52 protein-coding genes and 1 pseudogene (1 of these 53 only partly in view) are annotated in these 56372 nt (G+C 64.3%); 28 read left to right on the top strand and 25 right to left on the bottom strand.

Annotation, left to right across the window (positions count from 1 at the left end; all coding sequences use genetic code 11):
• The first annotated feature begins 439 nt into the window (after positions 1–439).
• From pcaQ to PSEEN_RS06630, 5 genes are all read left to right on the top strand, one after another.
• Complete coding sequence (gene pcaQ, locus PSEEN_RS06610) at positions 440–1372, top strand: pca operon transcription factor PcaQ (RefSeq protein WP_011532712.1); 933 nt, start codon at positions 440–442, stop codon at positions 1370–1372.
• 167 nt (positions 1373–1539) lie between these two features.
• Complete coding sequence (locus PSEEN_RS06615; RefSeq protein ID WP_011532713.1) at positions 1540–2268, top strand: BamJ family beta-barrel-assembly machinery protein; 729 nt, start codon at positions 1540–1542, stop codon at positions 2266–2268.
• A 283-nt stretch (positions 2269–2551) separates the two neighbouring features.
• On the top strand, positions 2552–2992 hold the full coding sequence (locus PSEEN_RS06620) for a YkvA family protein (protein WP_011532714.1): 441 nt from the start codon (positions 2552–2554) through the stop codon (positions 2990–2992).
• A gap of 90 nt (positions 2993–3082) precedes the next feature.
• On the top strand, positions 3083–3427 hold the full coding sequence (locus PSEEN_RS06625) for a helix-turn-helix domain-containing protein (RefSeq protein WP_011532715.1): 345 nt from the start codon (positions 3083–3085) through the stop codon (positions 3425–3427).
• A complete protein-coding gene (locus tag PSEEN_RS06630) occupies positions 3424–3798 on the top strand; it encodes a hypothetical protein (protein ID WP_011532716.1) in 375 nt (124 codons plus the stop codon). Before PSEEN_RS06625 ends, PSEEN_RS06630 begins: the two co-directional genes overlap by 4 nt.
• Before the next feature lie 100 nt (positions 3799–3898).
• Here the strand turns inward: PSEEN_RS06630 and PSEEN_RS06635 are convergent, their stop codons facing one another.
• Together PSEEN_RS06635 and PSEEN_RS06640 are read right to left on the bottom strand one after the other, a co-directional pair.
• Positions 3899–5650 carry a bifunctional diguanylate cyclase/phosphodiesterase gene (locus tag PSEEN_RS06635; protein ID WP_011532717.1) on the bottom strand — a complete coding sequence of 584 codons (1752 nt, stop codon included), beginning with the start codon at positions 5648–5650 and terminating at the stop codon, positions 3899–3901.
• A gap of 108 nt (positions 5651–5758) precedes the next feature.
• Positions 5759–7840 (bottom strand): carboxy terminal-processing peptidase, encoded by a 2082-nt coding sequence (locus PSEEN_RS06640; protein ID WP_167535658.1) that lies wholly within the window; start codon positions 7838–7840, stop codon positions 5759–5761.
• A gap of 142 nt (positions 7841–7982) precedes the next feature.
• On the opposite strand from PSEEN_RS06640, the gene PSEEN_RS06645 reads away from it, so the two are divergent.
• On the top strand, positions 7983–8945 hold the full coding sequence (locus tag PSEEN_RS06645) for an NAD(P)H-quinone oxidoreductase (protein ID WP_011532719.1): 963 nt from the start codon (positions 7983–7985) through the stop codon (positions 8943–8945).
• 68 nt (positions 8946–9013) lie between these two features.
• Here the strand turns inward: PSEEN_RS06645 and PSEEN_RS06650 are convergent, their stop codons facing one another.
• The 6 genes from PSEEN_RS06650 to PSEEN_RS06675 all read right to left on the bottom strand — a co-directional run bounded on the left by PSEEN_RS06650 (position 9014) and on the right by PSEEN_RS06675 (position 14314).
• Entirely contained in the window at positions 9014–9667 is a 654-nt protein-coding gene (locus PSEEN_RS06650) for an HAD family hydrolase (RefSeq protein WP_011532720.1), read from the bottom strand.
• 13 nt (positions 9668–9680) lie between these two features.
• Positions 9681–10670, bottom strand: coding sequence for an ABC transporter ATP-binding protein (locus PSEEN_RS06655; protein WP_011532721.1), 990 nt, complete (start codon positions 10668–10670; stop codon positions 9681–9683).
• A gap of 1 nt (position 10671) precedes the next feature.
• Positions 10672–11466: an ABC transporter permease gene (locus PSEEN_RS06660; RefSeq protein WP_011532722.1), complete on the bottom strand. Its 795-nt coding sequence runs from the start codon at positions 11464–11466 to the stop codon at positions 10672–10674.
• Entirely contained in the window at positions 11456–12295 is an 840-nt protein-coding gene (locus PSEEN_RS06665; protein WP_011532723.1) for an ABC transporter permease, read from the bottom strand. Before PSEEN_RS06665 ends, PSEEN_RS06660 begins: the two co-directional genes overlap by 11 nt.
• Positions 12292–13098: an alkaline phosphatase family protein gene (locus PSEEN_RS06670; RefSeq protein ID WP_011532724.1), complete on the bottom strand. Its 807-nt coding sequence runs from the start codon at positions 13096–13098 to the stop codon at positions 12292–12294. The genes PSEEN_RS06665 and PSEEN_RS06670 overlap by 4 nt, the downstream gene beginning before the upstream one ends.
• A 157-nt stretch (positions 13099–13255) precedes the next feature.
• Positions 13256–14314 (bottom strand): ABC transporter substrate-binding protein, encoded by a 1059-nt coding sequence (locus tag PSEEN_RS06675; protein WP_011532725.1) that lies wholly within the window; start codon positions 14312–14314, stop codon positions 13256–13258.
• Between the two features lie 325 nt (positions 14315–14639).
• On the opposite strand from PSEEN_RS06675, the gene PSEEN_RS06680 reads away from it, so the two are divergent.
• Positions 14640–15353, top strand: coding sequence for a UTRA domain-containing protein (locus PSEEN_RS06680; RefSeq protein WP_011532726.1), 714 nt, complete (start codon positions 14640–14642; stop codon positions 15351–15353).
• A gap of 108 nt (positions 15354–15461) precedes the next feature.
• Here PSEEN_RS06680 and PSEEN_RS06685 read toward each other — a convergent pair whose 3' ends face one another.
• The 7 genes from PSEEN_RS06685 to minC form a co-directional block, all read right to left on the bottom strand.
• Positions 15462–17594 (bottom strand): mechanosensitive ion channel family protein, encoded by a 2133-nt coding sequence (locus PSEEN_RS06685; RefSeq protein ID WP_011532727.1) that lies wholly within the window; start codon positions 17592–17594, stop codon positions 15462–15464.
• Positions 17595–17638: 44 nt separating this feature from the next.
• Positions 17639–17806: a hypothetical protein gene (locus PSEEN_RS26840; protein ID WP_011532728.1), complete on the bottom strand. Its 168-nt coding sequence runs from the start codon at positions 17804–17806 to the stop codon at positions 17639–17641.
• A gap of 204 nt (positions 17807–18010) precedes the next feature.
• Positions 18011–19300 (bottom strand): M18 family aminopeptidase, encoded by a 1290-nt coding sequence (locus PSEEN_RS06690; RefSeq protein WP_011532729.1) that lies wholly within the window; start codon positions 19298–19300, stop codon positions 18011–18013.
• Positions 19301–19426: 126 nt separating this feature from the next.
• Positions 19427–20062, bottom strand: a complete 636-nt coding sequence (locus PSEEN_RS06695) for an RluA family pseudouridine synthase (RefSeq protein WP_011532730.1) — start codon at positions 20060–20062, stop codon at positions 19427–19429.
• 148 nt (positions 20063–20210) lie between these two features.
• Positions 20211–20465, bottom strand: coding sequence for a cell division topological specificity factor MinE (gene minE / locus PSEEN_RS06700; RefSeq protein ID WP_011532731.1), 255 nt, complete (start codon positions 20463–20465; stop codon positions 20211–20213).
• 3 nt (positions 20466–20468) lie between these two features.
• Positions 20469–21281, bottom strand: a complete 813-nt coding sequence (gene minD / locus PSEEN_RS06705) for a septum site-determining protein MinD (RefSeq protein ID WP_011532732.1) — start codon at positions 21279–21281, stop codon at positions 20469–20471.
• A 96-nt stretch (positions 21282–21377) separates the two neighbouring features.
• Complete coding sequence (minC, locus tag PSEEN_RS06710; protein ID WP_044487816.1) at positions 21378–22139, bottom strand: septum site-determining protein MinC; 762 nt, start codon at positions 22137–22139, stop codon at positions 21378–21380.
• Between the two features lie 100 nt (positions 22140–22239).
• Here minC and PSEEN_RS06715 point away from each other — a divergent pair, with 100 nt between their 5' ends.
• Positions 22240–23175, top strand: a complete 936-nt coding sequence (locus PSEEN_RS06715; RefSeq protein ID WP_011532734.1) for a lipid A biosynthesis lauroyl acyltransferase — start codon at positions 22240–22242, stop codon at positions 23173–23175.
• Between the two features lie 93 nt (positions 23176–23268).
• Positions 23269–24417: a patatin-like phospholipase family protein gene (locus tag PSEEN_RS06720; protein WP_011532735.1), complete on the top strand. Its 1149-nt coding sequence runs from the start codon at positions 23269–23271 to the stop codon at positions 24415–24417.
• 108 nt (positions 24418–24525) lie between these two features.
• Here the strand turns inward: PSEEN_RS06720 and PSEEN_RS06725 are convergent, their stop codons facing one another.
• A complete protein-coding gene (locus PSEEN_RS06725) occupies positions 24526–25341 on the bottom strand; it encodes an MlaA family lipoprotein (RefSeq protein WP_011532736.1) in 816 nt (271 codons plus the stop codon).
• Positions 25334–26632 (bottom strand): alpha/beta fold hydrolase family protein, encoded by a 1299-nt coding sequence (locus PSEEN_RS06730; RefSeq protein WP_011532737.1) that lies wholly within the window; start codon positions 26630–26632, stop codon positions 25334–25336. Before PSEEN_RS06730 ends, PSEEN_RS06725 begins: the two co-directional genes overlap by 8 nt.
• A 218-nt stretch (positions 26633–26850) precedes the next feature.
• On the opposite strand from PSEEN_RS06730, the gene PSEEN_RS06735 reads away from it, so the two are divergent.
• On the top strand, positions 26851–27225 hold the full coding sequence (locus PSEEN_RS06735; protein WP_011532738.1) for a hypothetical protein: 375 nt from the start codon (positions 26851–26853) through the stop codon (positions 27223–27225).
• A 154-nt stretch (positions 27226–27379) separates the two neighbouring features.
• Here the strand turns inward: PSEEN_RS06735 and PSEEN_RS06740 are convergent, their stop codons facing one another.
• Positions 27380–28915: a glycoside hydrolase family 17 protein gene (locus PSEEN_RS06740; RefSeq protein WP_011532739.1), complete on the bottom strand. Its 1536-nt coding sequence runs from the start codon at positions 28913–28915 to the stop codon at positions 27380–27382.
• A gap of 249 nt (positions 28916–29164) precedes the next feature.
• Here PSEEN_RS06740 and PSEEN_RS06745 point away from each other — a divergent pair, with 249 nt between their 5' ends.
• The 9 genes and pseudogenes from PSEEN_RS06745 to PSEEN_RS27245 all read left to right on the top strand — a co-directional run.
• Complete coding sequence (locus PSEEN_RS06745) at positions 29165–30013, top strand: glycine betaine ABC transporter substrate-binding protein (RefSeq protein ID WP_011532740.1); 849 nt, start codon at positions 29165–29167, stop codon at positions 30011–30013.
• 237 nt (positions 30014–30250) lie between these two features.
• Positions 30251–30562, top strand: a complete 312-nt coding sequence (locus tag PSEEN_RS06750; RefSeq protein WP_011532741.1) for a DUF485 domain-containing protein — start codon at positions 30251–30253, stop codon at positions 30560–30562.
• The gene (locus PSEEN_RS06755; protein WP_011532742.1) at positions 30559–32223 is read left to right on the top strand and encodes a cation acetate symporter; all 1665 of its coding nucleotides are present in this window, start codon (positions 30559–30561) and stop codon (positions 32221–32223) included. Before PSEEN_RS06750 ends, PSEEN_RS06755 begins: the two co-directional genes overlap by 4 nt.
• Before the next feature lie 377 nt (positions 32224–32600).
• Complete coding sequence (locus tag PSEEN_RS06760; RefSeq protein ID WP_011532743.1) at positions 32601–33080, top strand: CS1 type fimbrial major subunit; 480 nt, start codon at positions 32601–32603, stop codon at positions 33078–33080.
• Positions 33081–33176: 96 nt separating this feature from the next.
• A complete protein-coding gene (locus tag PSEEN_RS06765) occupies positions 33177–35681 on the top strand; it encodes a TcfC E-set like domain-containing protein (protein WP_011532744.1) in 2505 nt (834 codons plus the stop codon).
• Entirely contained in the window at positions 35681–36862 is a 1182-nt protein-coding gene (locus PSEEN_RS26910) for a hypothetical protein (protein WP_044487818.1), read from the top strand. The genes PSEEN_RS06765 and PSEEN_RS26910 overlap by 1 nt, the downstream gene beginning before the upstream one ends.
• A 131-nt stretch (positions 36863–36993) precedes the next feature.
• A complete protein-coding gene (locus tag PSEEN_RS06775; protein WP_011532746.1) occupies positions 36994–37731 on the top strand; it encodes a hypothetical protein in 738 nt (245 codons plus the stop codon).
• A gap of 37 nt (positions 37732–37768) precedes the next feature.
• A complete protein-coding gene (locus PSEEN_RS06780; RefSeq protein ID WP_011532747.1) occupies positions 37769–38395 on the top strand; it encodes a response regulator transcription factor in 627 nt (208 codons plus the stop codon).
• Between the two features lie 161 nt (positions 38396–38556).
• Positions 38557–39129, top strand: a pseudogene (locus PSEEN_RS27245) (response regulator); the annotation flags it as partial.
• A 210-nt stretch (positions 39130–39339) separates the two neighbouring features.
• On the opposite strand, the gene PSEEN_RS26980 reads toward PSEEN_RS27245, so the two are convergent.
• Positions 39340–39492 (bottom strand): DUF3309 family protein, encoded by a 153-nt coding sequence (locus PSEEN_RS26980; RefSeq protein WP_009682861.1) that lies wholly within the window; start codon positions 39490–39492, stop codon positions 39340–39342.
• A gap of 217 nt (positions 39493–39709) precedes the next feature.
• Here PSEEN_RS26980 and PSEEN_RS06795 point away from each other — a divergent pair, with 217 nt between their 5' ends.
• Complete coding sequence (locus tag PSEEN_RS06795) at positions 39710–40525, top strand: SDR family oxidoreductase (protein ID WP_011532749.1); 816 nt, start codon at positions 39710–39712, stop codon at positions 40523–40525.
• 124 nt (positions 40526–40649) lie between these two features.
• A complete protein-coding gene (gene csrA / locus PSEEN_RS06800) occupies positions 40650–40835 on the top strand; it encodes a carbon storage regulator CsrA (protein ID WP_011532750.1) in 186 nt (61 codons plus the stop codon).
• 5 nt (positions 40836–40840) lie between these two features.
• On the opposite strand, the gene PSEEN_RS06805 is transcribed toward csrA, so the two are convergent.
• The 5 genes from PSEEN_RS06805 to mnmC all read right to left on the bottom strand — a co-directional run bounded on the left by PSEEN_RS06805 (position 40841) and on the right by mnmC (position 48299).
• Positions 40841–41068, bottom strand: a complete 228-nt coding sequence (locus PSEEN_RS06805) for a YheU family protein (RefSeq protein WP_011532751.1) — start codon at positions 41066–41068, stop codon at positions 40841–40843.
• A 178-nt stretch (positions 41069–41246) separates the two neighbouring features.
• Positions 41247–42431: an osmoprotectant NAGGN system M42 family peptidase gene (locus PSEEN_RS06810; protein WP_011532752.1), complete on the bottom strand. Its 1185-nt coding sequence runs from the start codon at positions 42429–42431 to the stop codon at positions 41247–41249.
• 123 nt (positions 42432–42554) lie between these two features.
• A complete protein-coding gene (ngg, locus tag PSEEN_RS06815; protein WP_011532753.1) occupies positions 42555–44300 on the bottom strand; it encodes an N-acetylglutaminylglutamine synthetase in 1746 nt (581 codons plus the stop codon).
• Between the two features lie 3 nt (positions 44301–44303).
• Positions 44304–46091 (bottom strand): N-acetylglutaminylglutamine amidotransferase, encoded by a 1788-nt coding sequence (locus tag PSEEN_RS06820; protein ID WP_011532754.1) that lies wholly within the window; start codon positions 46089–46091, stop codon positions 44304–44306.
• A 243-nt stretch (positions 46092–46334) separates the two neighbouring features.
• A complete protein-coding gene (gene mnmC, locus PSEEN_RS06825) occupies positions 46335–48299 on the bottom strand; it encodes a bifunctional tRNA (5-methylaminomethyl-2-thiouridine)(34)-methyltransferase MnmC2/FAD-dependent 5-carboxymethylaminomethyl-2-thiouridine(34) oxidoreductase MnmC1 (RefSeq protein WP_011532755.1) in 1965 nt (654 codons plus the stop codon).
• Between the two features lie 176 nt (positions 48300–48475).
• Between mnmC and pap the strand changes: the two genes are divergently transcribed.
• Together pap and PSEEN_RS06835 are read left to right on the top strand one after the other, a co-directional pair.
• Positions 48476–49960, top strand: a complete 1485-nt coding sequence (pap, locus tag PSEEN_RS06830; protein WP_011532756.1) for a polyphosphate:AMP phosphotransferase — start codon at positions 48476–48478, stop codon at positions 49958–49960.
• 243 nt (positions 49961–50203) lie between these two features.
• Complete coding sequence (locus tag PSEEN_RS06835) at positions 50204–51160, top strand: DMT family transporter (RefSeq protein WP_011532757.1); 957 nt, start codon at positions 50204–50206, stop codon at positions 51158–51160.
• A gap of 72 nt (positions 51161–51232) precedes the next feature.
• Here the strand turns inward: PSEEN_RS06835 and PSEEN_RS06840 are convergent, their stop codons facing one another.
• Positions 51233–52627, bottom strand: coding sequence for a class II fumarate hydratase (locus tag PSEEN_RS06840; RefSeq protein WP_011532758.1), 1395 nt, complete (start codon positions 52625–52627; stop codon positions 51233–51235).
• Positions 52628–52780: 153 nt separating this feature from the next.
• Between PSEEN_RS06840 and PSEEN_RS06845 the strand changes: the two genes are divergently transcribed.
• From PSEEN_RS06845 to PSEEN_RS06865, 5 genes are all read left to right on the top strand, one after another.
• On the top strand, positions 52781–53299 hold the full coding sequence (locus PSEEN_RS06845; protein WP_011532759.1) for a DUF2059 domain-containing protein: 519 nt from the start codon (positions 52781–52783) through the stop codon (positions 53297–53299).
• Positions 53300–53309: 10 nt separating this feature from the next.
• A complete protein-coding gene (locus PSEEN_RS06850) occupies positions 53310–53606 on the top strand; it encodes a BolA family protein (RefSeq protein ID WP_011532760.1) in 297 nt (98 codons plus the stop codon).
• Between the two features lie 190 nt (positions 53607–53796).
• Complete coding sequence (trhO, locus tag PSEEN_RS06855; RefSeq protein WP_011532761.1) at positions 53797–54729, top strand: oxygen-dependent tRNA uridine(34) hydroxylase TrhO; 933 nt, start codon at positions 53797–53799, stop codon at positions 54727–54729.
• 3 nt (positions 54730–54732) lie between these two features.
• Entirely contained in the window at positions 54733–55365 is a 633-nt protein-coding gene (locus PSEEN_RS06860) for a DsbA family protein (RefSeq protein WP_011532762.1), read from the top strand.
• Positions 55358–56372, top strand: the 5' portion of a protein-coding gene (locus PSEEN_RS06865; protein WP_011532763.1) for an ABC transporter ATP-binding protein. 818 nt of this gene lie beyond the right edge of the window; the window shows 1015 of its 1833 coding nt (coding positions 1–1015); the start codon lies at positions 55358–55360; the stop codon falls past the right edge of the window. The genes PSEEN_RS06860 and PSEEN_RS06865 overlap by 8 nt, the downstream gene beginning before the upstream one ends.

Below are 56372 nucleotides of genomic sequence, written 5' to 3' on the forward strand. Positions count from 1 at the left end.
CCCGCCGAGACTAGAGCCGTGCCAGAACGACCGCAACGGAAAAAGGGCGGCGGGAGTATGTTTGGGAAATGGACTACAAGGAAGGGGTTAAATCTGATTTCAGGGCTTGGAATGCACTCATCATCGATGAGTGCTATATCCCTGTGGATTCTGCTTTACCCAACAGTGGCATCGTTCGACCCATGGCTCTGGCATGATTCAGCACGCAGCCTGTAGGAGCGGCCTCGTGCCGCGAAAGGGCCGCAAAGCGGCCCCGGCGATCTTTGTTCGACACTGAAGTCCTGGGGCCGCTACGCAGCCCTTTCGCGGCACGAGGCCGCTCCTACAGGGGGAACGCTTAAGGTGTGGGGTTTGCCCGCGAAGCAGTCACACCGTTGCCGGTGTTCGCGGGCAAGCTCGCTCTCACAGGGCTTGTTGTTTTACGGATACACTGCCGGGCATGAACCTCGACACCCGCATCAAGTACCGCCACCTGCTGTGCTTCCTGGAGATTGCCCGGCAGGGCAGCCTGGCCAGGGCCGCCGACGTGCTCGCCATCAGCCAGCCGGCAATCTCCAAGACCCTCAAGGACCTGGAAGACCTGCTCGAGACACGCCTGTTCGAGCGCTCACGCAACGGCGTCACGCTGACCCCGGCCGGCACCCGTTTCATGCGCTACGCCGGCCCCAGCGTGCAGGCCCTGCGCGAGGGCGTGGGCAGCGTGCGTGGCGAGGCGCGCACGCCGTCGCAGGTGCGCATCGGCGTGCTGTCCACCGTCGAGGGGTTGTTGATGCCGGAGGTGCTCTGCCGCCTGCACCAGCGCCACGAGGCGCTGGTGATCAGCGTGGTGACCGGGGTAAGCGCGCAACTGCTCGGCCAGTTGCACTTGGGCGAGCTGGAGCTGGTGGTCGGGCGCATGACCGATAGCCCGCAGATCCAGGGCCTGTCGTTCGAGCACCTGTACAGCGAATCGATGGCCCTGGTGGTGCGCCCGGGCCATCCGCTGCTGGCCAGCACACCGGTGGAACGGACCCAGGTGGGGCGTTATCCGCTGGTGCTGCCGCCCCAGGGCACCACCATTCGCCAGCACGCCGACAGCCTGTTCGTACAGTGCGGCATCCCGATGCCGGCGCAGCGCCTGGAAACCCTGTCGCTGGCCCTGAGCCGTCGCTACCTGCTGGGCAGCGACGCGCTTTGGGTGGCGCCGCGCGACGCGGTGCTGCTCGACCTGCGGCGCAACGAACTGGCCGAACTCGACCTGGGCGTGCGCGAGCCGGGCGGCTCGGTGGGTATCTGCCGCAATGCCGCCTTGCCGCAGAGCCTGCCGGCACAGTGGATGTGCGAGGTGCTACGCGAGGTGGCGGGGCAGTACCGCGATGGCGACTATCCCTGAAGGATGAAATGCGCAACTTGTCATCGTTTGTGCGATTGCCTGTCGTTTCAACGCTGGAACTTCTCCGGCATTTGCCGCTCTCATGCCGGTAGCCATTGGTCGTGGCCGCCTGATAAGCTCGCGGCTTTACCCTGATTGCCCCTATGGCGCATGAACAAGGAACTAGCATGAAACAGCATCGTTTGGCGGCTGCGGTTGCCCTGGTAGGCCTGGTCCTGGCCGGTTGCGACGCCCAGACCAGCAGCGTCGAGCTGAAGACTCCGGCGCAGAAAGCCTCCTACGGTATCGGCCTGAACATGGGCAAGAGCCTGGCCCAGGAAGGCATGGACGACCTGGATTCCAAAGCCGTTGCCCAAGGTATCGAAGACGCTGTCGGCAAGAAAGAACAGCGCCTGAAGGACGAAGAGCTGGTTGAAGCCTTCAGCGCCCTGCAGAAGCGCGCCGAAGAGCGCTTGGCCAAGGCCAGCGAGGAAGCGGCCGCCAGCGGCAAGAAATTCCTCGAGGAAAACGCCAAGAAACCAGGCGTGGTCACCACCGCTTCCGGCCTGCAGTACGAAGTGGTCAAGAAGGCCGACGGCCCGCAGCCCAAGCCCACCGACGTGGTCACTGTCCACTACGAAGGCAAGCTGATCGACGGCAAGGTGTTCGACAGCTCCGTCGAGCGCGGCAGCCCGATCGATCTGCCGGTCAGCGGCGTGATCCCAGGCTGGGTCGAAGGCCTGCAACTGATGCACGTCGGCGAGAAGTACAAGCTGTACATCCCGGCTGAACTGGCCTACGGCGCCCAGAGCCCGAGCCCGCTGATCCCGGCCAACTCGGTCCTGGTATTCGACCTGGAACTGCTGGGCATCAAGGACCTGAGCAAGGCTGAAGTCGAAGAAGCGCCAGCCAAGTAAACCCAGGCTTGCTTCCCCAGGCGCCCCGTTTCGACGGGGCGTCGTCGTTTTCAGGGGCGCTTGACGCGAACGGATGGCCTGCGCCACTGTCGCAAACTATGCTGGCGCGCGAATACGGGTGTGGCTGTCGCAAAACGTTTGCGTCTTTGAAACGACTGTGTAAAAAACGCCCGATTCGTGCCCGGCCCTTGCCTGACGGGCACCTTGTGCCGTGAAGGCGGCCCTGTTCACAAGGTTATCCACAATTTTTGTGGATAACCTTCCTGGCTCCTCTGGAGGTTTCATGAGCGCACCCTGGAATTTTGCCCGTTTCCTGCCCTTGGCCGAGCGCCTGCTCAGCCGCGGGCGCTTGCCGGCGCTGCTGTTCGCCGTGGCCCGCAAGGGCCCCAAGCTGGGGCAACTGCGTGAGGATGTGCGGCTGATGCAGGCGCTGTGCCTGGCCTGGTGGCGTGGCGAGTACCGTGCGGTGAGCCCCAAGGCGCTGGTCACCATCGTCGCCGGGCTGTTGTACTTCGTCAGCCCGCTGGACGCGATCCCGGACTGGTTGCTCGGTGTCGGTCTGCTCGACGACATCGCCGTGCTGGGCTGGGTGCTCAAGACCGTCGCCGACGAGCTGGGCCGCTTCAAAGCTTGGCGCGACAGCCAGGCCCCGGAGAAACTGCGGGTGGTCGAACGCCTGCCGGACACCCCTGAAGCCCTGCGCCTGGAGCGACCTGGCAACTGAGTTCACCGGATCCCCGAGGTTGGTAATATAATTGGCATAAGCGTTATGCCTACGGATTACATGCCGTGATCCAACGTCAAGGGGGTTGTTATGGGTATTCAGGTCATCAGCCGGGACGGTCAGCCCGAGTACGCCGTCGTGCCCTGGGAGCAATACCAGGCGCTGCTCGTGGCCGCAGGCCAGGCACCTGCCAACGCATCAAGCACCACCGACAACGTCGAAAGCACACCTCAGAGCGCCAGCTTGTCTTCTTTGGACCAGCTGGCGTCGTTGCGCCAGGCGAAGGGCCTTGCGCCTGAACAACTGGCGCGCACGGTTGGCATCAGCCCGGCTTATCTGGCCATGATCGAGGCCGGCGAGCGTCGCCCGGATGCAGCGATCCTGCGCAGCCTGGCCTGGCACCTGGGCGTGGCGGGCTGGAGCGAACCGTCATGAGCCAGGTCAGGATCAGCCGTCAGCAATGGGAGAACCTGTTGACCGAGCTCGACCTGGCCCGTCGCCAACGCCACCTGCTCACTTACCGGGCGCTGCTCGAGCGCTTGCAGCTACCCAGCCCGGCCATGCAGACCCTGACCGCCGCCCTGGAGTATCTCGCCGTGCTCGATGCCCGTGCCGAGCAACCCTTGCGCAGCTCGCTGGTGATCAGCCAGGGCGCCAGCCGCCTGCCGCGTACCGGGTTCTTCGAGTGCGTCGAGCGGCTAGGGCGGTTCTCGGGGCCGGTGGACGGCATGGAGGCGGCGTCCTGGCATGCCTCGGAAGTGGTGCGGGTGTTCGAGTACCGCTATCCGGAAGCTGAGCGGGCCTGATGTTCATACCAACACACCGCTGTAGGAGCGGCTTCAGCCGCGATGCAGGCAACGCGGTACCTGGCACCCGCTTCGCGGGTGATCGCGGCTGAAGCCGCTCCTACAGTGTGGTATCAATCAGGCTCAGGCTCGGCCCGCGGGTATCCTTGGCCTGGCGCTTGGCCTGGGAGGCCAGCTCCGCCAACTGCCCGGCATCCAGTTCAAGGCTGCTCCCGGCCGCCAGCCACACCACCCCGATCGAGAGCGACAGCAAGGCGAATGTTTCGCGTTGGCCCTGGCGGTTGTGCGAGGTGAAGCACTCAGCCTCCAGGTGCTCGCTCCGGTAGAAGCGCCGACATTGCCGGGCAAAGGCTTCCAGCAGCAGTTGCAGGCGCGCATGCCAGTCACTGGAACCCAGCACCAGCATGAAATCGTCCCCGCCGATATGCCCGACGAAGTCGCGGCTCGGGTCCACGCAATCGTTGAGGCACTGGGCCAGGCACAGCAGTACTTCATCGCCCCGGGCGTAACCGTAGATGTCGTTGAACGGCTTGAAACTGTCGATATCGACGTAGCACACCGCCGCCTCGCGCCGCTGTTCCAGCAGACGGGCCAGGCACTGCTGGATCGGCACGTTGCCCGGCAGCAGGGTCAACGGGTTGGCATGCCGGGCCTGCTGGAGCTTCTGCTCGGTGATCAGCTTGAGCACGTCGATCACCCGTCCCAGCCCCAGGTAACGGCCGCTCTGGGTAATGATGAAGTCTTCCTCGATACGCTGGCGGGCACGGCTGGTGAGCAGGCGGCTGACCTGTTGCAGCGATTGGCCGCGCTCGACGGCCAGGTAGTCCTGGCTCATCAACCGGCTGATCGGCTTGCGCGCGAACAGGTCGGTACCGAAGGGCATTAGCAGGGCATCGGCCAGCGAATGGCGATGCACGATGCCGCAGGGTTTGCCGCGCTCGTCCAGCACCGCCAGGGAGTTCAGGTTGGCCTGGCGGCGAAACGCTTCAAGCACGTGCTGCGTAGCGGTGTCGAGGGTCACCGCCGGCTGCTCGATCAGCAGGGCGCTGAGGTCGCGGCTGTCGTCGCCCAGGGCCACGCCGGTACCCGGCGCCTGGGGCAGCAGGGTGAGGGTGTCGCGTGGTGGAAACTCCTGGGGACGGCCAAGCAGGTAACCCTGCACCAGGTCGACGCCCATCTCGCCGAGTACCGCCAGTTCTTCTTTGAGCTCGATACCTTCGGCGATCACCTGGGCACGGGAAGCGCGGGCAATCTGCAGGATCGAGCCGACGAATTCGCGCTTGAGCGGGTCCAGGTGAATACCGTCGATGAAGTGGCGGTCGATCTTCACGTAGTCGGGGCGCAGTTCCGACCACAGGCGCAGGCTCGAGTAGCCCGCCCCGAGGTCGTCCAGGGCAATCGAGAAGCCCATGTCGCGGTAGTGGTGCAGGGCGTTGTACAGCAACTGGAAGTCTTCGGTGGGGGTCTGTTCGGTCAGTTCGATGACCACGCGGCTGGGCGGCAGGCCGACCTGTTCGAGCATCTTCAGGGTGCGCCCGGACGGGTGGTGGGGTTCGAGCAGCGATTCTGGCGAGATGTTGAGGAACAGCTTGCCTTCCAGGCCCTGCTCGCTGAAGCGGCGGCAGGCGCTTTCCCGGCACAGTACTTCCAGCTCGCTCAGGCGCCCGGCCTGGCGGGCGATGGCGAACAGGTTCAGGGGTGAATGCAGCGGGCTGTTGGACGGGCCGCGGCTGAGGGCCTCGTAACCGAGGATGCGGCGTTCGGACAGGCAGACGATGGGCTGGAACAGGCTATGGACGCTGCGTTGAGCCAGGATGGCGCTCAATGCGCTGAGCTGTTCGGTGACGGTCATGGACTGCTTCCTGAATGAAAAAAGGCCGGACGCTTGCACGTCCGGCCCTTCTATTTCACGACAGCCCGATGACTGTTTGATGACAGGTCACATTATTCTGCCATCACTTCAGTGCTTGGCTACCGAAGTGCTCAGGCTCAGGTAGTCGAGCAGGATGCGGCCAGTCTCGGACAGGTAGGCGTCGTCCTCAGGCTTGGTGTCTTCCGGCTCGGCCGGCAGCGCATCCTCGTCTTCCTTCTTCAGCTCTTTGAGCGGCTCTTCGCCCTTGGCTTTGCGACGAATGTTCTCAAGGGCCAGTTGCTTGGCCTCGATCTCGTCGTGGCGGGCGCGGCGCTCCTGCTCGTTGAGGCTGACGGTCTTCTCGTTCATCAGCTTCTGCGTCAGCGCCAGGCGGTCGCGGATGTAGACGAACTCGGCGTCCTTGTCGCTGCGTGCGTCATGCTGCGCCTTGAGCTGGGCCAGGAACGGCTTGAACGGATCGGAGGCCGGCTTGACCACCGGGCGGATGGTGTCCCAGGGCATGGCTTCAGGCAGCGCGCTTTCGCCGATTTCCTTCGTGTCGATGATCGACGGATAGGCGATGTCCGGCAGCACGCCCTGGTGTTGGGTGCTCTGCCCGGAAACCCGGTAGAACTTGGCCAGGGTGAGCTTGAGTTCGCCGTGGTTGAGCGGCTGGATGGTTTGCACGGTGCCCTTGCCGAAGGTCTGGCCACCGATGATCAGCGCGCGGTGGTAGTCCTGCATGGCACCGGCGAAGATCTCCGAGGCGGACGCCGAGAGGCGGTTGACCAGCAGCGCCAGCGGGCCTTTGTAGAAGGCGCCAGGGTTCTCGTCTTCGAGCACGTCGACCCGGCCGTCGGCATTGCGCACCAGCACGGTCGGGCCTTTCTCGATGAACAGGCTGGTCAGTTCGGTGGCCTCCTGCAGCGAGCCGCCACCGTTGTTGCGCAGGTCGATGACCACGCCGTCGACTTTTTCCTTCTGCAGTTCGGTCAGCAGCTTCTTCACGTCGCGGGTGGTGCTCTTGTAGTCCGGGTCACCCGCGCGGTAGGCCTTGAAGTCCAGGTAGAAGGCCGGGATCTCGATGATCCCCAGCTTGTAGTCGCGGCCGTCCTGCTTGAGCTTGAGCACCGACTTCTTCGCCGCCTGCTCCTCGAGCTTCACGGCTTCGCGGGTGATCGCGACGATCTTGCTGGTCTGGTCGTTCGGCGCGTTGCTGGCCGGGATGACTTCCAGGCGCACTACCGAGCCTTTCGGGCCGCGGATCAGCTTGACCACTTCGTCCAGGCGCCAGCCGACCACGTCGACCATTTCCTTGTTGCCCTGGGCGACGCCGATGATCTTGTCGGCGGGGGCGACCTGCTTGGTTTTCGCCGCCGGGCCGGCCGGCACCAGGCGCACGATCTTGACCTGGTCGTTGTCGCTCTGCAGCACCGCGCCGATGCCTTCGAGCGACAGGCTCATGTTGATGTCGAAGTTCTCGGCGTTGTCCGGCGACAGGTAGTTGGTGTGCGGGTCGTAGGACTGGGCGAAGGTGTTGATGTAGGCCTGGAAGATGTCTTCGGCACGGGTCTGGTCCAGGCGCGCCAGCTGGTTCTTGTAGCGCTTGACCAGGGTTTCCTGGACTTGCTTGAGCTCTTTGCCGGAGATCTTCTGGCGCAGCACCTCGTCCTTGACGCGTTTGCGCCACAGGTCGTCGAGCTCGGCCTGGTTCTTCATCCACGGGGCGTCCTTGCGGTCGACCAGCAGGTCTTCCTTCACCGTGAAGTCAATCTTGTCGACGCCTTTGTTCAGTTCGCCAAGTGCGAAGTCCAGGCGCTGCTTCACGCGGTCCAGGTAGCGCTTGTAGATGGTGAAGCCGGGTTCGAGGTTGCCGCTCTTGAGGAAGTCGTCGAACTGGGTCTTCCACTTGTCGAATTCGGCGATGTCCGCCGCAGTGAAGTAGCTGCGCGAGGGGTCGAGCAGCTTGATGTAGCTGTCATAGATGATGACCGAACGGGCGTCGTCCAGCGGCGGCTTGCTGTAGTGGTGACGCTTGAGCAGCTCGACGATGTTGAGGCTGGCGACGACCTCGTCGCGGTCCGGCTGCAGGCGGTCCCACTTGTTGGCGGCGGCCGCATTGCCACCGAGCGTGAGGCTGCCGAGCCCGATCACGAGGGCGAGGGCGGTGCTGGGGAGGAAATGCTTCATGCTGATTCGACGTGGAGGCAATTGATCACGCATAGTAGGCCGTCTTTTCCGTTCGCCGGTTCCATGAAACCGGACGCATACTGCAAAAAGCCTGGGACGTGCATACCCAGGCTCAGTCATATGATTCAACTATGGAGGCACTGTGAAGGCATTGCAAGGCGTTGACGGACATGTGGCCTGGGTCGAGGCCGATCGTCCGGCCTGTGACGCGGGGCAGGTGCGTATTCGCGTGGCCGCCGCGGGGCTGAACCGCGCCGACCTGTTGCAGATGAAGGGGCTGTATCCGCCACCGCCAGGCGCCAGCCCCTACATGGGCCTGGAATGCGCCGGCGTGGTCGAGGAAGTCGGTGCCGGCGCCGACTGGCGCGTGGGCGACCGGGTGTGTGCGCTGCTGGCCAGCGGGGCCATGGCCGAGGAAGTGGTGGTCGATGCCCGCCATGTACTGCCGGTGCCCGAGGGCCTGAGCCTGCACGAAGCGGCGGCGCTGCCCGAGGTGTACGCCACGGCCTGGTTGAACATCTTCCAGCTCGGCGGCCTGAAGGCCGGCGAGAAGGTGCTGGTGCATGCCGGCGCCAGTGGCGTGGGCTCGGCGGCGATCCAGTTGTGCAAGGCCTTTGGCAGCCCGGTATGGGTCAGCGTGGGTTCGCCGGAGCGCCTGGCCTATTGCCAGGGCCTGGGCGCGGCGGGTGGCGTGGTGCGCAACGCCAACCTCGACGAGCTGGAGCAGCTTGGGCCGTTCGATGTGATCCTCGACCCGGTAGGCGCCGGTTACGGGCAGTTGAACCTCAAGGTGCTGGCCCGCGATGGGCGTTGGGTGATCATTGGTTTGATGAGCGGTCGCAAGTTCGAGCTGGACCTGGCGCAGGTGCTGGGCAAGCGCCTGGAGATCACCGGGTCGACCCTGCGCAACCGCGACGATGGGTTCAAGGCCGAGTTGCTGCGCGAGTTGCAGCAGCAGGTGTGGCCGTTGTTCAGCGAAGGGCGGTTGTCGCCGCAATTGGTCGATACCTACCCGGTTGAATTCGCCCAGGCGGCGTATGCCGAGCTTGAGAGCAACCAGGTGTCGGGCAAGCTGGTCATGGTGATCGATCCGAGCCTGGGTTGAGCCCGTTCGCCGGCAAGCCGGCTCCTACAGGTTCGGTGTAGGAGCCGGCTTGCCGGCGAACAGCGGTATCACGACCAGCTTAAAATCGGCCAGCCATTGATCTGGGCATGTTCGCGCAATACCGAGTCCGGATTCACCACATGCGGGTGATCGACCTTCAGCAACAACGGCAAGTCATTCCTTGAATCGGAATAGAAACTCGCCCCCTCCAGATTCTCCTGCTCCTGGTCCAGCCACTCCAGCAACCGGGTGATCTTGCCTTCACGGTAGGTCAACACGCCGTGGGTCTTGCCGGTAAACACCCCGTTCACCGCCTCCAACTCGATCGCCAGGTACTCGTCCACGCCCAGGCGTGCCGCGATCGGCCCCACCAGGTGCGTGCCGCTCGCCGAGATGATCAGGATCCGGTCGCCACGCTTGCGGTGCTCGGCGATGCAGCGACAGGCGTCGCCATAGATGATCGGCTCGATCACATCCTCCACCCACGGCTCGACCAGGTGCTCGACCTCTTCCAGGGTGCGCCCCGCGATGGGCTCCAGGCTGAAGGCCATGTAGTCCTCCATGGCCAGGTGGCCCTTGCCGTAGGCCTCCATCAGCTCATGGTCGCGCTTGAGGAACGCCTTGCCGTCGACCCAGCCCAGCCGGGCCATCTGCTCGCTCCACAGCGACGCGCAGTCGCCATGGATGAGGGTTTCGTCCAGATCGAAAATTGCCAGTGCCATGCGTTGTATCTCCTTAGGCCACTTCTCGTAGCGCCGTGGGGTCGATCGACAAGGATACCCGCTGGCCGTCGGCGTGCAGGTCGGCCGCCGAACGGTTGAGCACGTCCACCACCAGCTCTACGTCGCGTACCTTGACCCGATAGCGGATGACATTGCCCAGCAGGCTGTGGCTGCGTACCTCGCCGTCCAGTTCGCCGTTCAGGCCGAGGGTGATGGACTCCGGGCGAATGGCCAGGCGGCTGGCCACCGGGCGTTGCAGCAAGCGGCTGGCGCTGTCGGCGTCGAGCAGGTTGTAGTTGCCGATGAAGCCCGCGGCGAACAGGTCGACGGGGGCGGTGTACAGGGTCTCGGCGTCGCCGCTCTGGACGATGCGCCCCTGGTTCATCAGGACGATGCGGTCCGACATGGTCAGCGCTTCTTCCTGGTCGTGGGTGACGAAGATGGTGGTCAGCCCCAGCTCGCGCTGGATCGCGCGGATCTGCTCGCGCAGGTGCTTGCGGATGCGCGCATCCAGTGCCGACAGCGGCTCGTCGAGCAGCAGCAGGCGCGGACGGGTGACCAGTGAACGGGCCAGGGCTACGCGCTGGCACTGGCCACCGGACAGTTGATGCGGGTAGCGGCCGGCAAAGTTGCCCAGTTCCACCAGGTCGAGCACTTCGCGCACCCGGGCCTGGCTCTCGTCGGCCTTGACCTTCTGCATGCGCAGGCCGAAGGCGACGTTCTGTTCCACGGTCATGTTGGGGAACAGCGCGTAGCTCTGGAACACCATGCCGATCCCGCGCTTCTGCGGGCTGAGCGGGACGATGTCCTGGCCATCGAGCAGGATCCGCCCTTGGTCCACCGGTGTCAGCCCGGCGATGCAGCGCAGCAGGGTGGACTTGCCGCAGCCGGAGGGGCCGAGCAGGGTGACGAACTCGCCGCGCTCGATCTGGCAGTCGATGTTCTCGAACACCGGGCTGCCGGCGTAGCTCTTTTGCAGTTTCTGTACGCTGACGAAGCTCATGTCAGGTCTTGTCCTTGTTCAAGCGGTTGGCGACCCAGGTCAGCACCAGCACGAAGGCGAAGTAGGAGATCACCAGGGCGCTGTTGAAGTGGCCGCTGCTGTTGCGCATGTTGTTCAGGTACACCTGCAGGGTTTCGTAGCGGGTGCCCACCAGCAGGTTGGCGAACACGAACTCGCCGAACAGGAACGAGAACGACAGCAGCAGCGCCACCATCAGGCCCTTGCGCAAGTTGGGCAGTACCACCAGGAAGGCGGCCTGCCAGGTGCTGGCGCCCAGCAGTTGGGCGGCATCCATCAGGTCGCGCAGGTTGATGGCCTGCAGGTTGTTGGTGATGGCCCGGTACATGAACGGCAGGGCGATGGTGAAGTAGCAGCCGATCAGGATCCACGGCGTGCCGACCATGGCCATCGGCCCGCTGCCGTACAGCTGCAGCAGGCCCACCGAAGACACCACCGGCGGCACCGCGAACGGCAGCAGGATCAGCACGTTCATCAGCGCGTCGAGTTTCGGGAAGTGGTAATGCACCACGAACAGCAGCGGCAGGATCAGCACCACCGACAGCACCAGCGCGCCTACGCACACCAGCAGTGATTGGCCGAAGGCGGCAAGGAAGCGCGGTTCGCTCCACAGCGCGATGTACCACTTGAAGGTCAGGCCGCTGGGTAGCAGGGTCGCCGACCAGCTGGTGGCCAGCGAGTAGAGCAGGGTGCCGGCCAGCGGCAGCAGCAGGATCAGGAACAGCAGGTACACCACCACCCGGTGGTAGAGCCCGCCGCTATTGTTTTCAGCGCGCATGGTAGCTCCTCTTGAGCAGCCATTGATGGACCACCGTGACCACGGTCATCAGCCCCACCAGTACCATCGCCAGGGCGCTGGCCAGGTTCGGGTCGAGGCTGATGTCGCCGGCCACCAGCCCGGCGATGCGGATCGGCAGCACGTTGAAGTTGCCGGTGGTCAGGGCATAGACGGTGGCGTAGGCGCCCAGGGCGTTGGCCAGCAGGATGACGAAGGTGCCCAGCAGTGCCGGGGTGAGTACCGGCAAACCAATGTGCCGCCAGAACTGCCAGTGGCTGGCGCCCAGCAGCGCGGCAGATTCGCGCCAGTCTTCGCGCAGGGCGTCAAAGGCGGGGTAGAGCAGCAGTACGCCCAGGGGGATCTGGAAGTAGGTGTAGACCAGGATCAGGCCGGTCTTGGAGTAGATGCTGAAGTCACCGAGCAGGCCCATCTGCTTGAGCAACAGCGTCAGTGCGCCGTTGAAACCCAGCAGGATGATGAAGGCGAATGCCAGGGGCACGCCGGCGAAGTTGCTGGTCATGTTGGCGAAGGCACTGACGAAGTCGCGCAGCTTCGAGTCGACCCGGCGCAACGAATAGGCGCCCAGCGTGGCGATGACAATGCCGAACAGGCTCGACCAGAAGCTGATCTCCAGGCTGCGCTGCAGCGCCTGCAGGTAGAACTTCGAGGCGAAGATCTTGCTGAAGTTGGCCAGGCCCCAGCCGCTTTCGCTCTGCAGGCTGTTGAGGGCGACCCAGGCCAGCGGCGCGACCTGGAAAATGATGAAGAAAACGGCGAACGGCAGCAGGCAGAGCAGGGCCAGGTAGCGGCCGCGGTGGCTTGCATTCACTTGAGCAGCTCCCGGCAGACCGGTTTGTCGTGGGGCGCGCCGAGCAGCTCGCAGATCGTGCCGCACAGCTCGGTCTGCAACGGCTTGGCCGCGGGATCCAGGCTGAATGCCTCGCCGAACACGAACAGCGGCACTTCGCGCTCCTCGGCCAGCAGGCCGTTGTGCGAGCGGTCGTTGTTCATGCCGTGGTCGGCGGTGACCAGCACCTGGTAGCCCTCTTCCAGCCAGCGCGGCAGGTAGTCGGCCAGCAGGATGTCGGCGCTGCGCGCGGCATTGCGGTACTGGCTGCTGTCCAGGCCGTGGCGGTGGCCGGCGTCGTCGATGTTCATCGGGTGCACCAGCAGGAAGTTCGGGGCGTGGCGGCGGCGCAGGTACTCGGCGTCGGCCAGCAGGTGCGAATCGGGGTAGTGGTCGGCGTAGTAGAACAGGCCGTGTTGGATCGGCAGTTTAGGTGCGTGGGTGTGGCGGTCGCGCAGCGGGTCGAACGGCGAGCGGTTGTACAGCTCGCTCATCCAATGGTAGGCCGCCGCCGCAGTGCCCAGGCCCGCCTCGCGGGCGTAGTGGAACACGCTGCGCTGGTTGGACAGGCGGTTGACGTTGTTGTGCACGATGCCGCTGTCGATGGGCGGCACGCCGGTGAGGATGCATTCATACAGCGGCCGCGACAGCGACGGCAGTTCGCATTCGACGCGGTACAGCGCGGCGCGGTCGGCCTCGACATAGGCGTGCAGGTGGCCCATGGCGTGGTGCGCGACCTGGTGGTTGAGGCCGTCGAGCAGGACCAGGATGACGTTGTGGTTCATTCAAAACTCCGCAAAGGAACCGGGGAGGGCTGCGCCCTCCTTTCGCGACACAAGGCCGCTCCCACAGGAACAGCGAAAACCTCTGGGACGACGCCGGCCCTGTGGGAGCGGCCTTGCGTCGCGATGGGCTGCGCAGCAGCCCCAGGTTGTCCCAGCCTTATTCCATCTCGATGATCACTTGTTCCTGCCACTTCTGCGGCAGGGCCTTGGAGGTCGCTTCCCAGGCTTCGGCGTTCTTGATCGGCTGGGCGGCCTTGTACTGTTCGTTGGGCAGCAGCTTGGCCTGCACGTCCGCCGGCAGCTTCAGGTGCTCGGCGCGGATCGGCCGGGCGTGGCCGATGGCCAGGTTGGTCTGGCCGGCGTCGCTGAAGATGTACTCGCGGGCAAGCTTCGCCGCGTTCGGGTGCTTGGCGTACTTGTTGATGATGGTGGTGTAGCCGGAGGTGACCGAGCCATCCGACGGAATCAGCACTTCAAAGCGCTTCGGGTCGATCTGGTCGCGGTAGCTCAGGCCGTTGAAGTCCCACACCACGCCGACTTCCACCTCGCCCTTCTCGAGGGTCTGGATGGTCGGGTTGGCCAGCGACAGGCGCTTCTGCTGGGCCAGCTTGGTGAACAGTTGCAGGCCCGGCTCGATGTTTTTCTCGTCGCCCTTGTAGGCAATGGCGGCGGCAAGCACGCCATTGGCGGCCTGGGCTGCAGTGCCGACGTCACCAATGGCGACCTTGTACTTGCCCTTCTCCAGGTCGTGCCAGCTGGCGGGGCGCTCGCCTTCCTTGACCAGGTCCTTGTTGATGATGAAAGCGATGGTGCCGGTATAGGCCAGGGCCCAGTGGCCGTCCTTGTCCTTGGCCCACGCCGGGACTTGCTCCCAGGTGCTCGGTTTGTACGGCTGCGTCACGCCTTTGGTGGCGGCGATCGGGCCGAAGGCAGCGCCGACGTCGCCGATGTCGGCGCTGGCGTTGTCTTTTTCCGCGTCGAACTTGGCGATTTCCTGGGCCGAGCTCATGTCGGTGTCGCTGTGCTTGAGGCCGTATTTTTTCGCCAGGTCTTCCCAGGTGCCTTTCCAGTTGGCCCAGGCATCGGGCATGCCCACGCTGTTGACCGTGCCTTCCTTGCGGGCGGCGTCTTCAAGGGCCTTGAGGTCCTCGGCCATGGCCGTGGTGCAAAAAGCGATGGCCGAACCGAGCAGTGACGCCATGAACAACTTTTTCATCCGAAGCTCCTTTGGTGGGTGCCTTGCATTCGTTGTTATGAATGGACCTGCGCTTGCGAACCGTTGGTCTAGGTCAGCAAACCTTGAGCCAAGGTAGGCCTGTTGCGTGACAGTTTGATGTAAGGCGGGCGCCGCCAAGGGCGGCGACGGCCCTGGAAATACAGCGTAGACCACATCGCAAGGCCCGGATTACTGGGGCTTGGCCCGAATCTGGCAGGTGCGGTTGAAGGCTTTGTCACAGGATGTTCATCAGCTGTGCCTAGGCTTGCACTATTCTCCGAATGCCCTGTTATGGGGCTGGACTAGTCCAGATAGGTAACCTTTGATGCAAGCGACGCCACCGCGCGCGGTAACAGCCATCTGCCAGGCCCTGCAGGAGCAGATCGAACACGGCCTGCTGGCGCCGGGCGGCAAGCTGCCGGCCGAGCGCAAGCTCAGCGAGGTGTTCGACACCACGCGCATCACCCTGCGCGAGGCGCTGGTGCAGCTGGAGGCCCAGGGCCTGATCTACCGCGAGGAGCGGCGTGGCTGGTTCGTCGCCCCGGAGCGGCTGACCTATGACCTGATCCAGCGTAGCCACTTCCACGCAATGGTCCGTGACCAGGGGCGCGAACCGTGCACCGAGCTACTGTCGGCGCGGCTGCAGCCGGCGCCGGCGGCGATCTGCGCGCGCTTGCGCCTGCCGGCGCTGTCCAGCGTGGTGTGTATCTGCCGACTGCGGCGTATCGATGGGCGGGCGGTGCTGTATGCCGAGCACTACCTCAACCCGCGTTATTTTCCGGGGATTCTCGAACTGGACCTGGCGCGGTCGCTGACCGAGATCTATGCGCGCGAGTATGGGATTCAGTACGGGCAGGTGTGTTTCGAGATCCTGCCGACGGCATTGCCGGTGGCGGCGGCCGGTGCGCTGAAGATGTCGGCAGGGAGCCCGGGGTTGCATATCACCCGGGTCAACAGTGACCAGCATGGGCATCTGATCGACTGTGACCTGGAGTATTGGCGGCATGATGCGATCCGCATTCGCGCCGAGGCCGGTTAAGGCGGCCTTTTGTGTAGGAGCGGCTTCAGCCGCGATGCGGGCGACGCGGTTGCTGGCACCCGCCTTGCGGGTGATCGCGGCTGAAGCCGCTCCTATAGGGAGCTGGCGTTACTTCGTGTCGCCGCCAGCGGTCACCACCTGCACCGACAACCGCGGCGTCGCCAGGTCCAGCCCGGCTTCATCGAGCTGGCGCTTCAACGCCAGGTTGAACGCCCGCGACACTTCCCACTGCTTGATCGGCGCGGTCTTGAACCGCGCCCGCAGGATCGCCGACCCCGACTCGAAGCTCTCCACCCCCTGCAACTCCAGTGGCGACCAGATATTGCGACGCATCAGCGGGTCGTTGCGCAGCTTCTGCCCCACCTCACGGATCAACGTGATGGCCTGGTCGATGTTCATGCTGTGGGGAATGGCCACGCGGAAGATCGCGTAGCCGAACTCCCGGGAGTAGTTCTTGATGCTCTTGATCTCGCTGAACGGGATGGTGTGAACGATGCCGTCGATATCACGCAGGCGCACGGTGCGGATGGTCAGGCCCTCCACCGTGCCCAGGTGGCCGCCGACGTCGACGTAGTCGTCGATGGCCAGCGAGTCCTCGATGATGATGAACAGCCCGGTGATCAGGTCGGCCACCAGCGACTGCGCGCCGAAACCGATGGCCAGGCCGATGACACCGGCACCGGCCAGCAGCGGGGTGACGTTCATGCCCATGTTGGCCAGGGCGACGATCACCGCGATGATGAAGATCACCACGAACATCACATTGCGGATCAAGGGCATCATGGTCTGCGCCCGGGCGTTGGCCAGGCCGCGGCGCGAGCGCACCAGGGCGTGGTGCACGGCGGTGTCGGCAAGAATCCACACCAGCCAGGCGACGATCAGCGTGCCGGCCAGGCCCAGCAGGCGCAGGCTCACCTCATGGCCGTCGCCCTCGGCAAAGCTGATCATCGAGCGGCCCCACACGCGCAGGCCCAGTTCGATGAACGCCAGCCAGATGAACAGGTGCACCAGCACATAGCCGAAATTGCGCAGGCGCTCGGTGTAGACCGCCTGGCGCTTGTTGGCGCGCTTGGGGTTGGCGGCGTGGCGGCGCACCAGGCCGTTGAGCACCATGCACACCACCACCAGCACCGTGCACATCAGCGACTGGCGCAGGGCGGTGCTGGTGTCGCCAGCGGAGACGAAGGTGGCGAACAGCGAAATCGCCACCAGGATCAGGGCCGGGATGTACCAGAAGCTGCCGAGGATCTCGATGGTGTCGCTCAGGGTGCGGCGGGTCAGGCGCCGGGCCAGCGGCTGGTTGCGGATCAGGTGGGCGATCGGGCGGCGGAAGCGCAGGATGAACAGGCCGGTGCACACCGCCGCGACGACGTTGGCGAGGGTGGCCAGGGCATGGGCCAGGTGACTGCCCAGGGCGGTGGTCAGGCGCGGGTCGCTCATCGCCTCGCCGAACGCGGCGAAGCTGCCGATCATCCACAGCGGGCGAAACGCCTGGTGGCGCAGGATGTGCAGCGCGCGGCGTCGGTGCGGGCCGTCGAGCAGGGAGAAGGCGATCACGCAGATGGCCGAGAACAGCGTGCCGACCACCAGGGCGTAGGCCAGGACCATGGCCATGGACTTGCCCAAGGAGGAGGGCAGGGCAAAGCTCAGGTAGACAGTGAAGACAAGGGCCACCAGCCAGGGGCCGAGCTTGCGCAGGGCGAAGCGCACCAAGTCCCAGGTGCGCGGGTGCTGGGGCAGTTCCTCGCTCAGGCCGAAGCGCACCCGCAGCTGGTGGCCGACCCAGTTGAAGGCGTAGGCCAGCAGGCTCCACACCGCGATGATCGCCGCGAAACCGAACAGCATCGCCGGCCATTGGTGCACTGGCACCACCAGCGCGGTGAGCTCGTCACGTGCCTGGCTGATCTCCAGCGACCAGCGGTTGAACGGGCTGGCCTCGCCGCTGAACTGCTGCTCGAAGTCATGCAGGGCGCCGCCGATGAGCCCGAGCACGCCTTGCTCGACAGTGGGCTGGGACTGTTTCGTTGCGTCGCGAAGCTTCTTCAGGTCGGCCAACAGCTTGGCCCGCTGCTGGTCGTTCTCCAGGTTCTTGATCACCTCGTCCAGGGATTTGCCCAGGGGCTCGCTGGCCTCGGGCTGGCTGGGCGCGCTCGAACCGAGCAGGCCCGGCAGGCCGGCGGCGTGTACCGGGGTGACGAACAGGAACAACAGAAGGGTCAGGCAGCGCAGGAATGCAGGCACCGGGAAATCTACCTCAGGTCAAACGATTGCCCGAGTGTAGAGCTTTATGTGGGGAGTTTCTCGAGGATCTTCCAGCAAGTGAGGCCAAAGATGCCCAGGGTGCCGATCCACATCATCAGCACGCCGATGTTGCGCTCGCGCAGGCTGAAACCGATGGTCAGCAGCATCAGGAACAGGAAGACGGGCACGAACAGGGAGAGGAAGGGGGACATGTACGGCAATCCTTTTGCTTCAGGGCATGTCCTAAGCATAGCGGGTTGCGGCGGTGGGGGCGTTGACCCGGGGCATGTTCGCTGTAGGAGCGGCTTCAGCCGCGATCCAGGCAACGCGATGCCCGGCACGCGCTTCGCGGGTGATCGCGGCTAAAGCCGCTCCTACAGAGGTCATACCTGATCAATGGCTTATGGTTTGTGGCCTCAAGGCAGTTCGCGGCTGCGGTAGAAGGCGGTTAGCACTTTCACCAGGTGCGCCAGGTCATGGCTGCCGCACAGTTCACGAATGGAGTGCATGGCGAAGGTCGGCAGGCCGATATCGACGGTGCGCACGCCCAGGTGGCTGGCGGTGATCGGGCCGATGGTCGAGCCACAGCCCATGTCGCTGCGCACCACGAAGCTCTGCACTGGTACTTCTTCAGCCATGCACAGGTGGCGGAAGAAACCGGCGGTTTCGCTGTTGGTGGCGTAGCGCTGGTTGTTGTTGACCTTGATCACCGGGCCAGCATTGAGCTTGGGACCGTGGTTGCCGTCGTGCTTGTCGGCGTAGTTGGGGTGCACGCCATGGGCGTTGTCGGCCGAGACCATCAGCGAGCGCTGGATGGCGCGCACGTAGTCGTCGCCGTCCGGCAGCAGGCGCTGCAGGGTCTGTTCGAGCATCGGGCCATCGGCGCCGCAGGCCGAGCAGGAACCGACCTCTTCGTGGTCGTTGCACACCAGCACGCAGGTCTCGTCGCTGTCGGCATTGAGCAGCGCCTGCAGGCCGGCATAGCACGACAGCAGGTTGTCCAGGCGGGCGGCGGCGATGAAGTCGCCGTTCAGGCCGATCAGCGCGGCGTCTTGCGTGTCGTAGAAGCTCAGCTCGTAGTCGAGCACCACGTCGGCGTTGAGGTCGTGCTCGCGGGCCAGTTGCTCGGTGAGCAGGGCGCGGAAGTCGACTCGTTCGTCGCCGGCCACTTGCGCCAGGATCGGCGGCAGCTCGGTCTGCGGGTTGATCTGCCAGCCTTCGTTGGCGGTGCGGTTGAGGTGGATCGCCAGGTTCGGGATCACCGCGATCGGCAGCTTGAAGTCGATCAGCTGGCTTTCCACCTTGCCGTCACGGCGGAAGGTGACCCGGCCGGCCAACGACAGGTCGCGGTCGAACCAGGGGGCGAGCAGGGCGCCGCCATACACTTCCACGCCCAGTTGCAGGAAGCCCTGGCGCTGCAGCTCGGGCTGCGGCTTGACTCGCAGGCAGGGGCTGTCGGTGTGGGCGCCGACCATGCGGATCCCGCCCAGCAGTGGCGAGAGCTTGCCCAGCTTGATGGCGATGATCGAGGAATCGTTGCGGGTCACGTAGTAGCGACCGCCAGGCACCGTGGCCCAGCTGTCGCGCTCGTCCAGGCGCTGGTAGCCGGCGGCCTCGAGGCGTTGCACGAGGCTGGCGGTGGCGTGGAAGGGCGTCGGGGAGGCCTTGAGGAATTCGATCAGGCCGGCATTCAGGGCGTCGCGCATAAGTCACTCCAGACAGCAGTGGCGCGAGTTTAGCGTAATTGCTCGACAAATTGTGTCGGCCTGTTCGCCGGCAAGCCGGCTCCTACAACGGACACTCTGTAGGAGCCGGCTTGCCGGCGAACAACTTCAAAACGGTGCCGGGCACTCGAATTTCAGGCGTTCGCCAGAAACTGGATGGGTAAAGCTCAGCATCGACGCATGCAGGCACAGCCGCTCATGGGCCGCCAGCGCCTCGGGGTTGGCGTACAGCCGATCCCCCAGCAGCGGATGCCCGATCGACAGCATGTGCACGCGCAACTGGTGCGAGCGCCCGGTGATCGGCGTCAGCTCGACCCGGCAATAGTCGCCGCAGCGCTCGACGATGCGCCAGAAGGTCAGGGCGTGCTTGCCCTGCTCGTGGTCGACCACATGGCGCGGCTTGGTGGGCGGGTCGTAGCGCAGCGGCAGGTCGATGCTGCCGCTGTCCAGCGCCGGCTGGCCCCAGCACAGCGCGGTGTAGGCCTTTTCCGTCTCGCGGTCGTGGAACTGGCGCGACAGCTCGCGGTGGCTGTCGGCGTCGCGGGCCAGCAGGATGATCCCCGAGGTTTCCCAGTCCAGGCGATGGACGATCAGGGCGTCGGGGTAGCCGTTTTCCTGCAGGCGGGTGATCAGGCAGTCCTTGTTGTCTTCGGCGCGGCCTGGCACCGACAACAGCAGGGTCGGCTTGTTGATCACCAGGATGGCGGCGTCTTCATGAAGGATCTGGATGTTCGACAGCGGCATTGCAGGTTCTCTATAGACAAATCGGGGCCGCTTTGCGGCCCATCGCGACGCAAGGCCGCTCCCACAGGTATTGCACAGTTCCTGTGGGAGCGGCCTTGCGTCGCGATGGGCTGCGCAGCAGCCCCAGAATCAACCGGAAACGCTTGGATCAGCGCTCAGGCAGGGTGATGTTCAGCTCGAGGATCGAGCAGCTGCCCTGGTTCTCCAGCGCCACCTGCACGTCGTCGTTGCCGATGTTGACGTACTTGCGGATCACCTCGACCAGCTCTTTCTGCAGAGCCGGCAGGTAGTCCGGGGTGCTGCGCTGGCCGCGCTCGTGCGCCACGATGATCTGTAGACGCTCTTTCGCTACCGACGCGCTGGTCTGTTTCTGCCTGCCACGAAAGAAGTCAAAAAGGTTCATGGTTTACTTGCCTCCAAACAGACGCGCAAAGAATCCTTGCTTCTGCACGTCGATGAACCGCAGGGGCTTCTCTTTGCCCAGCAGACGGTCGACGGTGTCACTGTACGCCTGGCCGGCATCGCTCTGGTCGTCAAGGATGACCGGGATGCCTTGGTTGGAGGCCTTGAGAACGGCTTGCGACTCGGGAATCACACCCTTGAGCTTGATCGCCAGGATCTCTTCGACGTCGGCGATGCTGAGCATTTCGCCCTTTTCGACGCGCTCGGGGTGGTAACGGGTGATCAGCAGGTGTTCCTTGATCGGCTCTTCGCCGTTCTCGGAGCGGCGCGACTTGCTCGACAGGATGCCCAGCATGCGGTCGGAGTCACGGACCGAAGACACTTCGGGGTTGGTCACGACGATGGCTTCGTCGGCGAAGTACATCGCCAGGTGCGCGCCTTTCTCGATACCGGCCGGCGAGTCGCAGATGACGTAGTCGAACTGGTCCTTGAGCTCCATCAGCACCTTCTCGACGCCTTCTTGCGTCAGGGCGTCCTTGTCGCGGGTCTGGCTGGCGGCCAGCACGAACAGGTTCTCCAGGCGCTTGTCCTTGATCAGGGCCTGCTGCAGGTTGGCTTCGCCGTTGACCACGTTGACGAAGTCGTACACCACGCGGCGCTCGCAGCCCATGATCAGGTCGAGGTTACGCAGGCCGACGTCGAAGTCGACGATGACCGTCTTGAAGCCACGCAGTGCGAGGCCGGTACCGATGGCGGCGCTGGTGGTGGTCTTGCCCACACCCCCCTTGCCGGAAGTGACGACGAGAATCTTGGCCAAGGTGTTTCACCCCTAAATAAACGGGACGCAGGTCCCTGCAAATACGAAAAACGGCAACGTGAAAAAAGTTGCGCTAAAAATGCCGGCAAGTATCCGTTAAAGACGGGTGATGTTCAACACGTCGCCGGACAGGCTGACTTGTACGCCCGAGCCCCACAGCGGGTCGCGACGCAGGTCTTCGCAGACCTTGTACTGGCCGGCGATGGAAACCATTTCCGCCGTCATCTGCTGGCAGAAGATGCGGGCCTTGGTATTGCCCTTGATCCCTGCCAGGGCACGGCCGCGCATGGCGCCGTACACATGGATGTTGCCGTCGGCGAGAAGTTCCGCGCCCGGGCTGACGGAGCCGGTGACCACCAGGTCGCCGCCCTGGGCGTAGATCTGCTGGCCGCCGCGCACGGGCGAGGTGATGATCCGCGTCGGGCGCACCTCGGGTTCGGCCGGGGCCGGGGGCGGGGTGGGCTCTGGCTCGGGTTTCTTCGCTTCCGGCTCGGGTTCCAGCGGGCGTTCGCGGGCGCCCGACGGTGGCAGCACCGGCAGGTCGATGGCGATCGCCGCGGCGATGTCCTCGATGCGGCTGGCGCGGATCGCCAGGGTACGCAGGCCATGGTGGCGGCAGATGCGCATCAGCCCGGGCAGGTCGATGGCGCCTTCGTCAGCGGGCAGCTTGTCCAGGGCCAGCACCAGCGGGGTGTTGCTGAAGAAATTCGGCGCCTGCGCCACCTTCGCCGCCAGTTGGCGGTCGAGGGATTCGAGGTCGTTGCGCGCCAGTTCCAGCACGGTGATGGCAAGCATGCTGCCCTTGAGCTGGAACACGGGGGTGTTGTCGGGTGTCTGGTTGGGGCTCATGGTCTGCATAGACGGCTTGTTGCGAGAAAAGTGCCCTGACTTATAGCGATAAGACCGATTGCCCGCAACCGATGTAGAATGCCCGGCTCATGTCTTGCCGGAAGTATCAATGGAACGCCCGCGTTTTCGCCCCCTCTACCTTCACCCTCGATTCTGGGCCCTGTGGCTTGGCCTGGGCCTGCTGTGGCTGGTCGCCCAGCTGCCCTACCGCGCCCTGCTCGGGTTGGGGCGCGCCCTGGGCGCGGTGATGTACCGGTTGGCCGGCGAGCGCCGAAGCATTGCCGCGCGCAACCTTGAGTTGTGTTTCCCTGAGCTGTCCGGCGACGAACGGCAGCGTCTGCTCAAGGAAAACTTCGCCTCCACCGGTATCGCTTTCTTCGAGATGGCCATGAGCTGGTGGTGGCCAAAGGCCCGATTAGCGCGCCTGGCCCATATCGAGGGCATCGAGCACCTGCAAGCCGCCCAGCGCGAAGGCGAGGGGGCCATCCTCATGGCCGTGCATTTCACCACCCTGGAGATCGGCGCCGCATTGCTCGGCCAGGTCCACACCATCGACGGCATGTACCGCGAGCACGGCAACGCGGTGTTCGACTTCATCCAGCGCCGTGGCCGCGAGCGGCACAACCTCGACTCGCTGGCGGTGGAGCGCGACGACGTGCGCGGCATGCTCAAGCTGCTGCGCAAAGGGCGGGCGATCTGGTACGCCCCGGACCAGGACTACGGCATCAAGCAGAGCATCTTCGTGCCGCTGTTCGGCATCCAGGCGGCCACCGTCACCGCTACGTCCAAGTTCGCCCGGTTGGGCAAGGCCCGGGTGATTCCGTTCACCCAGAAGCGCCTGGAAGATGGCAGCGGCTATCGTCTGGTGGTGCACCCGCCGCTCGAAGGCTTCCCCGGTGAGACCGAAGAGGCCGATTGCCTGCGTATCAACCAGTGGGTCGAGGGTGTGTTGCGTGAGTGCCCCGAGCAATACCTGTGGGCGCACCGGCGCTTCAAGTCGCGGCCCGAAGGTGAGCCGCGGTTGTACGACAAGAAAGCACGCTGAATTGTCCGGCCCGTTCGCCGGCAAGCCGGCTCCTACACGGTCAGCGTAGGAGCCGGCTTGCCGGCGAACGGGCGAAAGATCCAGGGAGGAACCATGACCCCCACCACTGGCTTGATCCTCTCTGGCGGCGGCGCCCGCGCCGCCTACCAGGTCGGCGTGCTCGCCGGCATCGCCGAGCTGCTGCCCCCTGGCGCCCCTAACCCGTTCCCGGTGATCGTCGGCACCTCCGCCGGCGCCATCAATGCCGTCAAGCTGGCCAGTGGCGCCACCCGCTTCGCCGAGTCGGTACAGCACCTGACCACCTTCTGGCAGCATTTTCGCAGCCATCAGGTGGTACGCAGTGACTGGCCGGGGGTCATCCGCCAGGCCAGCCGCTTCGTCGGGCACAGTCTGCTGGGGATGGGTCGCCATGTGCCGGTGGCGTTGCTCGACAGCCGTCCGTTGCGTGCCCTGTTGCACAAGCACCTCGACCTCGATGGCATCGGCCACTCCCTGGCGGCCAATCAGCTGCGCGCCGTTGCCATCACCGCCTTTGGCTACGAGTCGGGCCAGGCCGTGACCTTCTACCAGGGCCGCGACACCATTGAACCCTGGCTGCGCCACCGGCGCATCGGCATGCCCACGCCGCTGACCATCGACCATCTGCTGGCCAGTTCGGCGATCCCGCTGCTGTTCGCCCCAGTGCGGCTGGGCGAGGAGTACTTCGGCGATGGCGCGGTGCGTCAGTCGGCACCGATCAGCCCGGCGCTGCACCTGGGTGCCAGCCGCGTGCTGGTGGTGGGCGTCAGTGGCAACCCTCAGCGGCCAGCGCCGCCGTTGCCGACCCAGCGCGTGTTCAGCGGCCAGCAGCCGAGCCTGGCGCAGATTGGCGGCCACATGCTCAACAGCACCTTCATCGACAGCCTCGAGGATGACATCGAGCTGCTGCAGCGTCTCAACCACCTCAGCCACCTGTTGCCCGCGCACTTGGATACCCGGCGCCTGGGCCTGGCGCCGATCGAGGTGCTGGTGGTTGCGCCCAGCCAGCCGCTGGACGAGATCGCTGCCCGGCACCGGCGCGAGTTGCCGGCGGCGTTGCGCCTGTTCCTGCGCGGGCCGGGGGCGACCAAAACCAGTGGGGCGGGGGTGCTGAGCTATCTGTTGTTCGAGGCGAGCTATTGCAGCGAGCTGATCGAGCTGGGGCGCAAGGATGCGCTGGCGAAGAAGCGCGAGCTGACGCAGTTTCTGGGATTGGCGGGGTGACCGGTTCGCCTGTGTAGGAGCGGCTTCAGCCGCGATCACCCGCGAAGCGGGTGCCGGGCATCGCGTTGCCTGGATCGCGGCTGAAGCCGCTCCTACAACGAATCGCAGCTATTCGGCGATCTGCAACTTGCGCGCCTGGGTGTACACGTAGCGCAGCTTCTCGTACTCGAACGGCGAGTTGGTCTGCCCGTAGCGGAAGTTGTTGGTGTAGCGCAGGTCGATCACGCGCAGCAGGGTGATCTCGGGGTGCTCCTCGGCCGCCTCGGCCATGTTGAGGAAGTTGAGCTCCCGCTCGCCCACGTAGTCCACCACCAGCCCGGTGGTGTCGCGCAGGTTCGAAGGCCCCAGGATCGGCAGCATGATGTACGGCCCTTCCGGCACGCCATAGACGCCGAGGGTCTGGCCGAAGTCCTCCTTCTGTTTCGGCAACCCCATCTTGGTGGCCGGGTCCCACAATCCACCCACGCCAATGATCGTGTTGAACATCAGCCGCGCGGTGATTTCCGCCGAACGCTTGGGCTTGAGCTGCAGCACGCTGTTGAACAGGTTGGGCACATCCCCTAGGTTGCTGAAGAAGTTGCTGACGCCGGTACGCACGAAGCCTGGCGTGACGTAGCGGTAACCATTGACCACCGGCAGGAACACCCACTCGTCGAAGCGGTAGTTGAAGTGATAGATGCGCCGGTTCATCGATTCCAGCGGGTCGTACACATTCAGTGCGGCCAGGGTCGAGCGTTCGAACTCGCGCTGGTCCAGACCCGGGTTGAATTTCAGTTCACGCAGCGGGTCGAGGAAACCGTCGGTTTCCGCCGAGAGGGTGCCGATGGTTTCGGATTCGACCACGCTGGCACGCGGCGCGGTCTCCTCGGCCAGGGCGCAGCCGCTGGCGAGCAGGGCGGTGACGAGCAGCAGTCTGTTAACCACGGAAGAACTCCAGCATGGCGTCGCTGTTGACGCGGTAGTTGAGGTTGCCGCAATGGCCGCCATGGGGGTAGAGCGTGAGACGGTCGCCGAACACCCGGCGCAGGAAACCGATATCGCCGGGGCCGAGGATCACGTCGTCGGCGTTGTGCATCACGGCGATCTTCGGGCTGTTGCGCAGGTAGTCTTCCAGCGCGTAGAGGCTGACCTGGTCGATCAGTTGCAACACGCTGTTGCCATCGGTACGCGCACGCCACATCGGTATCACCTGCTCGGTGATGTAGCAGTCGAAGTCGCATTGCAGGGCGCGCTTGAAGAACGGCTCCAGGCTGCTGCCCTCGGTGATAGGCAGCTTCGGCGGGATGATCAGGCCGCGGCGGTTGATCAGGTCGGAGGTGAAGGCGATGTCGGCTGCCGAGAAGCGGAACGAGGTGCCGATGAGCATGGCCATCTGCTCGTTGGACAGGTGCTCGCGGGACTTCTGGAAGTCGTACAGCAGGGCGTCGTTGAGGTCGATGTAGCCCTTGTCCTGGAAGTAGCGGGTGAGCTTTTCCAGCATCAGTTCGTAGAAGGTGGTGCTCTTGTCGATGCCCTTGACCCGGGTTTGCACCAGTTTGTCCAGGTTGGTGACCGAGGTGTACAGGTTGACTGGCGGGTTGAGCAGCAGCACGCGCTTGAACTTGAAGCTCTGGCGGGTTTCGTCCAGCTTGCTGACGAACGCTGCGTCCAGCGCCCCCAGGCTATAGCCGGTGAGGTAGTACTCACTGATCGGCAGGCGCGGGTGCTGCGCGCGCACCGCCTGCATGACCCGGTACAGGTCCTTTGCATCCTCGCTGGTCACCCCAGGGGTGGCGAAGCGCGAGGCGGCGCTCATGAAGTCCCAGCTGGTGGGCGAGGACAGTTGCACCACGTGGTAGCCGGCCTGGTAGAACAGCTTCTTCAGGTACTCGTTGATGCTGCTGGAATAGGGCGCGCCGGTGCCAGCGATCAGGAAGATCAGCGGTGCCTCGTGATCTTGCCTGGCCAGGCGATAGCGCAGCTTCTTCACCGACCAGAAGTTGTCGGGCAGGGTGAATTCGCGCTCGGGGCGTAGCGTGAGGCTGTAGTCGGCCTGGTCGATGTCGTCGTCGCTGGGCAGCGTCGGGCGATGGTCCGGCGGCGTGGTGGCGATGGTCGCCTCGAACGGGTTGGTCAACGGGTAGCCGTAGCTCGCGGCGTCGATGTCCCGCGCCAGGGCGGCCGCAGCCATGAGCAGGCCGCCAAGCAGGGCGGCGAGGCGCAAAGGTCGAAGCATGAAATCCCCCAGGAAAACGCAAGGTCGTGCAATCAATACGCAGGCTAGGACCACGGCTGGCCAGGCAAAGTTGCCGCCGTTCATGCCTTTGTCGCGCCAGATGTTGCCGCGCCGGGCAATGTTTGTCTTGTGCAACATAGCTGCAGGCGGGTGATTTTGCCTTGCATCGCGCCTTGGGCGATCATGCGGCGTTTCGATTACCGCTATTGGAGAACGGCATGTCTCGGTCGCTTCCGGTCGTTGCCCTGATGCTGTTCCTGCTGCTTTGGCTGGCCGCCAGTTATGGCGTGCGCTATGGGTTGATGGAAGATGCCAGTTGGGTTGGCTTGTGCACGGTGCCGAGCGAATATTGGCAGTGCCAGGTGCGCTCGCTGCTGGGGTTGGCGATTCACTTCCAGGTGATTGCCTGGGTTGGATTGGGGCTGGCGTTGATCGCCCAGCTGCTTCCGGCAAGGCTGGGTTGGTGGCTGGCGGTGCTGGCCTTGGTTTTCGGTGTCCCGGCGCTGGTGCTCTATACCGCCAGTATCGCGGTGTTCACGGTGGTGCTGGCGGGGTTGCGCCTGGTTCGGCGCGCTTTACCGGATCGACGATAGGCCTACGCATTGCACAGTTCCTGTGGGAGCGGCCTTGTGTCGCGAAAGGGCCGCAAGGCGGCCCAGGGATTAAGTTGGTGCCGCTGTAGTTGCCGGGGCTGCTGTGCAGCCCTTTCGCGACACAAGGCCGCTCCCACCGGGACTGCTATCCATGTCACACCTTGCGCAAACGCAGGCTGCGCCACAATGCACCGGTCATCATCACGCTGACCACTGCCCACCCCCAGGCTTGCTGATTGCTCAACCCCTCCTGGAACAGCTGCGGCGCAATACCAGCCCCGACAATGAACGTCAGCAATGCTACCTCCGCCCGCCGCGCAGCCACGGGCCGCAGCAGGTACACCACTGCCGGCAGCAGCAGCGCCGCGCTGGGGAAGCTGCGATAGCGTGGGTCGAACACCATCGCCAGCATGCTCACCGCCGCGGCAAACCCTGCCGCCAGCAACCAGGTGCCGCCATTGCGCTCGAGCCAGGCGAACAACCGTTGGCGCCAACCCTCGCGTCGGGCCAGGGCCAGCGCGCCCTGGGCCAGCACCAGCAGGTTCAGCCCGGTAAGGGCCTCGGCCCACAGCCATTCCCCGGCAAAACGAGCATTGGTGCGCATCAGTTCGCCCCATAACCCCAGGCTACCGGTGCCCAGGGCTGCCAGCAGCGGTAGCAGCAAGGCGGCGCGGGCATTGGCCGGGCGCCCGGCCAGGGCCAGGGTGGCCAGCATCAGCAGCACGCTGGCCAGCAACCATTGCGGCCACAGCGCCAGGTTGCTGACCGGCCCTTCGAGCACGCCCTTGTCCTGGCGGTCGGCGTCGTACAGGCCCCAGTAGCCGCCAACGGCGCCTTCGCTGGCGCGCTTCCACGGTTGGTCGAAGGCTTCGATCAGGTTGTAGTGCCAGCCATTGGCTTCGGCCAGGGCCACGAAGCCGCGAATGAAGCGCGCTTCGTTGACCCGGCTGGGCACGGCTGTCTCGCGCTGGCGTCCCTCGCTGGGCCAGCCGGTCTCGCCGATCAGGATGTCCTTGGGCGCGAAGCGGTTACCGAATACCTGGCGCACCTCGGCCACATGGGCCAGCGCCGCGTCGATGCCGCGCGGGTCATCCTCCCAGTAGGGCAGCAGGTGGATGGTGAGGAAGTCCACCGCCGGCGCCACCTGCGGGTGCTGCAGCCAGAACTCCCAGACATCGGCGTAGGTCACCGGCACGCTCACCTGGCTTTTCACCTTGCCTATCAGTGCCGCCAGGCGCTCGCCGGTCACCTCCTTGCGCAGCAGCGCCTCGTTACCGACGATCACCGCGCTGACCACGTCCGGGTTGGCGTTGGCCGCGGCGATCAGCAGGTCGATCTCCTTGTCGGTGTCCACCGGGTTGGCATTGACCCAGGCACCGAGCATCACCTTCAGGCCATGCTTGCGCGCCAGTGCCGGGATCGCTTCCAGGCCGGTCATCGAGTAGGTACGGATGCACTGGAAGCGCTCGGCCAGCAGCGCCAGATCGGCGTCCATGCGCGCCGGGCGCAGGCGGAACGGTTGGTCGAACGGCGATTGGTCCTTGTCGAACGGGGTGTAGGAGGCGCACTGCAGCTTGTGCGTCGGGCTGGCCGCATCAGGCAGGTGCACCGGCTTGCCCAGGCCATACCAGAGGGCGCCAAGGCAGGTGAGGGCAAACAGACAGGCAAGCAGGTAGGTCGTGCGGAGCATCGGGCGATCACGTTCCCCTGTAGGAGCCGGCCTTGCCGGCGATAGGGCCGGTACACGTCGGCCAAAGGCTGTGATAGTAGCCCGGCGCCAAGCCTTTGGCATGCAAGGATCGCGCAGGCCGTCACGGCAGCATGGCGTTAATGGCACAGTGCTGTCGCTGATCGTTCGCTGGAGGTCGCTGCCAGAGCAGGTCGCGCGCCGGGGCAGGTCGATGATGCAGTCTCCAAGACCTGACGAGGGGATGCTTTGATGAGTATGCGACGTTTCCTGGGGGTGGGCACCGCCCTGGTATTGGCCATGAGCACTGCGCAGGCAATGGCCAAAGAAGTGAGCATCGGTTACGTGGATGGTTGGTCCGACAGTGTGGCGACCACCAACGTGGCCGCCGAAGTCATCAGGCAGAAGCTCGGTTACGACGTGAAGCTGCAGGCCGTGGCCACCGGGATCATGTGGCAGGGCGTGGCCACCGGCAAGCTCGACGCCATGCTTTCTGCCTGGCTGCCGGTCACCCATGGTGAGTACTGGGCCAAGAACAAGGACAGCGTCGTCGACTACGGGCCCAACTTCAAGGATGCCAAGATCGGCCTGATCGTCCCCGAGTACGTCAAGGCCAACAGCATCGAGGACCTCAAGACCGATCAGAGCTTCAAACAGAAGATCGTCGGTATCGACGCAGGCTCCGGGGTGATGCTCAAGACCGAGCAGGCGATCAAGGACTATGACTTGACTGGCTACAAGCTGACCGCCAGTTCCGGTGCGGCGATGACCGCTGAACTGGGGCGCTCGTATGCCAAGAATCAATCCATCGCGGTGACCGGTTGGGTACCGCACTGGATGTTCGCCAAGTGGAAGCTGAAGTTCCTCGAAGACCCCAAAGGCGTGTATGGCGCCGCGGAGACGGTCAATAGCATCGGCAGCAAGGAACTGGCGGGCAAGGCCCCGGAAGTGGCCGAGTTCCTGAAGAAGTTCCAATGGCAGTCGAAGGATGAGATCGGCGAGGTGATGCTGGCGATTCAGGAAGGCGCCAAGCCCGAAGCGGCGGCCAAGGACTGGGTGGCCAAGCATCCGGAGCGGGTCAAGGAGTGGACCGGCAAGTAGTTAGACTTATTTGATATGCCTGCTGTAGGAGCGGCTTCAGCCGCGATCACCCGCGAAGCGGGTGCCAGGCACCGCGATGCCTGCATCGCGGCTAAAGCCGCTCCTACAAGGCGAACGGTTGTTGCGAAATCTGTAAAACACCGTTGCATCTAAGACTAAGGTCGTCTGGTTGGCGTCCAACGGCAGCATAAAGTTGGAGTCGGGTTCTCCCTACTCTGTGCTGCTAGGACAAAAACAATGAACGACAGCATTTATCAATCGATACAGAACAGTCCACGCTTCAAGGAACTGGTCACCAAACGCGAGCGCTTCGCCTGGATTCTCTCGGCGATCATGCTCGGCCTCTACTGCGCCTTCATCCTCCTCATCGCCTATGGCCCGCACGTGCTGGGCACCAAGCTCAGCCCCGATTCGTCGATCACCTGGGGCATTCCCCTGGGCGTCGGCCTGATCCTCTCGGCGTTCGTGCTCACCGCCATCTACGTGCGTCGCGCCAACGGCGAATTCGATGAGTTGAACAAGGCGATCCTCGAGGAGGCCAAGCAATGATCCGTCACATGAAAACCGTGGCCATCCTGGCCTGCGGCGCTTTCGCACCCGCCGTGTGGGCAGCCGATGCCCTGACCGGCGAGGTGCAGAAGCAGCCGCTGAACGTCGCGGCGATCGCCATGTTCGTGGCCTTCGTCGCCTTCACCCTGGGCATTACCTACTGGGCCTCCAAGCGCAACAAGTCGGCCGCCGACTACTATGCGGCCGGCGGCAAGATCACCGGGTTCCAGAACGGCCTGGCGATCGCCGGTGACTACATGTCGGCGGCGTCGTTCCTTGGCATTTCCGCACTGGTGTTCACCTCCGGCTACGACGGCCTGATCTACTCGATCGGTTTCCTGGTCGGCTGGCCGATCATCCTGTTCCTGATCGCCGAACGCCTGCGAAACCTGGGCAAGTACACCTTCGCCGACGTGGCCTCGTATCGCCTCGGGCAGAAGGAAATCCGCACCCTGTCGGCCTCCGGTTCGCTGGTGGTGGTGGCGTTCTACCTGATCGCCCAGATGGTCGGTGCCGGCAAGCTCATCGAGCTGCTGTTCGGCCTGGACTACCACGTGGCGGTGATCCTGGTCGGTATCCTGATGTGCCTGTACGTGCTGTTCGGCGGCATGCTGGCCACCACCTGGGTGCAGATCATCAAGGCGGTGCTACTGCTGTCCGGTGCCAGCTTCATGGCGCTGATGGTGATGAAGCACGTGGGCTTTGATTTCAACACCCTGTTCTCCGAGGCGATCAAGGTGCACGCCAAGGGCGAGGCGATCATGAGCCCGGGCGGCCTGGTCAAGGACCCGATCTCGGCGTTCTCCCTCGGCCTGGCGCTGATGTTCGGTACCGCCGGCTTGCCGCACATCCTGATGCGCTTCTTTACCGTCAGCGATGCCAAGGAAGCCCGCAAGTCCGTACTCTATGCCACCGGTTTCATCGGCTACTTCTACATCCTGACCTTCATCATTGGCTTTGGCGCGATCTTGCTGGTCAGCACCAACCCTGACTTCAAGGACGCCGCCGGCGCCCTGATCGGCGGCAACAACATGGCGGCGGTGCACCTGGCCGATGCCGTGGGTGGCAGCGTGTTCCTCGGCTTCATCTCGGCGGTGGCCTTCGCCACCATCCTGGCGGTGGTCGCCGGCCTGACCCTGGCCGGTGCCTCGGCGGTGTCCCATGACCTGTACGCCAGCGTCTGGCGCAAGGGCAAGGCCAACGACAAGGACGAGATCCGCGTGTCGAAGATCACCACCGTCGCCCTGGGCGTGCTGGCGATCGGCCTGGGTATCCTGTTCGAGAAGCAGAACATCGCCTTCATGGTCGGCCTGGCCTTCTCCATCGCCGCCAGCTGCAACTTCCCGGTGCTGCTGCTCTCGATGTACTGGAAGAAGCTGACCACCCGCGGCGCCATGATCGGTGGCTGGATGGGGCTGGTCAGCGCGGTGGGCCTGATGATCCTCGGCCCGACCATCTGGGTGCAGATCCTCGGCCACGAGAAAGCCATCTACCCGTACGAGTACCCGGCGCTGTTCTCGATGATCATCGCCTTCGCCGGTATCTGGTTCTTCTCGGTCACCGACAAGTCCAAGGCCGCCGACGACGAGCGGGCGCTGTTCTACCCGCAGTTCGTGCGTTCGCAGACTGGCCTGGGGGCGAGCGGGGCGGTTTCTCACTGATCGATCGAACTGGCTGAACGACGCCCCGGCTTGCCGGGGCGTTTTTGTTTCAAGAGGCGCGCTTTCAAGGTGTTCGGCGGGAGCGTTGCAGCGCTTGTGAGATCGAGCGCCGCCCGCGCGGCGCTCAATCTCCAGGGCACTGCAAGTGCCACCACCAAGCACCTGGCCACCGCCACCCGTTCAATTACCTCGCGGCCAAAGACCTTGAAAGGGACGGTTTGAAGAGGGACGTTTCCCTGGGAAGTTTCCTAGCGCCACTCGGAGCGGTCCTAAAGGCCGCCGGCCAGGAACCACGAATAATCCCCTCACCAGCGGCAAGTCGCCGTCCTGGACTCATTGGCTGGCGCGTTGTCAGCCGATCGATAGGAGATCATTTCGTGAAAGCTTTGTTTCTTGCCCTTCCTCTCGCCGCCTTTGTTACTGGCGCCGCCGTTGCCGCCGACCCGATCGAGAAGCAGGTCCAGGTGATTGCCACCGTGCCAACCGCCGCGTTCTTCGTCGAGCCGGTGGGTGGGAACTGGATGAACGATCCGCAAGAGCTGCAATGGAACTCGAACCAGGGGACCTTCGACACCATCGACAAGCAGTTGCAGGTCAAAAGCACCATCGGCCCCATCGCCGCTTACCTGCTGTCGCCAGCGGTCATCTCCAGCGGCGCTGAAGGCATCGACCTGGATGTGAAGGTCGCCGGTACTTCGTTGTCCACCACGTCCACCGAGGTGATCGACGAAACCAAGGCCAATGCGGGTGCGGTTGTCGGCTTCCAGATCGCCGCGCTGCCCGCCAGCAGCGGCAGCTATGTGCCGGGCAGCTATCAAGGGCTGGTCAGCATGGTGTTCGAAACCGCCGCGCCTTGATCCGGTCGTTTGACTGAATCAATCCTTCATCCGTTATCCCCTCTCGCCTTTCAGCATTGCTGGCTGCAGGGCGAGTCGGGTTGCTTGCAGGCTGTCATGGCAAACCTTCATTTCTCTTGTGCCTGCCTTTATGGCGGGCTGGCTGTTCTCGCCTGTCTGGCGCGCCCGGCCCTGGCTGAGCCCGCCACCGGCGGGCTGGCGGCGATGATTCCTACTCAGGGGCTGCCACGGGATTTCGAGGCTCACTTTTTCGATGTGCCGCTGGCGGTCAGGGTCGATCTGGATGGCCGTTACCTGGGGGACGCGATGGTGGTGCTGTCGCGTGATATGCGGGTCCAGTTGCTCGAGTTCACCGATACCCAGGAGAGTCAGGAACCAGCGGTGGTACGCCGCCGCTGGCATGAGCGCCTGGCTGCCGGACGTCCCTTGGGTGATTGTTCCCGCGATTGCGCCGATGGTTTGCGAGCGGTGCATTACAGCCTGGTCAATTCGCAGTTGTCGCTCCTGACCCACAATGTCGAGCAGGGTGACGGGGCCGCGAAATTTCATGCGTTGCCGGAGCACGGCAGCCATGGGCTGTTGCTACGCAACCAGCTCAACGTTCTGGGCAGTGGCACCGACACGACAGGCCGCTACGCCGTGCAGGGGCAGGGCAGTGTCGGCAACTGGACGGTACTGGCCGATGCCCAGGCCGACCGTGGCAGCGACGAGCGTCAGGGCACCCGACATCGACTCGACCAGCTCTATGCTGAGCGGCTGAGCGATGAACACTTTTACCGCCTGGGCTACTTCACGCCAGGCGCCCAGGGCTTGACCCGTCAACCCCGACTGTATGGCAGCAACCCCGACACCACCTTGGGGCTCATGTTCGGCAGCAGCGACAGCCTGTTGATCGAAAACGGCCAGCCCAGTGCCACCCCTATCTACGTCACGCCCAATCGCCAAGGTGTGGTCGAGATCTATCGCAATGGCGTGCTGATCAACAGCCAGCCGGTCCAGCCTGGGTTGCAGGCACTCAATACCCGGGTGCTGCCTGGTGGCATCTACGAGGTCGAGATTCGCCTGCTCGAGGACGGCCAGGAGACTTCGCGCAGCGAAGCGTTCGTCTACAAGCCAAGCAGCTGGGGCAACACCGATAGCCGCTGGCGCTACAACGTCTACCTGGGGCAACAGCAGACCCTGTTGAGCAATTGGCAGGACAGTCGTGAGCAGAGCCTGGCCGCAGGGGTGATGACCAATTACCTGTTGCACCCTCGGGCAATTGTGGGGATGTCGGCCCAACAGGTCGACGAGTCCATGCAATACGGGGTGTCGCTGGATTGGGACGCGCTGGACCGCCTCAAGCTGTACGGCAATTTCTACCAGAGTCAGGGGCGTGGTGACGGTCATGACCTGCAAGCCGTGTTGAACCATGACCAGGGTTCGCTGGTGCTGAGCCACAGCCGCAGCCGTGTCGATGCCTCCGCTTCGGTGCGCCAGGCGCTACGCCGACAAGAGGACATTCGTCAGACCTCCCTGTCCTATAACCATCGGCTGACGCCTCGCAGCACAGCCACGTTGCGCCTGGCGCATGGCACGGGGGCTGAGAGTGGTACCGGTGCCGACCTGGGCTTTTCCTACTACGGAAAGCTGCTCGGATCCGAGGCGAACTGGCGTGTGTCGGTGTTTGATCGCCCGGGCACCCTCAGTACCGGCGAGCAACGCAGCCGAGGCATCAACCTTAGCCTGAGCATGAGCCTTGGCGGGCCGGGGCGGCGGCTGGGCGCGAGCCTGGGGACACGGACCTCCCGGGACGGTGGACGGGACCAGAACGCGTCATTGTCCTATCAGCAGGATGTCGCACTGGGGGCTGTGCGCAGTGTGGGCGGCACGCTTACCGTGGACCGCTACGGGACCGGCTACTCAGGCAACGCCCAGTTCCAGAGCCAGACCCTGCACGGGGATGCCTATGCACAAACCTCGTCCTATAACGGTGAACTCAGCGCTGGCCTGAACCTGCAGAGCCTGGTGGCATTCGGCGCTGGCAGCATGGCGATGTCCGGCCAGTTCGTGCCGCAGGAGGCCGGCCTGATCATCGATGTCGACAGCGACCTGCCCGGCCTGGCACTGCGCGGTGACGATTTCCTGGGCGTGAGCACCACACTGCATCCAGGGCGCAACGTCGTGCCGGTCAGAGCTTACCGTAGCGGGCATGTACAGTTCGATTTTGCCCAGGCACACGACCCCTCGGCGGTCATCCAGCCTTCCAGCCTCGATTACCACCTCAATCGGGGCGGTGTCGATTACCACCAGATTCGTGTCGTGCGTACCGTCACGGTGCTGGGGCGGTTGTTGGATGCGCAGGGCCAGCCCCTGGCGGGTGCCATGGTGATCAATCATGCCAGCCGGAGCGTCAGCGAGGCGGGTGGGCACTTCGCCGTGCAGTTGAGCGAGTCCACGCCGACCCTGGAAATCCGCTACAGGGGGCAACCCCTCTGCAATGTGTCGCTGGACCTGATGGCCCATGCGCGCGAAGACGATGTGCTGCTGGTCGGTGACCTGCCGTGCGAGAAGCAAGGGTTGGCGGTGCTTGGGGCATCGGAGCAAGGAGAAACGATTTGATGAAGCAGGCCAGGACATTACTGTTGGGCATGCTAGGCCTCGCGGCAAGCAGCCTGTCTTCAGCCTGGGCGGTGGACGTGACGCTTTCGGCCCGATACATGGGCGATGCCGCCGGGCAGTTCGAGAACACGACACCGAGGGCCGATTTCTGCGGACGCTGGCCGGTGATGTGCACAAAGGATACGGTGGACTTGCCGATCAGCTTTCTCAAGACCACGAGCAAACGCGCGGCGGATCCACGAGACCGACTATTCGTGAGACTTCCCCCGCGGCGAACAGTGACGGTGGTCAACCAGTCGACGTTGGACAGCTATCCGGTCACCCTCGAATTCCAGGAGTTCAGCCTGGAGCTGCAGCGTACCCGAGGTACAGCGGATGTACCGATCTTCGACCTGGAGGGAGGCTGTGCGATACGTATCAGTAACAGCCTCAACTTTGGCGCCTACGGGCGTTTTCTCTGGTCGGTGAACGATCCCCGGGACCCACAGCCCTGCTACAGCGACTCCGTCAGAGGTGAGGACGAGGATCAGGTCGAAAGCGAAGTGGGGCTGGCCGGTACCACTTACAGCTTGATCATGCCGCGCCCCATCGGCATGCCCCAGGGGACTTACCGAGGCAGCACCCAGTTTACGGTGGGGGCGGATGCAGATTTCGCCTTTGGCAACAATGTCTCAGGGCTCAATGACCGTGTGCTGACCGTGCACCTGGACCTGGACGTCAGGCACGACCTCTACCTGCGTTTCCCTCCGGGTTCGGATCGCGCCGTGCTCGAACCTCCTGGGGGCTGGCAGGCTTACTTGGGAGGGCGTGGTGTGCCATCGCGGTTGGAGCGCGACCTGCCATTCAGGATCTGGTCTTCCGGCCCTTTCAAAGTCTACAAGCGTTGCGAGTTCGACATGGGGGCGCATTGCGGCATACGCAACCCGATGCACCATGCCGTACCGGTGGAGGTCAGCCTGTCGCTGCCGAGCAATGTCCAGCATGGCGGTGGCGCTGCACGACATGTTCCGTTGAGCACTGGTGCAACGGGGGCTCCCGTGTTCAACCCGCAGCACCTGCTGTTCGATCAGCCAGGGCAACTGCATTTTCAAGTGCGACAGGCGGGTGTGGGGGAGATGGTCGTGCATGCGGGTACAACCTATCAAGGGCAGGTGACGGTGGTGTTCGATGCGGAGCTTTAGGGGGCTGGGGCGATTTGGGAAATTTCCGAAGATTCTTTGGGAAAGGTTGAATCAATCTTCGTCGGCACAAGCATGAACAATGCAACGGCGTCGTTCATCAGTGCGAAAACCCTGCGAGAGGACCGTTTTCAATGACCATCCGTCCCTTCCTGCTGGCCGCCCTCGGCCTACTGTTCCCCTTGCCGTTGCTGGCCACGCCCGCACTCAACGTGGGTGGGTTGTACGATTACCTCGATGCTGCCCGCAGTACGGTGCTCAAGCGTGTGCGCAATGGTGGCGACAGCACGGCGTTCGTCAAGGTCAGTGTCGCCGAGCTAGTCTATGACGACGATGGCAGCGCCCGTGAGGTCGATCAGGATACGCTGCCACTGGAGGCCCGCGGCTTGATTGCCAGCCCGGCACGTCTGATCGTGCCAGCGCGTGGCATGCAGTCCGTTCGTCTGCTGTACCGGGGGGAGCGTGTCAAGGAGCGGTATTTCCGTTTGCGTTTCATTCCGGTATTACCAGAGCAGCGTGACGGTTTCGCGGTGTCCGAAGCCGAGGCGCAAGACTACAAGAACAGCTTCAAGGCCGGGGTCAATGTGCTGGCAGGCTATGGAACACTGCTGTTCGTCAAACCATCCGAGGCTCGCTACCAGACTCCCGTGGATCACCGGGATGGCACTCTGCATGTGACCAATGAGGGCAATGCAACCGTAGTGCTGGACCACTTCCGCCAGTGCGATATCACCGGCAATAAATGCGACACGGCCATCAAGCATCACCTGTTGCCTGGGCGCAACCGCCAGTTCTCCGTGGATACCGGGCGTTTCTATCAGTTCGAGCTTCATGAGGGGAGCGAACGCAGGGATGTGGTGGTGGGGCGATGAGGGCAGCGGGGAGACTGCCAGCACTGGGAGGCAGGGAATGTACACAGCACTAGTGGTGGACGATCATCCCTTCATTCGCAGCAGCGTGTGCATGCAATTGCGCATGGACAACCTGGAGGTCGTCGGGCAGGCGGACAACGGTATCGATGCTATCGTGCTGGCCCGTGAGCGTATGCCCGACGTCATTATTCTCGACCTGCTCATACCGGGCCTCGATGGGCTGGAAGTGATTGCCCGGATCAAGGCAATGCCGCGCCCTGCCAAGGTCGTGGTACTGACGTCGCAACTTACCGAAAACTTCTCGTTGCGCTGTATGAAGGCAGGGGCATCTGGATTCGTCTCCAAGACCGAGAGCCTGCAAACCCTGAGCAAGGCGATCATGGCCGTGCTGTCGGGTTACACCTACTTCCCGGATGTTGCCCTCAGTTCGGTCGATCGGCGTGATGTTCAGTTGAACGAGGCGCAGGCACTGGCCAGCCTCACCAATCGCGAACTGGTCATCCTGCAGCATTTGGCACGAGGCTTGAGCAACAAGGCCATCGGCGAGGCCATGTTGCTGAGCAACAAGACCATCAGTACCTACAAGACCCGCCTTATCGAAAAACTCAAGGTGGGTTCGGTCATCGACATGGCGGATATCGCTCGACGTAATGGATTGATCTGATGCTCGCAGAGCGGGCGTTGGCATCGTCAGGCGCAACAGGGTAGTGATAGGCGACGGATAGCAGCTTCACCTGCGCCTGCAGCCCAATTGAGCGTCCCTTGTCAGATTCACGGTTACATGATCAGCCACAGCCAAATACCAGGCGTCTGCGCGTGCTGGTGGTGGATGGGCACCCGGCGACTCGTCTGCTGCTGACGCTTCAGTTGCAGCGTCTGGGCCATGCCGTCACCCAGGCAGAAGACGGTGGGCGGGCGTTGCGAATGTGCCTCGAAACGCCATTCGACGTAGTACTGAGCGACTGCGAAATGCCAGGTATGGATGGCTGGCGATTCGCCCGTGCGTTGCGTTTGCATGAATATCGGCGACAGTGTTTTCCTGTGGTGATCCTTGGGCTGACGGTCCGACGGCGAACAGTGGACGCGCAGCGCTGTCTTGCGGCAGGCATGGACCGGTGCCTGCCCAAGCCCTTGTCGATGGCACGGCTGAGTTCGCTCTTGTCCTGCGAGGGTATGCGAGCCTTTGGCATGGGGGCGTTGGACATGAGCGAGTTGGAGCGCTTGGCGGCAGGCGACGCGACGTCGTTGAGTGGCCTTTTGCAGGTTTTGATAGACACCAATCGCAATGATCTGAAGCTGCTGTGCAAGTGTGCTCGGCATCGAGACCTGCACGGGCTGAGATTGCTCGCTCACCGAATCAGGGGGAGCGTGCGGATGATCAAGGCGCAAGCGCTGATCGGGGCCTGCCAGGTGATCGAAGACCAGTGCAGCACCACACAGGCCACGATCAGTGATGTCATGGACAACTTGCGCTTGGCGAGCCTTCAGATGCGGCGGCTCGAGATCTGTTTGTATCGTCATCAGGCCAGCTACGGGCAAAGCAACATCCAAGCGCGACACTCGCCCGCCCGGTCTGCACTTGGCAGAGCAGGGCGGGTGATCCGCCCGTCATATCCGGCCGAGCAGCAACAACACCAACAGCACCACGAGCACCACGCCGACGATGCCGGAAGGGCCATAGCCCCAGCTGCGCGAGTGCGGGAAGACCGGTAAGCCACCGATCAGCAGCAGGATGAGGATGATGATCAGGATCGTGGTCATGGCGGAGTCCTTGGGTGATTGAGGGTCAAGGGCCTCGGAATGCTGGCCGCTTACTGATTGCGACCATTGCGCGCAGGCAAAGATTCAATTGGCTTGTGTGTACTGCGCTAGCGCCGCCCCCAATGCCTTCTCATTCAGCATCCTGATGCCGCACCGCGGCTCTTCGGGTTGTGGCTAGACTCCAGCCCATTCCCACTGATCAGGACCTGTTTTCCCCATGCACAACCGAATGATGATCACCGGTGCCGGTTCCGGCCTTGGCCGCGAGATTGCCCTGCGCTGGGCCCGTGACGGCTGGCGCCTGGCGCTGGCCGATGTCAACGAAGCAGGGTTGCGCGAGACGCTGGAGCAGGTGCGCGAGGCCGGTGGCGATGGCTTCATCCAGCGCTGCGACGTGCGCGACTACAGCCAGCTCACGGCCCTGGCCCAGGCCTGCGAGGAGAAGTTCGCGGGTATCGACGTGATCGTCAACAATGCCGGGGTCGCTTCGGGCGGTTTCTTCGCCGAGTTGTCGCTGGAGGACTGGGACTGGCAGATCGCGGTCAACCTGATGGGGGTGGTCAAGGGGTGCAAGGCCTTCCTGCCGCTGCTGGAACGCAGCAAGGGGCGGATCATCAACATTGCTTCCATGGCTGCGTTGATGCAGGGGCCGGGCATGAGCAACTACAACGTGGCCAAGGCCGGCGTGCTGGCGCTGTCGGAAAGCCTGCTGGTGGAACTGCGCCAGTCGGAGGTCGCGGTGCATGTGGTCTGCCCGTCGTTCTTCCAGACCAACCTGCTCGACTCGTTTCGTGGACCGGACCCGGCCATGAAGGCACAGGTCGGCAAATTGCTGGAAGGTTCGCCCATCAGTGCCGCCGACATTGCCGAGCACATTCATGGGCGGGTGGCCGCGGGCGAGTTCCTGATCCTGCCCCATGAGGCTGGGCGCCAAGCCTGGCAGCTCAAGTGCCAGGCGCCGCAACGTCTCTACGACGAGATGGCGGACATGGCCGTCAAGATGCGAGCGAAGTCACGCAGAAGCGGCAATTGAGAGGTGTTTTTGTAGGATCTATTACCGACGTAAGTAGGATCGGTCTTTTTGTCTGGTGAACGATTGAGTAGGCAAAAGGCCTGGGTGCAGTCTCCGATTTTTCCTGGAGCTGGAGGATCGGAGCATGTTGGTAATCGGACGCGAGATCGGTGAGGTGATTGTCATCGCCGATGACATCAAGATCCAGGTGATGGCGGTGGAAAATGGCCAGGTGCGCTTCGGCATCCAGGCCCCTCGCCATGTCGAGGTGCACCGGGTCGAGGTGTACAAGCGGATCAAGGCGTTGGCCCGGGACAAGCAGCAAGCCTGATGGGGTCAGTCCAGCAGTTCGCGCGGCACTTCATGCCTGGCCAGTAGCTGGCATTGCTGGCTTTCCATGTCGAACAGGATGAATGCCTGGCCCTTGGCCAACGCCTGGCGCACGCGTAGTACACGGGTTTCCAAGGGCGTGTCGTCGCCGTTGTCGGTGCCGTCGCGGGTGACGAAGTCCTCGATCAGGCGGGTCAGGGTTTCGGCTTCGAGTTGGTCGTAGGGGATCAGCATGGTCTGGGGGCAGTGGTGGGCATGGGTGCATGCTACGTGAAATCTGCGGACATGCGCAGTCACTCATTGATCCAGCGCGAGCCCTGTAGGAGCGGCTTCAGCCGCGATCACCCGCGAAGCGGGTGCCAGGCTTCGTGTCGCCTGCATCGCGGCTAAAGCCGCTCCTACAGGGGGGCAGTCAAGCTTTGTGACCCACCAGGCTGTCCACCGCCGGTACCCGTGTCTCGCTTTCCATTTGCGCATCGTGCTCCAGCTGGTGGCTGAAGCGCTCCAGCGAGGCATTGGCCGGCTGCGAGTCGCTGGCGAACACTGGCGGGCTGAGCAGATAGCCCGATAGCAGCCGGCTGAGCGCCGCCAGGCTGTCAACATGGGTGCGCTCGTAGCCGTGGGTGGCGTCGCAGCCGAAGGCTACCAGGGCGGTGCGGATATCGTGTCCCGCGGTCACCGCCGAATGGGCGTCGCTGAAGTAGTAGCGGAACAGGTCACGGCGCACGGGCAGGCCTTGATCGCCGGCAAGCTTCAGCAAATGGCGTGACAGGTGGTAGTCGTAAGGACCTGACGAATCCTGCATGGCCACGCTCACCGCATGTTCGCTGGAGGCCTGCCCCGGCGCCACCGGGGCGATGTCGATGCCGACGAACTCACTGACATCCCAGGGCAGGGCGGCCGCGGCACCGGAGCCGGTTTCTTCGGTGATGGTGAACAGCGGGTGGCAGTCGATCAGCGGCTGGCGACCACTTTCCATCACGGCCTTGAGCGCGGCCAGCAGGGCCGCCACACCGGCCTTGTCGTCCAGATGGCGGGCGCTGATATGGCCACTTTCGGTGAACTCCGGCAGCGGGTCGAACGCCACGCAGTCACCGATGGCGATACCCAGCGCCTCGCAATCGGCGCGGGTGGCGCAGTAGGCGTCCAGGCGCACTTCCACGTGGTCCCAACTGATCGGCATCTGGTCGATGGCGGTATTGAACGCGTGCCCACTGGCCATCAATGGCAGCACGCTGCCGCGAATCACGCCGGTATCGGTGAACACGCTGACCCGGCTGCCCTCGGCGAAGCGGCTCGACCAGCAGCCCACCGGGGCCAGGGCCAGGCGGCCGTTGTCCTGCATCTGGCGCACGCTGGCGCCGATGGTGTCCAGGTGCGCCGAGACGGCGCGGTCGGGCGAGCTCTGACGGCCCTTCAGGGTGGCGCGGATGGTGCCGCGGCGGGTCAGCTCGTAGGGGATGCCGAGTTCGTCCAGGCGCTCGGCCACATAGCGCACGATGGTGTCGGTGAAACCGGTGGGGCTGGGGATGGCGAGCATCTCCAGCAGGACTTTCTTCAGGTAGTCGAGGTCGGGTTCGGGGGGGCATGCGGGCATGGACTGCTCCTTGGGCTTTGTGTCGTGTTTGCTGGCCCTTTCGCCGGCAAAGCCGGCTCCTACAGGTACGGTGCCGATCATCAGGGTGGGAGCGGGTTTGCCCGCGAAGAGGCCGGCACGGGCTCATACCACTGGCCGGCTGTGGGGAAACAGCAGGTCGACGAATCGTTCGGCGGTGGGCTGTGGCTCATGATTGGCCAACCCTGCGCGCTCGTTGGCTTCGATGATCACGTAGTCCGGATGCTCGGCATCGCGAACCATGAAATCCAGCCCCACCACCGGGATCTCCAGGGCGCGGGCGGCGCGCACGGCGGCATCGGCCAGCACCGGGTGCAGGCGCGCGGTCACGTCCTCCAGGGTGCCGCCGGTGTGCAGGTTGGCGGTGCGTCGCACGGCCAGGCGCTGACCGGCCGGCAGCACATGGTGGTAGCCCAGGCCCGCGGCCTTGAGTGTGCGCTCGGTCTCGTCGTCCAGGGGGATGCGGCTTTCACCGCCCGTGGCGGCCTGGCGCCTGCGGCTTTGGGCGTCGATCAGCGCGTGCAGGTTGTGCCTGCCGTCGCCAATCACCTGCGCCGGATGGCGGATGGCAGCGGCCACCACTTCATAGCCGATCACCAGGATGCGCAAGTCGCTGCCTGGGTGAAAACTCTCCAGCAACACGCGGCTGTCGAAGCGCCGCGCCTGTTCGATGGCCTGGTCGAGTTCGTCGAGGCGGCCCAGGTTCACCGCTACCCCTTGGCCTTGTTCGCCATCCACTGGCTTGACCACCACCGCGCCATGCGCGTCGAGGAACGCCTGGTTGTCGTCGGCGGTGCCCGCCAATTGCTGCGCCGGTACTTGCAGACCGGCGGCGTGCAACACTTTGCGGGTCAGGCACTTGTCCTGGCAGAGGGTCATGGTCACGGCGCTGGTCAGGTCGCTGAGCGATTCGCGGCAGCGAATGCGCCGCCCCCCCAGGCTCAGGGTGAACAGGCCGCTGGCGGCATCGTCCACCTGCACATCGATGCCGCGGCGCAGCGCCTCGTCGACGATGATCCGGGCATAGGGGTTGAGCCCGGCTTCCGGCCCCGGCCCGAGGAACAGCGGCTGGTTGATACCGTTCTTGCGCTTGATCGCGAACGTCGGCAGGTTGCGAAAACCGAGCTTGTGGTACAAGCGCTTGGCCTGGCGATTGTCGTGCAGCACCGAGAGGTCGAGGTAGGCCAGGCCCCGGCTCAGGTAGTGTTCGACCAGGTGGCGCACCAGCACTTCACCGACGCCTGGACGCGTGCAGTGCGGGTCGACGGCCAGGCACCAAAGGCTGCAACCATGCTCGGGGTCGTCGAAGGCCTTGTGATGGTCCAGGCCCATGACACTGCCGATCACGGCGTTGCTGTCTTCATCCTCGGCCAGCCAGTACACCGGGCCGCCAAGGTGGCGTGGGGTGAGCAACTCAGGATCAACCGGCAGCATGCCGCGCGCCTGGTACAGCGTGTTGATCGCCTGCCAGTCGGCGGCGCCTTGCGCGCGGCGGATGCGGAAGCCGCGGAATACCCGTTGCGCCGGGCGGTAATCGGTGAACCACAGGCGCAGGGTGTCGGACGGGTCGAGGAACAGCTGTTGTGGCGCTTGAGCCAGCACTTGCTGGGGCGCGGCCACGTACAAGGCGATGTCGCGCTCGCCGGCCTGTTCTTCCAGCAGGGCCTCGGCAAGGCCGACCGGGTCGGGATAGGTGTGCCCGATCAGCAGCCGTCCCCAGCCACAGTGCACCGCGCGTGGCTGATCGTGGGGCTGATTGCCGTCACCGGCCAGGCGCGCCTGCAGGCGTTCGTAGGAGGGTGCCTGGCCGCGCAGCAGGCGTTGCCCGTAGGCGATTTCGTGAGCTTTCATCGATCAGATTCCTTGCTCGCTGAGCCACAGGTTCAAGGCGGCCAGCTGCCACAGCTTGGAACCGCGCAGCGGGGTGAGCTGGCCGTGCGGGTTGCTCAGCAGGCGATCAAGCATCGCCGGATTGAACAGGCCACGGTCCTGGCTGGGGTCGGTCAGCAGTTCGCGCACCCAGTCCAGCGTCGCGCCTTGCAGGTGCTTGAGGCCGGGGACTGGGAAGTAGCCTTTCTTGCGGTCGATCACTTCATGGGGGATGACCCGCCGCGCTGCCTGCTTGAGTACCTGCTTGCCACCATCGGGCAGCTTGAAGCGTGCCGGGATGCGTGCCGACAATTCGACCAGGCGGTAGTCGAGGAAGGGCGTGCGCGCCTCCAGGCCCCAGGCCATGGTCATGTTGTCCACGCGCTTGACCGGGTCGTCCACCAGCATCACCGTGCTGTCCAGGCGCAGGGCCTTGTCCAGCGCATCGGGGGCGCCTGGGCGGGCGAAGTGCTCGCGGACGAAGTCACCTGCGGCATCGCTCTCCAGCAGCCAGGGGGGCTGCACGGTCTCGCGGTATTCCTCGTGGCTACGGTCGAAGAAGGCGGCGCGGTAGGCGCCGAAGGCGTCTTCGGCGCCGTCCACCTGCGGGTACCAGTGATAGCCGGCGAACAGCTCGTCGGCGCCCTGGCCGCTCTGCACGCCCTTGCAGTGCTTCGCGACTTCCCGCGAGAGCAGGTAGAAAGCGATGCAGTCATGGCTGACCATCGGTTCGCTCATGGCGCGAAACGCTGCTGGCAACTGTTCGATGATCTCGCGTTCGTCGATGCGCAGTTGATGATGGCGGGTGCCGTAGTGGCGTGCGATCAGATCGGAGTACTGGAACTCGTCGCCGCGTTCACCGCCGGCATCCTCGAAACCGATGGAAAAGGTCGACAGGTCGTCCACCCCGGCCTCTCGCAGCAGGCCGACGAGCAGGCTGGAGTCGACGCCACCGGACAACAGCACGCCGACATCCACCGCCGCACGTTGGCGAATCGCCACGGCGTCGCGTGTGGTATCGAGCACCTGGGTGGTCCAGCCTTCGAGGTCGAGTTCGCGCTCCTCCGGGTTCGGGCCGTAGTGCAATTGCCACCAGGCCTGGCGTTCGACTTCACCGTGGCGGTCGATACGCATCCAGGTGCCGGGTTCGAGCTTTTGCACATTGGCCAGCAGGGTGCGCGGCGCGGGCACCACCGCATGGAAGTTGAGGTAGTGGTTGAGCGCCACCGGGTCGATCAGCGGGTCGATATCGCCGCCCTTGAGCAGCGCTGGCAGGGTCGAGGCGAAGCGCAGGCGTTCACCGTTGCGCGACAGGTACAGCGGCTTGACGCCGAGGCGGTCGCGGGCCAGGAACAGGCGCTGGTTGTCGCGTTCCCAGATGGCCAGGGCAAACATGCCGTTGAGCTTGGGCAGCAGCGCCGCGCCCCAGGCATGGTAGCCCTTGAGCAGCACTTCGGTGTCGCCGTCCGAGTGGAAGTGATAGCCCAGGGCCTGAAGCTCCTGACGCAGTTCGGGGAAGTTGTAGATGGCGCCGTTGAAGGCCAGCGACAGCCCCAGGGGCGTGTCGACCATGGGCTGGGCCGAGCCATCGGACAGGTCCATGATCTTCAGGCGACGGTGGCCGAGGGCAATCGGGCCCTGGCTATGGAAGCCCCAGGCGTCGGGCCCGCGGGGTGCCAGGTGGTGGGTGATGCGCTCCACGGCGGCGAGGTCCGCCGGGCGTGGGGCTTGGTTGAGGGGGGTGAAACGTAACTCTCCTGCTAATCCGCACATAGGTCCTTACCGGTTTTGCCGTTGGGGAGGTGTGCCCTTTATTCCAGGCACCTAGTGAAGGACATGGTTAGGTTGCGAGAGTTTTAGATCGATCTGTTATATAGAGTGGTGGCAGTTTGCCTGCTCTCTGTAGGAGCGGCTTTAGCCGCGATGGGGGCATCACGGTGCCTGGCACCCGCTTCGCGGGTGATCGCGGCTAAAGCCGCTCCTACAGGGGGCGTATTGGAGCGCTCAACCGGTGCGTTACTTGCCGCGAATCAAGCGGCGCAAGGCAAAGCGGTTAGGATGGCACGCCTCGGCAACGGCCCTGGGGACCGGCAACGGTTCGCCGCAGGCCCACGCCGCGATCAGCTCGCCCGACAACGGTGCCGTGATCAGCCCGCGCGATCCATGCCCGCTGTTGACATACAGCCCATCCAGCCACGGGCAGGCGATATCCGGCACCTGCCGCGCATCCTTGGCCAGCATGGCATAGGTGGTGTTGAACGCCTGGACATCCGCGACCGGCCCGACAATGGGCAGGTAGTCGGGGCTGGTGCAGCGAAACGCCGCACGCCCTTCGAGCTGTTCGGCATCAAGCTCGGCGCAACCCAGGCGCGTGGCCAGGTCGGTCGAGATATCCTCCAGCAGCCCGAGGTTGCCCTGGTGCTCCGCGGTGGTCGGTGTGAGGTCATCGTTGTGGAAGTCGAAGCTGGCCCCGAGGGTGTGCTCGTCGCCACGCGGCGGCGCGACATAGCCATCGGCGCAGACCACCGTGCGCAGCGCGCGGCTGGCTTCTGTTGCCGGCAGGCGGGTGATCTGCCCGCGGATGCGCTTGAGCGGCAGCTCGGCGCAGGCCGGGAAGCGCCGGACATCGGCGGCACCGGCCAGCACCACCAGCGGCGCGCTGGCCAGCAGGCGCTCGCCATCCCAGGCCTGCCACTGGCCATCGACCTTGCGCAGTTCGATCACCTCGTGGTGGTTGAGCAGGCGAACATTCGGATGCCCGAGCTGCGCCTGGCACAAGGCCGGTGGATGCACCCAGCCGCCTTCGGGATAGAACAGGCCGCCACTGGCCAGGGCGATGCCGGCCACGGCCTCGGCCTGGTCGTGTTCCAGCCGCTGTAGCAGGCTTTCGTCGAACGCAGCGGCCAGCTTGGCTTGGCGTGCGGCTTCCTGATCGTCGAAGGCCAGTTGCAGTACGCCGCAGGCGTCCCAGTCCTGGCCGCGCTGCAGGTGTTCGAGCCAGCGGCGGGTGTAGCCGAAGCCTGAGAGGATCATCTGCGAGAGGGTGGTGCCGTGGGCGGAAAGCTTGAGGTACAGCACGCCCTGTGGATTGCCCGAGGCCTCCTGGGCCGGGCCGGCATGGCGCTCCAGCACGCTGACCTGCCAGCCGCGCTCGGCCAGGCTCCTGGCCGTGGCGCTGCCGGCCAGGCCGGCACCGATCACCAGCGCTTCGCGTGGGCCGGGCAAATCGGTCGGGCGTGCGTACCAAGGCGCGGCTGGCGCAGCTGCGGCGCCCGTGTATACACCGTGCATCACTTCCCATTTCTTGCCGATGCCCGGCACCTTCTTCATGGTGAAGCCGGCTTCGATCAGCGAGCGGCGCACCCAGCCGGTGGTGGTGAAGGTGCCCAGCGTGGTCCCGGGCCGCGACAGGCGAGCCAGCTGGGTGAACAGCTCGGGCGTCCACATGTCGGGGTTCTTGGCCGGGGCGAAGCCGTCGAGGAACCAGGCGTCGATGCGAGCGTCGAGCTGCGGCAACTGCTCCAGCGCATCGCCGATCATCAGGTTCAGGGTGACCTGGCCACCGTCGAGGCTGAACTGCTGGAAGCCTGGGTGGATCGCCACGTACTGTTCAAGCAGAGGCTGGGTGAACGCCGCCAGCTCTGGCCAAAGCTGCATGGCGCGGGCGAGGTCGTCGCGGCTCAGCGGGTACTTCTCGACACTGACGAAGTGCAGGCGTGCCCCGGCCGGGGCCAGTTCGGCGAACAGTTGCCAGGCGCAGAAGAAATTCATGCCGGTGCCAAAGCCCGTCTCGCCGATCACCAGGCAGTCGTGCGGTTTCAGTTCAGCGAAGCGCTGGCGCAGCTGGTTCTGCTCGATGAACACGTGCAGGGTCTCGTCGATGCCTTCATTGATGGCGAAATAGACATCGTCGTATTGCCGCGAGTGGGGGCGGCCCTGGTCGTCCCAGTCGATCTGGGCATGCTGAAGAAGGGTGGACATGGTTGGCTCGGTTGCAGCGGACGGGCGGATTTTATGCCATCCGTGGCATTTGCGCAGGTTGTACCTGCCCATCCATGGCCGGCGTGCCTCTTGTAGGAGCCGGCTTGCCGGCGAAAGGGCCGGTACAGGCGAAGTACATTTCCGCTAGTCTTGCTTATCCAATGAGGGAGCCATCCATGTTCGAATCCGCGGAAATCGGCCACAGCATCGACAAGGAAACGTATGAAGCAGAAGTCCCCGCCCTGCGCGAGGCGCTGCTCGAAGCTCAGTACGAACTCAAGCAACAGTCGCGGTTTCCGGTGATCGTGCTGATCAACGGCATCGAGGGCGCCGGCAAGGGCGAGACGGTCAAGCTGCTCAACGAATGGATGGACCCGCGGCTGATCGAGGTGCGCACCTTCGACCAGCAGACCGATGAAGAGCTGGCACGTCCACCGGCCTGGCGCTACTGGCGAGCGCTGCCACCGAAAGGGCGCATGGGCGTGTTCTTCGGCAACTGGTACAGCCAGATGCTCGAAGGCCGCGTGCACGGACAGTTCAAGGACGCCGTGCTCGACCAGGCCATCGCCGGTGCCGAGCGCCTGGAGCAGATGCTCTGCGACGAGGGCGCGCTGATCATCAAGTTCTGGTTCCACCTGTCGAAGAAGCAGATGAAGGCGCGGCTCAAGGCGCTGAAGGAAGACCCGCTGCACAACTGGCGCATCAGCCCGCTGGACTGGCAGCAATCGGAAACCTACGACCGTTTCGTGCGCTTCGGCGAGCGCGTGCTGCGCCGCACCAGTCGCGACTATGCGCCTTGGCACGTGATCGAGGGCGCCGACCCGTATTACCGCAGCCTGGCGGTGGGGCGCATCCTGCTGGAGAGTTTGCAGGCGGCACTGGGCAACAAGCCGCTCAAGCACCAGGGCAACGTCGCCCCGCTGGGGCGCAGCATCGACCAGAAGAGTCTGCTCGGTGCGCTTGACCTGAGCAAGCGGCTGGACAAGCGCGACTACGAGGAACAGTTGGTCACCGAGCAGGCGCGCCTGGCGGGCCTTTTGCGCAACAAACACATGCGCCGGCATGCGCTGGTGGCGGTGTTCGAAGGCAACGACGCGGCCGGAAAGGGCGGGGCCATCCGTCGCGTGGCGGCGGCGCTGGACCCACGCCAGTACCGCATCGTGCCGATTGCCGCGCCCACCGAGGAGGAGCGTGCCCAACCATACCTCTGGCGGTTCTGGCGGCACATTCCGGCGCGCGGCAAGTTCACCGTCTTCGACCGCTCCTGGTATGGCCGGGTGCTGGTGGAGCGAGTCGAAGGTTTCTGCAGCCCGGCCGACTGGATGCGCGCCTACGGCGAGATCAACGATTTCGAGGAACAGTTGCGCAATGCCGGCGTGGTGGTGGTCAAGTTCTGGTTGGCCATCGACCAGCAGACCCAACTCGAGCGGTTCGAGGAGCGCGAGCAGATCCCGTTCAAGCGCTACAAGATCACCGAGGAAGACTGGCGCAACCGTGACAAGTGGGATGTGTACGCGGAGGCGGTGGGGGACATGGTCGACCGCACCAGCACCGAGATCGCGCCGTGGACCCTGGTGGAGGCCAACGACAAGCGCTGGGCGCGGGTGAAGGTGCTGCGCACGATCAACGAGGCCCTGGAAGCGGCGTTCGCCAAGAAGTAGGAGCGGCCTTGTGCCGCGAAAGGGCCGCATAGCGGCCCTCTGGGCTACTCGGTTTACACATGGACGGGGCCGCTGTGCGGCCCTTTCGCGGCGCAAGGCTGCTCCTACAAGACGGTGTCAGCCTGGCTGGGGCAATCAGGCATGCGCCCAGGGAATGACCTGATGAAAACTTTTCCCGCCACTCCCACCCCGTCAAGCCTTTAGACTGCACCTTCCCTCACCACGGGCCTGATCGAGAACACCATGCATATTTCTTCCGGCCGCTGGGCCTATGGCCTGTCGCTGGCCCTGTTGACCGCCTTTCTCTGGGGCATCCTGCCGATCAAGCTCAAGCAGGTGCTGCAGGTGATGGACCCGGTGACGGTCACCTGGTACCGCCTGAGCGTTTCGGGAGGTCTGTTGTTCGCCTGGCTGGCGGCCAATCGACGGCTACCGTCGTTCAGGCACCTAGGCCTCAAGGGCAAGGCGCTGGTGGCGGTCGCGGTGGGTGGCCTGGTGGGCAACTATGTGCTGTACCTGGTCGGGCTCAACCTGCTCAGCCCCGGCACGGCGCAACTGGTGGTGCAGCTCGGGCCGGTACTGTTGCTGGTGGCCAGCGTGTTCGTGTTCAAGGAGCGCTTCAGCCTCGGGCAGGGCCTGGGGTTGCTGGTGTTGCTGGCAGGCTTCGGGTTGTTCTTCAACCAGCGCCTTGAAGAGTTGCTCACGTCGCTGGGCACCTACACCACCGGTGTATTGACCATCATCCTCGCCACCAGCATCTGGGTGTTCTACGCCTTGAGCCAGAAGCAATTGTTGACGGTGTGGAACTCGCAGCAAGTGATGATGGTGATCTACCTGTGCTGCGCGCTGCTGCTCACGCCCTGGGTGCACCCACTGGAGGCGCTGCAACTGAGCCCGGTGCAGGGCTGGCTGTTGTTGGCCTGCTGCCTCAACACCCTGGTGGCCTATGGTGCGTTCGCCGAGGCGTTGGCGCATTGGGAGGCCTCACGGGTGAGCGCCACGCTGGCGCTGACGCCGCTGGTGACCTTTGTTGCCGTGGCATCGGCGGCCTGGGTGTGGCCGGAGCATGTGCAGGCCGAGGATATCAATGGCCTGGGCTATGTCGGCGCGGTGACGGTGGTGCTGGGTTCGGCGCTGGTGGCCTTGGGGCCATCGCTGGTGGCGGGGTGGAAGGCGAGGAGGGCAGAAGTGTTGCGTTGATCGGTTCGCCGGCAAGCCGGCTCCTACGGATGCGATTCTCTGTAGGAGCCGGCTTGCCGGCGAACCAGCAGATCAGCCCTTGCCCCCCGGCGCCAGCATGTTCTCCGGCCGCACCCACTGGTCGAACTGCTCATTGGTCAGGTACTTCAGCTCCAACGCTGCCTCCCGCAGGGTCTTGCCCTCGCTGTAGGCTTTCTTGGCGATTTCCGCCGCCTTGTCGTAACCGATGTGTGGGTTCAGCGCCGTCACCAGCATCAGCCCACGCTCCAGGTGCGCCGCCATCTGCCCGGCATCCGGTTCGATCCCGGCCACGCAATGTTGCTGGAAGTTGTGGCAGCCATCGGCCAGCAGCTCGATCGACTGCAACAGGTTGTGGATGATCACTGGCTTGAACACGTTCAGTTGCAGGTGCCCCTGGCTGGCGGCAAAGCCGATCGCCGCGTCGTTGCCCAGCACCTGGCAGGCCAGCATCGACAGCGCCTCGCACTGGGTCGGGTTGACCTTGCCGGGCATGATCGAGCTGCCGGGCTCGTTGGCCGGCAGGCGTACTTCGGCAAGCCCCGCGCGCGGGCCCGAACCCAGCAGGCGCAAGTCGTTGGCAATCTTCATCAACGCCACGGCCAAGGTTTTCAGCGCGCCCGCCAGGCTGGTCAATGGCTCGTGGCCCGCGAGGGCGGCGAATTTGTTCGGCGCGGTCACGAACGGCAGGCCGGACAGGGCGGCCAGTTCGGCGGCGATGGCTTCGGCGAAACCGTGTGGGGCATTGAGCCCGGTGCCCACGGCGGTGCCGCCCTGGGCCAGCTCGCAGACCGCCGGCAACGTTGCGCGGATGGCGCGCTGGGCGTAGTCGAGCTGGGCGACGAACGCCGAGACTTCCTGGCCGAAGGTGATGGGGGTGGCGTCCATCATGTGCGTGCGGCCGGTCTTCACCAGTTTTTCGTGGCGCTCCGACAACTCCGCCAACCCCGAGGCGAGTTCGCCGATCGCTGGCAGCAGCTTCGCGTGTACCGCCTGGGCCGCGGCGATGTGCATGGCGGTTGGGAAGCAGTCGTTTGAGCTCTGCGAGCGGTTGACGTGGTCGTTGGGGTGGACCGGTACCTTGCCGCCTCGGCCTTTGCCGGCCAGTTCGTTGGCGCGCCCGGCGATCACTTCGTTGACGTTCATGTTGCTCTGGGTGCCGCTGCCGGTCTGCCAGACCACCAGCGGGAACTGGTCGTCGTGTTCGCCATCCAGCACTTCATCGGCAGCCTGTTCGATCAGCCGGGCGATGTCGGCGGGCAGGTCGCCGTTGCGATCGTTGACCCGCGCCGCCGCTTTCTTGATCAGCGCCAGGGCATGCAGCACCGCGAGCGGCATGCGTTCCTTGCCGATGGCGAAGTTGATCAGCGAACGCTGGGTCTGCGCACCCCAGTAGGCCTCCTCCGGAACTTCGACCGGGCCCAGGCTGTCTGTCTCGATACGGCTCATGCTGCGCTCACTCCTTTGTAGTCCGAAATCGCAGTTTAGGCCCTGATTCGACAGCGCGGTTCCATCGCTCGTCGTGCCACTTGAGCACTTCGCCACCACGGCGCAGAATGCTCTACTCTGAGGTACTCGCCTCTCTTTCTTGAAGGAAATGCAATGACCCGTCTTCGTGTCCTCTGTGCCGCCGTTGCCCTGGTCTGCGCCAGCGGCCAGGTACTCGCTGCAACCCCCAGCCACAATGCTGCCGCCGAGAAATTCCTGACCCTGGCCAATGCCGACAAGCTGGGCACCCCGGTGTACATGCAGGTCCAGCAGATGTTCGCCCAGCGCTTCGAGCAAACCAAGGCGCCAGCCTCCAAGAAAGCCGTCCTCGACAGCTACCAGGCCAAGGCCAACGCCGCCCTGGACAACGCCATCGGCTGGAAGAAACTCAAGCCGAAGATGGTCGACCTGTACACCGCCACCTTCACCGAAGGCGAGCTGAACGACCTGGTCAAATTCTACGAGTCGCCGCTGGGCAAGAAAGTCCTGCGCGAAATGCCTAAAGTCACCCAGCAATCGGCCCAGCTGACCCAGCAAAGCCTGGAGCCTGCCGTGCCGGTGGTGAACAAGCTGCTCGACGACATGACCAAGGAACTCGACCCGAACGCCGGCAAGGCACCGGCGAAGAAGTGAGCCTGACGCGATGAGCATGCAGCAACGCATCGAACAGCAGCTGGCGCCGCTGGGCACGCAACACCTTGAAGTGCACAACGAGAGCCATATGCACAGCCGTGGCCAGGAAACGCACTACAAGGCGGTGCTGGTCAGCGAGCAGTTCGCCGGGCTGAACAGCGTCAAGCGCCACCAGAAGGTCTACGCCACCATGGGTGAGCTGATGGGCGAGATCCACGCCCTGGCCATCCACACCTACACGCCCGAAGAATGGGCGGCGGTCGGCGTGGCGCCGGCCTCGCCGGTGTGCGCCGGCGGCGGGCACTGAATCCTTTCCGTCCTTCTGGTACAATCCGCGTCATTCCCTTGGGGGCCGCCGCGCGGCCCATCGCCGGCAAGCCAGCTTCTACAACACCTGTAGGAGCCGGCTTGCCGGCGATGGGCTGCGCAGCAGCCCCCTTGCTTTTGTCAAACCCGGTCCGCCCCTTACGAGGGCAACCACCTGGAGATGCACATCCATGTCCCAACCGATCGTCGTGGCGGCGCTGTACAAGTTCGTCACCCTGGAAGACTACGTCGAACTGCGCGACCCCCTGCTCAAGGCCATGACCGACAACGGTGTCAAAGGCACCTTGCTGCTGGCCAACGAAGGCATCAACGGCACCGTGTCGGCCACCCGCGAAGGCATCGACGCGCTGCTCGCCTGGCTGCGCAACGACCCGCGCCTGGTGGATGTCGACCATAAAGAGTCGTACTGCGACGAGCAGCCGTTCTACCGCACCAAGGTCAAGCTCAAGAAAGAGATCGTCACCTTGGGCGTGCCGGGCGTGGACCCGAACAAGGCGGTGGGTACTTATGTCGACCCGAAAGACTGGAACGCCCTGATCAGCGACCCGGAAGTGCTGTTGATCGACACCCGCAACGACTACGAAGTGGCCATCGGCACCTTCAAGGGCGCCATCGACCCGAAGACCGAAACCTTCCGCGAGTTCCCCGACTACATCAAGGCCAACTTCGACCCGAGCAAGCACAAGAAGGTGGCCATGTTCTGCACCGGCGGCATCCGCTGTGAGAAAGCGTCCAGCTACATGCTCGGTGAGGGCTTCGAAGCCGTCTATCATCTCAAAGGCGGCATCCTGAAATACTTCGAGGAAGTAGCCCAGGAAGAAAGCCTCTGGGACGGCGACTGCTTCGTCTTCGACAACCGGGTCACCGTGCGTCACGACCTGAGCGAGGGCGAGTACGACCAGTGCCATGCCTGCCGCCACCCGATCGATGTGAAGGACCGGGAGTCGGAGCACTATTCGCCAGGCGTGAGCTGCCCGCATTGCTGGGACACCCTGAGCGAGAAGACCCGGCGCAGCGCCATCGACCGCCAGAAGCAGATCGAACTGGCCAAGGCGCGCAACCAGCCGCACCCGATCGGCTACAACTACAAAGCCGAGGCTTGATGCATGTCCGCACGCCTGCTCTATGTGATGGACCCGATGTGCTCCTGGTGCTGGGGCTTCGCCCCGGTGGCCGAGGCGCTGATCGCCCTGGCCCGCGAGGCCGGGGTCGACACCCGGCTGGTGCCGGGCGGCCTGCGTAGCGGCGGCAGCGCCCTGGACACCTCGACCCGCAAGTACATCCTCGAGCATTGGCAGGCCGTGCATGATGCCACCGGGCAGCCGTTCCGCTTCGAAGGCGCGATGCCCGACGGTTTCGTCTATGACACCGAACCTGCGTGCCGCGCCCTGGTCGCGGCGCGCGAGCTGGATGGCCAGCGGGCCTGGCGCTTGCTCAAGCTGATCCAGCGTTCGTTCTACGAGCAGGGTGTGGACGTCACCCGCGCCCCGCAACTGGTGGACCTGGCCGAGCAGGCCGGATACGACCGTGAGCCGTTCGCGCAACGTTTTGCCAGCCATGACACCCGGGCCGCCACCAGCGCCGATTTTGCCTGGGTGCAGGACCTGGGTATCGCCGGTTTCCCCACGCTGCTCGCCGAGCGCAATGGTCAACTGGCACTGCTGACCAACGGCTACCAGCCGCTGGAAAGCCTGCAGCCCTTGCTCGGCCGTTGGCTGCAGCAGGCCGCTTGTGCTTGATCTGCCAGGGTCGCCAGACCCTGTGCCAGGGAAGCCCGCCGCTGTGCCCGATCGCCTGAGCTGGGCGGAAATCCGCCGCCTGGCCCTGCAACACAAGAAAGCCCTGTGGACCGCCAACCTGGTGGCTGTGCTCGCCGCCCTGTGCAGCGTGCCGATCCCATTGCTGCTGCCGCTGCTGGTGGACGAGGTACTGCTGGGGCATGGCGACGCCGCGCTGAAGTGGATGAACCATTTGCTGCCTGCCGGCTGGCAGGTTGCGGCTGGCTACATCGGCCTGATGCTCTGCGCCACCCTGTGCCTGCGCCTGGCCGCGCTGGCGTTCAACGTGGTCCAGGCCAAGCTGTTCGCCGGTCTGGCCAAGGATATCGTCTATCGCCTGCGTATCCGTCTGATCGAACGGCTCAAGCGCATTTCGCTCAAGGAATACGAAAGCCTGGGCAGCGGCACGGTGACCACCCACCTGGTCACCGACCTGGATACCTTGGACAAGTTCGTCGGCGAGACCCTGAGCCGCTTCCTGGTGGCGGTGATGACACTGACCGGTACTGCCGCGATCCTGATCTGGATGCACTGGCAGCTGGCATTGCTGATCTTGCTGTTCAATCCACTGGTGATCTTTTTCACCGTGCAGCTGGGCAAGCGCGTCAAGCACTTGAAAAAGCTGGAAAACGACAGCACTGCGCGCTTCACCCAGGCGCTGAGCGAAACACTGGACGCCATTCAGGAAATCCGCGCCGGTAATCGCCAGGGGTATTTCCTCGGCCGTTTGGGCCTGCGCGCCCGCGAGGTGCGTGACTATGCCGTGGCTTCGCAATGGAAGAGCGATGCCAGTGGCCGCGCCAGTGGTCTGCTGTTCCAGTTCGGCATCGACATCTTCCGCGCCGCCGCCATGCTCACCGTGCTGTTCTCCGACCTGTCCATCGGCCAGATGCTGGCGGTGTTCAGCTACTTGTGGTTCATGATCGGCCCGGTGGAGCAGCTGTTGAACCTGCAGTACGCCTACTACG

Origin of the sequence: Pseudomonas entomophila L48 (assembly GCF_000026105.1) — a bacterium.
In the GTDB taxonomy this organism is placed as follows: domain Bacteria; phylum Pseudomonadota; class Gammaproteobacteria; order Pseudomonadales; family Pseudomonadaceae; genus Aquipseudomonas; species Aquipseudomonas entomophila.

Coding starts and splice junctions, on each gene's coding strand:
- pcaQ (WP_011532712.1), top strand. CDS start 440: ATGAACCTCGACACCCGCATCAAGTACCGCCACCTGCTGTGCTTCCTG.
- PSEEN_RS06615 (WP_011532713.1), top strand. CDS start 1,540: ATGAAACAGCATCGTTTGGCGGCTGCGGTTGCCCTGGTAGGCCTGGTC.
- PSEEN_RS06620 (WP_011532714.1), top strand. CDS start 2,552: ATGAGCGCACCCTGGAATTTTGCCCGTTTCCTGCCCTTGGCCGAGCGC.
- PSEEN_RS06625 (WP_011532715.1), top strand. CDS start 3,083: ATGGGTATTCAGGTCATCAGCCGGGACGGTCAGCCCGAGTACGCCGTC.
- PSEEN_RS06630 (WP_011532716.1), top strand. CDS start 3,424: ATGAGCCAGGTCAGGATCAGCCGTCAGCAATGGGAGAACCTGTTGACC.
- PSEEN_RS06635 (WP_011532717.1), bottom strand. CDS start 5,650: ATGACCGTCACCGAACAGCTCAGCGCATTGAGCGCCATCCTGGCTCAA.
- PSEEN_RS06640 (WP_167535658.1), bottom strand. CDS start 7,840: ATGAAGCATTTCCTCCCCAGCACCGCCCTCGCCCTCGTGATCGGGCTC.
- PSEEN_RS06650 (WP_011532720.1), bottom strand. CDS start 9,667: ATGGCACTGGCAATTTTCGATCTGGACGAAACCCTCATCCATGGCGAC.
- PSEEN_RS06655 (WP_011532721.1), bottom strand. CDS start 10,670: ATGAGCTTCGTCAGCGTACAGAAACTGCAAAAGAGCTACGCCGGCAGC.
- PSEEN_RS06660 (WP_011532722.1), bottom strand. CDS start 11,466: ATGCGCGCTGAAAACAATAGCGGCGGGCTCTACCACCGGGTGGTGGTG.
- PSEEN_RS06670 (WP_011532724.1), bottom strand. CDS start 13,098: ATGAACCACAACGTCATCCTGGTCCTGCTCGACGGCCTCAACCACCAG.
- PSEEN_RS06675 (WP_011532725.1), bottom strand. CDS start 14,314: ATGAAAAAGTTGTTCATGGCGTCACTGCTCGGTTCGGCCATCGCTTTT.
- PSEEN_RS06680 (WP_011532726.1), top strand. CDS start 14,640: ATGCAAGCGACGCCACCGCGCGCGGTAACAGCCATCTGCCAGGCCCTG.
- PSEEN_RS26840 (WP_011532728.1), bottom strand. CDS start 17,806: ATGTCCCCCTTCCTCTCCCTGTTCGTGCCCGTCTTCCTGTTCCTGATG.
- PSEEN_RS06690 (WP_011532729.1), bottom strand. CDS start 19,300: ATGCGCGACGCCCTGAATGCCGGCCTGATCGAATTCCTCAAGGCCTCC.
- PSEEN_RS06695 (WP_011532730.1), bottom strand. CDS start 20,062: ATGCCGCTGTCGAACATCCAGATCCTTCATGAAGACGCCGCCATCCTG.
- minE (WP_011532731.1), bottom strand. CDS start 20,465: ATGAACCTTTTTGACTTCTTTCGTGGCAGGCAGAAACAGACCAGCGCG.
- minC (WP_044487816.1), bottom strand. CDS start 22,139: ATGCAGACCATGAGCCCCAACCAGACACCCGACAACACCCCCGTGTTC.
- PSEEN_RS06715 (WP_011532734.1), top strand. CDS start 22,240: ATGGAACGCCCGCGTTTTCGCCCCCTCTACCTTCACCCTCGATTCTGG.
- PSEEN_RS06720 (WP_011532735.1), top strand. CDS start 23,269: ATGACCCCCACCACTGGCTTGATCCTCTCTGGCGGCGGCGCCCGCGCC.
- PSEEN_RS06730 (WP_011532737.1), bottom strand. CDS start 26,632: ATGCTTCGACCTTTGCGCCTCGCCGCCCTGCTTGGCGGCCTGCTCATG.
- PSEEN_RS06735 (WP_011532738.1), top strand. CDS start 26,851: ATGTCTCGGTCGCTTCCGGTCGTTGCCCTGATGCTGTTCCTGCTGCTT.
- PSEEN_RS06740 (WP_011532739.1), bottom strand. CDS start 28,915: ATGCTCCGCACGACCTACCTGCTTGCCTGTCTGTTTGCCCTCACCTGC.
- PSEEN_RS06745 (WP_011532740.1), top strand. CDS start 29,165: ATGAGTATGCGACGTTTCCTGGGGGTGGGCACCGCCCTGGTATTGGCC.
- PSEEN_RS06750 (WP_011532741.1), top strand. CDS start 30,251: ATGAACGACAGCATTTATCAATCGATACAGAACAGTCCACGCTTCAAG.
- PSEEN_RS06755 (WP_011532742.1), top strand. CDS start 30,559: ATGATCCGTCACATGAAAACCGTGGCCATCCTGGCCTGCGGCGCTTTC.
- PSEEN_RS06765 (WP_011532744.1), top strand. CDS start 33,177: ATGGCAAACCTTCATTTCTCTTGTGCCTGCCTTTATGGCGGGCTGGCT.
- PSEEN_RS26910 (WP_044487818.1), top strand. CDS start 35,681: ATGAAGCAGGCCAGGACATTACTGTTGGGCATGCTAGGCCTCGCGGCA.
- PSEEN_RS06775 (WP_011532746.1), top strand. CDS start 36,994: ATGACCATCCGTCCCTTCCTGCTGGCCGCCCTCGGCCTACTGTTCCCC.
- PSEEN_RS06780 (WP_011532747.1), top strand. CDS start 37,769: ATGTACACAGCACTAGTGGTGGACGATCATCCCTTCATTCGCAGCAGC.
- PSEEN_RS26980 (WP_009682861.1), bottom strand. CDS start 39,492: ATGACCACGATCCTGATCATCATCCTCATCCTGCTGCTGATCGGTGGC.
- PSEEN_RS06795 (WP_011532749.1), top strand. CDS start 39,710: ATGCACAACCGAATGATGATCACCGGTGCCGGTTCCGGCCTTGGCCGC.
- csrA (WP_011532750.1), top strand. CDS start 40,650: ATGTTGGTAATCGGACGCGAGATCGGTGAGGTGATTGTCATCGCCGAT.
- PSEEN_RS06805 (WP_011532751.1), bottom strand. CDS start 41,068: ATGCTGATCCCCTACGACCAACTCGAAGCCGAAACCCTGACCCGCCTG.
- PSEEN_RS06810 (WP_011532752.1), bottom strand. CDS start 42,431: ATGCCCGCATGCCCCCCCGAACCCGACCTCGACTACCTGAAGAAAGTC.
- ngg (WP_011532753.1), bottom strand. CDS start 44,300: ATGAAAGCTCACGAAATCGCCTACGGGCAACGCCTGCTGCGCGGCCAG.
- PSEEN_RS06820 (WP_011532754.1), bottom strand. CDS start 46,091: ATGTGCGGATTAGCAGGAGAGTTACGTTTCACCCCCCTCAACCAAGCC.
- mnmC (WP_011532755.1), bottom strand. CDS start 48,299: ATGTCCACCCTTCTTCAGCATGCCCAGATCGACTGGGACGACCAGGGC.
- pap (WP_011532756.1), top strand. CDS start 48,476: ATGTTCGAATCCGCGGAAATCGGCCACAGCATCGACAAGGAAACGTAT.
- PSEEN_RS06835 (WP_011532757.1), top strand. CDS start 50,204: ATGCATATTTCTTCCGGCCGCTGGGCCTATGGCCTGTCGCTGGCCCTG.
- PSEEN_RS06840 (WP_011532758.1), bottom strand. CDS start 52,627: ATGAGCCGTATCGAGACAGACAGCCTGGGCCCGGTCGAAGTTCCGGAG.
- PSEEN_RS06845 (WP_011532759.1), top strand. CDS start 52,781: ATGACCCGTCTTCGTGTCCTCTGTGCCGCCGTTGCCCTGGTCTGCGCC.
- PSEEN_RS06850 (WP_011532760.1), top strand. CDS start 53,310: ATGAGCATGCAGCAACGCATCGAACAGCAGCTGGCGCCGCTGGGCACG.
- trhO (WP_011532761.1), top strand. CDS start 53,797: ATGTCCCAACCGATCGTCGTGGCGGCGCTGTACAAGTTCGTCACCCTG.
- PSEEN_RS06860 (WP_011532762.1), top strand. CDS start 54,733: ATGTCCGCACGCCTGCTCTATGTGATGGACCCGATGTGCTCCTGGTGC.